This window comes from Binatus sp. (SeqCode) (assembly GCF_049584895.1).
Taxonomy (GTDB): domain Bacteria; phylum Desulfobacterota; class Binatia; order Binatales; family Binataceae; genus Binatus.
In genome coordinates, this window is record NZ_JBAUYR010000064.1 from 1 (window position 1) to 46,723 (window position 46,723).

The window sequence follows — 46,723 nt, forward strand, 5'->3', positions numbered from 1 at the left end:
TCATGATCTTCGTCTCCATCATCGAGATGAAGTACTTTGCTTCCTGATCGACGATGGTGAGCAGATCTTTTTCGAAGTCGGCGAGGAACGGGTTGTGATCGCGGATGAAGAGCAGGATGTCTTCGTCGGGCTCGAGCGGGACCTTGTGGAAGTCGGGAACCTCGACGATTTTGCGCGCGTGGATTTTCTGAAACGGATCGGGCGATCCCTGCGCAGTGTCTTCGGCGCGAGCCATCTGCTCGAACGGCGAGAGCTTCTTGATCGCAAAATTGCGCCGGCACTGCCATGACAGCGCGTGCGCCGCGTCGAGAATGCGCTCGACCTTCTCGACTCCGATCGACGGATCCTCGACGTAGCGCCGCACGCGCATCGCCGCGGCCTTGAAACTCTCAATCGTCAGCTCGGCGCGCGTCGCCGACTTGAACGTGAAATTGTTTTTGAAGAAATCGTTGTGCCCGTAGACGTGCGCGATGGTCAGGATGTGCAGCAGCAGCGAATTGTCGCGCATCAGGTACGCGATCGCGGGATTCGAGTTGATCACCATCTCGTACGGCAGGCCGCTGACGCCGTGATCGTAAAGCGTCTTGAGCTTTTCGTACGACTTGCCATACGACCAATGCGGATAGTGCGACGGCATGCCGGAGTACGCCATGTAGCCGAGCATCCCGTTGTGATCGCAAAGCTCGAACTCCTGCGGATAACAGTCGAGCCCGAACTCGTCGGCCTTGGCGCGAATCTTCAGGTCCCATTCGACGAGGTCGCGCAGATCCCAAGGCTTGACGCCTGGCGACGTGCCCGCGAGCGGAGTGGCGCTCATGCTTCCTTCACCCTGTCCTTGGCCAGGAACGCTTTGAACGACGGCCAAATGTCTTCCTTGCGTTCGATCAGCACGGTGTGAAAATTCGGCGCCTGGATTCGGCGGAACACGTTGAGCATCGAGGATTCGTAGTAGCGCGAGCCGAGCGGCTTGATCTCGCCGTAACCGAACAGGTTGCAAATCTCGGCAAGCTCTTCGGCGTCCTTGAGCGCGGCGGGATTGTCGGAATCGAAGTTGTCGCCGTCGGAGCAATGAAACGCGTACAGGTTCCACAACGACGGATGGTAGCGCTCGGCGATTATCTCGAGCGCCTTGGCGTAGCCGGACGAAATGAACGTGCCGCCCGATTCGCCCTTGTGAAAAAATTCTTCCTCGGTGACCTCGCTGGCCTCCGTATGGTGCGCGATGAAAACGATTTCGACGTTGCGGTAGCGGGTCGAGATGAACTGGTAGAGCAGGAAGAAAAAACTGCGCGCGAGGTACTTTTTCATCGTGTCCATCGAGCCCGACGTGTCCATGATGCAGATGACCGCGGCGTTCGACTCTTCCTTGGTGTCAACCTCGACGTGCTTGTAGCGCAGATCGTTCTGATGGAACGGGTACCGGTGGCGAACGCGCTGAAAGGCGGCCGTCGCGGGCGAAGGCGCGAGGTCCTCCTGGTCGAGCGGCGCTCCGTCCAGCGCGCCTTCCTCGAGCGCGATCTCATCGAGCGCACCTTCGACGTCGGCATCGGCGCCAATCTCGCGGTCTGCTTGCGATTCTTCCAATGCGCGCGCGACGGCATCGCTGCGCTTCTCGGACGCGAGCATGCGCATCACGCGCTGCTTGGCTGTGCGCCGTTTGTCGAGCCTGATGCGGATGCCGACCTTGCGGTACCCTTTGCGCCGCGAGGAGTACTCGGATTGGATTTCGCGTAGCGCACGCCGCTCGAGGTTGGGCAGTTCGAGATCCTCGAACATGATCTCGATTAATTCCTCGAGGGTGACGTCGGTCTCGTAGTAGTCGACGCCGGGGCGGTCGCCGGCGTGCTCGTCGCCCTTGCCGGGGCCGTCTTTGCCGGTCTTGCCGACGACTTGCCCGGGGCGCGAGTCGCCGTCGCCCTGCGACGCGCCGGGTGAGTTGTCGCCGAACACGAACCGGTATTCCTTGATTCCGCGCAGCGGAACCTTAATTACGCGGTCCTTATTTTTGCCGATGATCGATTCTTCGGCGATGATGTCGGCGATATTCTCGCGAATCGATTCGCGAACCTTCTGCCGATGCCGCAGGCGGTCGCCCGCCGAGCGATCAGAACGCTCGGCGTCAGAGACCCGGTACTCGCGAAAGATAGTATCGCCGCTCATTGGGACACCCGAGAGGTTTTGTTCAGTTCGGCTATCTTCAACTGGAGCACCAATGGAGCACCAAGGCACGTTTATACCATAAGTGGTGGTTTTGAGATGAGGGCACTACCATCGGTAGCTTCGGTCCGTCAAAAATTGTTTTCGCCGCGCGCAGATTCCCTAGCCGGGATTCTTCGCTCCGCAGACTCCGCTCTGAATGACACAAGGAGCGGGATTCTTCGCTCCGCGGACTCCGCTCTGAATGACACGAGGAGCGGGATTCTTCGCTTCGCTCTGAATGACACAAACACCGGGATTCTTTGCTTCGAAGACTACGCTCTGAATGACACAAGGAGCGGGATTCTTCGCTTCGCGGACTCCGCTCTGAATGACACAAGGCGGTGAGCTGTCTTGGGGTGATTTGCATTTCCGAGTCTTTGTCCTTGTGTCATTCAGAGCCGCTGCGGCGAAGAATCCCGGTCTTTTCGCTTGACTCAGCGACCGCTTCCGACTCAGCACTCAAGTCCTGCCACCTCGGATTCTCTTCCTCGATCAGCGCGATCTTTTTTGATCGCGACATACCCTTGATCCGATTTTCGGCTGCTATCGCCTCGTTGACGTCGTTCGTTTCCTGGAAATAGACCAGACGATTGACTCCGTAACGCTTGGTGAAGCTGTCGAACATTCCGCTTTTGTGCTCATTAACGCGTCGCTCGAGGTCGTTGGTTACGCCGGTGTACAAAGTACGAGACGGACTGCTCATTATATAAACGAAGTAGCGCTTGTTGCTCGACGTTTTTCGCATACTGCTTCAGGAGCCGGGATTCTTCGCTTCGCTCTGAATGACACAAAGACCGAGATTTTTCGCTTCCCGGACTCCGCTCTGAATGACACAAGGATGACACAAGAAATCAGTCCTTCCACAGATTGTTCGCTGCATACTTCAGCACGACATCCACGCATGATTCGCAGTAGCCGTTTTCGAGGAGATTTTTTACCATCGAGCTGTACTTTTCTCCCTGCTCCTCGTCGCGGGTGCGGGCCTTGGTGATGATGCGTGAAATGTCGCGCACACTCGTCATCAGCTTTTTCTCGATCGCTTCTTTCAGCGGCTCGTAACTCTTGTAGCTGATCTTTTCGCCGCGCCGCGAGGTTGCCCACAGGTACGCGATCACTTCCTGGCGGAAACCGTCGGCCGCAGAGCCGATGATCGCGATTTGCTCCTCGATCGATTTCAGGAAGCCCTCGTCCGGCGACAGTTCCTCGTTGGTGTTGCGATCGCGCACGCGAGTCTTGTTGACGTACGCTTCCGCGTGATCGAGGTAGTTCTGGAACAGCGACTCCGCCTGCTCCTGGTACGAGTAGACGAACGCGCGCGTGATCTCTTTTTCGAGCAGGTCGAGATATTCCTTGTGCAGCGTGTCCTGCAGGAACTCGAGGTACTGCTTGCGCGTGTCGTCGGGCAGGTCGCCCTCCTTGGTCATCGAGATGAGCGCCTCGCGCACGTTGATCGGATTGATGCAATTGCCGGTGACGTTGTCCGACAGCGCGTTGTCGAGCGCTTTCATGATGAAGCGGGTCGAAATCCCCGACATGCCCTCGCGCTTGGTGTCTTCCTTCAGCTCCTGCACGTCGATCTTCTTGGTGCGTCCTTTCTCGACGACTTCTTCGCCGTTGTAGAGCCGCAGCTTGGTCATCAGATCGCACTTCGACGTCGGCTCGAGGCGCGACAGGATCGCGTACATCGAGGCGAGCTCGAGCGTGTGCGGCGCGACATGCGCTCGGAAATCCGAGTTCTTGATGATCTTCTGGTAAATCTTGACCTCTTCCGACAGGCGCAGGTTGTACGGCACTTTCACCACGACGATACGATCGAGGATCGCTTCGTTGGTGTGATCGGCCTTGAACTTCTGCCACTCGGCTTCGTTCGAATGCGCGACGATGCAGGTATCGACGTAGACCATGCCGTGACGGCCGGGCGCCGGGATCACTTTTTCCTGCGTCGCTGTGATCATCGCGTGCAGGTACTCGGTCTCGTTCTTGAAAACTTCGATGAACTCAACGATTCCGCGGTTGCCGACGTTGAGCGCGCCGTTCAGTTCGAGCACGCGCGGGTCGCCCTCGGAGTATTGGTCGAGCTTCGAGATATCTTCCGATCCAATCAGCACCGAAGTGTCCTGGTTGTTCGGATCAACCGGGGGCACCACGCCGACGCCGACGCGATTGCGCTTGGAGAAGCTGCGCGCGGCCACCGGAAATTCCTCGTAGCGATTATTGAACTCGGACTTGAGCCGGTAGCGGCACACGGGGCAGAGGTCGCCCTCGATATGGACCCCGAGCATCTTCTCGAACTCGCGGCGCAGATGGCGCGGGACGAGATGCAGCGGCTCCTCGTTCATCGGGCATCCTTCGATCGCGTAGATGAGCCCGACCTGCTCGAGGCCGCGCTGGATGCGCTCGACCAGCGAACTCTTGCCCGAACCCACCGGGCCCATCAGGTAGAGGACCTGGCGGCTCTCTTCGCCCTTGAGCGAGGCGGAATGGAAATAGCGGACGATCTGCGCGATGGTGCGCTCGATGCCGAAGAATTCTTCCGCGAAGAAATCGAAAACCTTCAGCGGCTCATCCTTATATAGCCGCTTGGTGCGCGGATCGTCGGTGTCCGACAGCGGATGCAGACCCGACGAAATAATCAGGTCGTAAATCCGCGCGTGCGCGAGCTTGGTCATGATCGGGTCGGCTTTCACGACCTCGAGATATTCGAGCAGAGTGCCACGCCACTGCTTCGACTCGCGTGCAGCGCGGTCTTCTTTGATCACTCGCTCGAAGTTATTGAGATCCGCCATCGGCTATCTCCTTCGGGTTCGGGTTATAGAATGTTGGACAGGAATACTGCCTGGGGGGAGCGTTTACTGGTCGGGCCGTACTAGTTCTGGAGCCCATCTGACAGCGAGTATATCGGAGCCGGTGATTTGCAACAAGCAAGGTAGGTGCATACGAACGCACAGCGACGCATTGAATGTTAATAGACTTGCTGCCGACTGAAATCAGCATCACTCAAATAACCGTTCGGACACCGGCACCGTGTCGCCGAGCACGATACGTCCGCGATCGTTTCGCACCGTCGCGGCGAAGACGGTGTCGTCGTGCGCGAACGACAGCCACCATCGCTTCTCGACGGCGAGGCCGAGGTAGTGCGCCTTCTGTTCCATCGTGCGGAGCGCGTCGAGATCGTACGCCTGGTTCCACGGGCCGCGGATATGCGATCGCGTCGGCACGATATCGGCCAGATGCATGAAGCATTCGCCGCCGTCGCTGACGATGGCAGCCTGATGATCACGCGTGTGGCCGCCGGTGACGACGGCGCGCACCCCAGCGACGACGTCGGTGTCGCCGTCGATTGCTTCGAGCATCGAGCGCACCGGTGCGAGGATCTCATCAGTGTGACGATAAGCCGCGCGAAGCCGTTCGTTGCGCGGATTGTCGGCGATTTCGAGCTCGCCGCGTTGCAGGAAGATTCGCGCACGCGGAAACGCGGCCTCGAACGCGCCGGAATCGCGCCGCCGCACGATCCCGCCGCAATGATCGAAATGCAGGTGCGAGACGATCAGATGCGTGATGTCGCCCGCTTCCATCCCGAGCGCGCGCAGATGTTGCGGGAGCCATCCGTCGCCGTGATCAAAGATTTGACGCTCGACGTCGGTCAGCCGATTGCCGATTCCGGTGTCGACCAGGACTGCGTCGCTGCCCTTCATTATAAGCGGGCACGTCAGGTTGAGGCGGATACGGTTGCGCTCGTCAGGCGGATGGTTGCCCTTCCATAGTTCGCGCGGCACGACGCCGAACATGCATCCGCCGTCATTGCGCCATAGCCCGTCGGCAAGGAACGCGACGGTGAAGGCGCCGATCTTGATTTTTGGAGGTGTCTCAGCCATCGCGCGTGCTGTGAGTCCGATCAGTCACGTTTTGAGGATCAACGCGATGCGCTTGAAAGTGCAAGTCCCGCGATTGCGGTGGAGCGCTGCGCGATTTCTGAAACCGGAACCGGCTTCGCTGACGCGAAGCTGTCTTCCTCCCGTCGCTACGCTCCCGTCGTCAGGGTGACAGAATAGACGCGTCGCGCTCTTAGGTTGTCGGGTGACAGGGTGGGGCGTCGCGCTTTTGGGTTCGGGGTGACAGAGGGGGGCGCGATGGCTCGCCTGGGTGATGTGGGGGCCATGGAATGCTAGCGCTGCGCCATGTTGGCTACGCGCTTGAATTCGTCGAGGTGTGATGCGTCACACCATCGCTGGCCGGCGATGCGGCCGAATTCGCGGTCTTCGCAATGCATCGTGTCGCCCTCGACGCGGCAGGAAAATTCGTGAGTCTCGTCGATCGCCGTAGGATGCGAGAACAGGAGACCAAAAAAGCTGGCGCCTTGTTCCTTATGATGGAGCAGGAACCGCATTCGCATCGAAGCAACGCCGTCGGTCGAAACCAATTCGAGGCGCGACCATTGTTCGGTTTGGGTTCCATAGAGGCCCGGCGTCAGGCGCAGCGACGAAAAGCTCGGGACATATTTTCCGTCCGCGCCGCGTTGGTAGCAGAAGCGTCCCGAGTCGTGCGTGTAGAGGCATCCCTCGGGCGCGCCGGGCTGCAGCCGGACGGGACCGTTCTGCTGATCGTTCACCAGCTCCCAGCATCCGTTGAACACACTCGGCAGCTTGAGCACGGAGTTCTGGTTGCCGGGCGGAATCTCGCGGGTCGCGAGGTTGGGTTCGACCTGAATCTGATTGTCGAGCGCGAGGTTCTGCGTGCCGAGAAACTTGAGCGCCTTGCGCTCGGCGTCCTCGCGGCCGAACTCGGACGCGACCTGTCCCGATAGTGTGAGAGATGCCGGCGCTCCTGACGCGTCCTGGAAAACCTTGGCGGTGACGAAGGGCAGGCGATGTGAATGCAGGTAGTCGGTCGCACCGCGCGAGCGGGCCGCATCGAGCATCGATTGCGCAGGGAGAGTCAGCGCGCTCGACGCGGGCGGCGGCTGTTGCGGGATTTGCAACTCATTTTTCTCGGCAGGCGTGGGCATTACGGGAGCGGGCTGCATCGGAATTTGCATCGGTGCCTGGTTCGGCGGCGGTGAATCGCCCGACATGACGTTGGACACCAGCGCATTCGCTAGGAGCAATATCGCCGCGAGCAGCGGTCCGATTCGCTTGCCTGTGCCGAAATCGCGCATCACCTCATGATCCCATCAACCAGGTTCCGAGGATCAGCGCGATACCGCCCATCGCCACAATTGCGATGTGCGCGCGCACCATCCGAGTCATCGCGCCCGGTACGGCGTCGGTACGTTCGCGCGCCACGACCGCTCTGATTACGGCGCCGATTCTCATCGACCACGTCATCACCATGATCATAATGATGAACAATGCGATCTTGATCGCGAGCACGGTCATGAAGGCAGTCGAGAACACGAAGTGTCGGGCGACTCCTGCGGTCATCAGGTTGATGAATCCTGTGATCAGAAGGACGATCGCGGCGACAAGGCCGAGCAGGTCGATTTTGGGCGCAGCGTTGGTCGCGAAATTGCGCTGATCGACGCTGCCCGCTGAAAGCGCGAGTCCCGCGATCACGAAGCATGCGCACGCGCCCACCCAGATTGCGCCGGCGGCAGCGTGGGTCCAGAGAATCAGGGTTCCGAACAATCGCAGGGTCTCCGTTGGATAAGTCTTATCATTGTGTAAGGCGGAGCGAAGACGGTGGTGGACCGCTGCGCGATTTCAGAAACCGGAACCGGCTTCGCTGGCGCGAAGCTGTCCGGAGGCCAGAAGCCAAGTACTGCCGCGTTGCTCGCTCTGTCAGGATGACACAAAAAAATGAAGGCGCGAGTCCCTAACGATCCGTTCAAGTTCAACCGCTGTTGGCGGGCGGGTTCGTTTTGCGCTACTAGGGTTTTTGAATCGACGCATCGTCTGACGGAGGTGAATGTGATGCTCAATCCCTACATCGAGGCTCATGAAGTGCGCGACTTGATCCTTAAGAAGGAAATCAAGCCGCGCGAGGTTGCTGAGTTTTTTATTGCGCGCGTGCAGAAGCTTAATCCGAAGCTCGGGGCGTTCATGACTATTACGCCGGAGCGTGCGCTCGCTGACGCTGAGCGGATTGAGAAAATGAGCGATGCGGAGCGGCATCGCGCGCCGATGTTCGGGGTGCCGTATTCGATCAAGGACCTCAACTGGACCAAAGACATCCCCACTTCGATGGGGTCGAAGAATTACGAGAACTTCATGCCGCCTGCGGACGAGGAGATCGTCTTCAGGATGTGCAATGCGGGCGGGATCCTGCTCGGCAAGACCACCACGCCCGAGTTTGGCGGGCGTCCGACGACTGAGGGCGGCCTTTGTCCGCCGGCGCGGAATCCATGGAACCTCGAGCACACGGCGGGCGGGTCGAGCGGCGGCGCAGGCAGTGCGCTCGCGGCGGGACTCGGTCCGCTCGCGCAGGGCAGCGACGGCGGAGGATCGATTCGCATCCCGTCGGCATGCTGCGGCGTGGTCGGAATCAAACCGTCGCGCGGGCGTATCTCGCTGTCGCCGGTGGCGGGCGAGGCGTGGGCGGGATTCGCGACGTTCGGCCCGATGGCGCGATCGGTGCGCGACGTTGCGACGATGCTCGACGTGATGCACGGGCCGGTGGTCGGCGATCCGTATTGGGCGCCGGAACCGGTCACGTCGTTCAAGGCCGCAGTCGAAATTGCGCCGCGTCATCTGCGAATTGGAATGATCTCGAAAACCTCGCTGGCGAAGGTCGATTCGGAGACGCTCGACGCGCTCGATTCCGCGGCGAAGTTGTTCGAGGAGATGGGCCATCGCGTCGAGCCAATCAGCACCGACCCCGGCGGGCGCATGCGCGATATCGTGATGTCGCTGATTTGCGCGGGGGTGGCGTCGACGCCGGTCAAGGATATCAGCCTGGTCGATCCGGTGGTGCGGGCGCTGTGGGAGGCCGGGCAGAAAATCACGGCCGTCGAGTACATTACGAACGTCACGCAGATGCATAACGTCTCGCGCGAGATCGTGCAGGAGCTCGCGCCGTACGACGCCGTTATCTCGCCGGTTACGAGTCGTCCCGCGGTGAAGCTCGGGACGTTGCCGTCGCATCCGAGCAAATACCTGGACGAGCTGCCCGAATGGATTCCGTTCACGTTCCCGTTCAACGCGACGGGGCAGCCGGCGTTCTCGGTGCCGAATGGATTCAGCAAATCAGGGCTGCCGCTCGCGATGCAGATTGTCGGTCGCCAGGCGGACGAGGTGACGATCATCGGGCTCGCGGCGCAATTCGAAAAGGCGCGTCCATGGAAGGACAAACATCCGCCGATTGATTAGTGAGGATACATGACGATGCTCGATCCATTTATCGAAGCTTGGGATCTGCGTGAGCTGGTACTGAAGAAGGAAGTGAAGCCGCGCGAGGTGGCGGAGTTTTTTCTGAAGCGCGTCGAGGAGCTGAATCCGAAGTTGGGCGCGTTCATTACGGTTACTGCCGAGCGCGCGCTGGCGGATGCGGCGCGGCTCGAGAAGATGAACACTGCGGACGCGGTCAAGCTGCCGCTGTTTGGGGTCGCGTATTCGCTCAAGGATTTGCTGTGGACGAAGGACATTCGCACCACCTTTGGATCCAAGAATTATGAAAACTGGCACGCGCCCGCAGATGCGGAACTTGCGGTACGGCTCGCGAATGCGGGCGGAATCCTGCTGGGGAAAACTTCGACGCCGGAATTTGGATTGCGGCCGACGACCGAGGGCGGACTTTGTCCGCCGGCACGAAATCCGTGGAACCTCGAACATACTGCGGGCGGATCGAGCGGTGGGTCGGCGTCTGCCGTCGCCGCCGGATTGCATCCTGTCGCGCAAGGCAGCGATGGGGGAGGGTCGGTGCGGATACCGGCGGCGTGCTGCGGGCTGGTGGGAATCAAGCCGTCGCGCGGACGGATCACGCGGGCGCCGTCGGAGGGCGAATCATGGGGCGGGCTTTCGACCACGGGTCCGATCGCGCGCACGGTGCGCGACGCTGCGCTGATGCTGGATACGATGGCGGGGATGATGCCGGGCGATCCGTACGCGGCGCGCCCGCATACGCGTCCGTTCGTCGAGGAGGTGTCGGCGCATCCGAAAAAACTACGGCTCGCGCTTCTCAACAAGAGCGAGCTCGGCACCGTGGACGCCGAAACGCTCGCGGCGCTCGAGTCCGCATGCGGAGTGCTGCGCGAGATGGGGCATAGCGTCGAGCCGATCACGATCGATCCGGCCGCGATGCTGGGAAAATTTGCGCGGGTGATCGTAGGCGCGTCGGTGTCGGCGCTGAATATTCCGAATCCGGAGTTGCTCGATCCGGTAGTGCGCGGGAGTTACGAATGGGGCGCGAAAATTTCCGCCGCGGATTATATCCGCGCGGTCACCGGGATGCACAACACGTCGCGCGATATCATCCATAGGCTGATGCCCTACGACGCGCTGATCGCGCCGACGCTCACGCGACCGGCGGTGCGGATCGGCACGTTGGCGTCGAATCCGGCGACGGGCGCTGACGAAATTTACGCCTGGATCGCGTTCACGTTTCCGTTCAACTCGACCGGTCAGCCGGCGATCTCGATTCCCAACGGATTCAGCAAGGCAGGATTGCCGCTCGCGCTGCAAATTGTCGGACGTCCCGGCGATGAAGCGGGCGTAATCGCGCTGGCCGCTGAGTTCGAGCGCGCGCGACCGTGGAAGGACAAGCATCCAGCGATTTAGTCGGTCACATAACCTGGCTAGCACTCTTTCGCAGAAGAGCAGAATCTTGAATTGCGTGCGAGAGAATCGCGCGCTTTATAAGGATCCTCACCTTAGATCCTCTCCCATTCTGGGAGAGGGGAAGAGATTCATTTTGTACCGGGATGGCCATTGCTCCCTGCGACACGCTTGAGCATCATAGCGGGTCATCGGGGCGCTGGGGCGTTGCTCGACGCCTGTTAACGAGCAGTTAGCATACTAATGGTGAGCTTTTGCCAGCTGGACTCAGGTCTCTGGTGCAAATCTTGCTGTTACGGCGTGAACATGTCCGCCTCTCGACTTCAGAGCGGGGAAAGATGGGGAATAATGGGGAGAATCTATGAATTATAAGACGAAGGGGACAGCGCTGGTTGCTTGCATGCTTGCGATCGGTGTTGCGTCGATGCCACAAAATGCGCTCGCACAGCAGCCTTCCCAGTGCAGTTACTCGCCTCAGCAAACGGCGCAGACGCGCCCGATTGAGCTGGGCGTTTCGGGCGGGAATATCAACTCGCTTCTCAGGGCCAACAGCGGAAAGCTTAGCGGTTGTTACAGTGGGACGCTGGGGTCGTTGGTCGAGGACGCAACCGATACTCAGTACATCCTGAGCAATAATCATGTGCTCGCGGATCAAAATACGGCTAAACCCGGCGATCTCATCGTTCAGCCAGGCCTGGTGGACGTGGAATGTTTGAAGGCGCCGAGCAATGCCGTCGCAACTTTCAGCGGCATGGTAAGACTCAAGTTCAACGGGAGCAGGAACTACGTCGACGCCGCCATTGCAGCGGTGAATCCGGGAGACGTAAGCCCCGAGATCGCATTCATCGGGGGAATCTCAAGCTCGCCGGCGACGGCCACAATCGGGATGGCTGTACAGAAAATGGGTCGTACGACTTGTCTGACGTTCGGGGCGGTCGCGCAGCTGGATGCCCATTTGAGGGTAAACTACTCCGATACGAAGCGTCCGAAACCGGCTAAGTTTGTCGACCAGATTGTTGTGAGTGGAAGCCTTGAAACACCTCAATTTAGCGCAGCCGGCGACTCCGGCTCATTGATCGTAACCGATGACGATTGCCCGCAGCCGGTGGCCCTGCTGTTTGCGGGATCAGCTAGCGGATTGACCATCGCCAATCCAATTTCCACGGTGCTGAGCGCGCTGAACGTTTCGATGGTGGGCACTTGTACCGCGTCGCTCTCATCCGACTCAGCGAATGCAGAACTAGTGGCTGGGGGTGCGCCGGTGTCGAAGGAGGCCGTCGCCGTAGCCGCTGCGGTTCGCGACCGCCACGAGGACTCGCTTATGAGTATTCCGGGAGCAGTCGGCACGGGGATCGGCGCCGGCGATCATCCCGGTCAAACGACGATTGTGCTCTACGTCGATAAGCTGACGCCTCAGGCGCAGGCTGCCGCGCCCAAAGAAGTCGAAGGCACGCCGGTCAAGCTGATCGAGAGCGGCGAATTCGTCGCCTACTAGATCGCGCGCTAACGGGTGGCGAGACTCGCGGTGTGACGCGCGTTCCGAGCGCGGATCACCGCATCTTCGTAATTGAAAAAATTGCAGTCTGGTGCAGCCGCATCGGAACGTGGTGTAATTTCCCCGAAGTTTATTTTCAAGATGGGAGATTGCTACGAAGTATTCAGCAATGGCGGCTACCCTCGCGCTTGGTGTGTTGGCGATCGGCGCGGCGTCGATGCCGGCGGGCGCAGTTACGTGCGATCAACAAACGACGTTGCCCCGACCGATCCCGCTTGGCGTCTCAGGCGGAAATATCAATGCGTTCGAAAAGATGCATCACCAGGAATTCTGCTTCGGCGGAACGCTGGGATCGATGGTGCAGGATTCGAGCGACAATCAGTACATCCTGAGCAACAATCATGTACTCGCGGACATTAACAAGGCGACGCCCGGTGATCTGATCGTTCAGCCGGGCCTGCCGGAAAACGCAATCAATTGCCAGCAGATGCCTGGTGACGCGGTTGCGACCTTCACCCGCACCGTCAACATTAAATTCTCGGGGAAGAACACAATCGATGCGGCTATTGCGGCGGTTGATCCGGGTGACGTGAGCTCCGAAATCTTGAACATCGGGGGAATCGCAAGCTCGGTGACTGCGCCAAGCGTCGGCCTTGCGGTGCAGAAGATGGGGCGAACGACATGCCTCACGACCGGAACGATTTCATCGATTAGTGGCCGCTTCAAGATAAGTTACGGCGGCGGAAAGGTAGCGAAGTTTGTCGATCAGATTCTGATTAACAGCCCGGCTCCCCCGAATAACTTTGGCGGACCAGGCGACTCCGGATCGCTCATCGTAACTCAGGACGCTTGCCCGCAGGCGGTCGCACTACTGTTCGCCGGCTCGGGGAATGAAGAGCAGACGATAGCCAATCCGATATCTGATGTGCTGAGCGGGCTGGGCGTTTCGATGGTGGGAAGTTGCACGCCGACAGCGACCTCGGAGACGGCTCAATCAGATGTGCTGGCCGGGAACATGGGCATGTCGAAGGAGGTAGCCGATTCGGCTGCCGCGGTGCGCGACCGGCATGAGGACGATCTCATGAAAATTCCGGGCGCCGTCGGGACCGCCATCGGGATGAGCGATCAACCGGGAAAGCCCGCGATCGAAGTTTACGTGACGAAGATGACGCCGCAGGCGCAAGCCGCCGCGCCGAAAGAAGTCGAGGGCGTGCCGGTGAAGCTGATCGAGAACGGCGGCTTCGTAGCGTACTGAGATTCCCGCGCTACGTCACGGGCGCGCTTCGAGGATCAGGTTGAAAGGGGTTGCCGTTGCGCGGCGGACTCGGGTGAAGCCGCCGGCTTTCAGCACCTCGGTCAGTCGCTTTTCTCCCGCCTGTGTACCGAGACCCAGGCCCACTTCCTGCGAGAGTGAGCCCGGGACGCAGATCATTGTCGATGCGGCGTAGAATACGCGGCCGACCGGATTGAGGTTATCCTCGAGGCGGTCGTTGCCGAACGGCTCGACCACCATCCAGGTTCCATCTGCGGCCAGCGAGGATTTAACGTGCGCGGCCACGCCGACCGGATCGCCCATGTCATGCAGACAGTCGAAGAAGGCGGCGAGGTCGAAGGTGCCCGGAAATTCCTTGGCCGTGGCGCGCTCGAAGGTTACGCGATCGGCGACTCCCGCATCGCGCGCAATTTCGCGGGCGCGGTCGATCGACGGCTGATGATAGTCGAAGCCGAAGAATTTCGATTTCGGGAACGCTTTCGCCATCAGGACTACCGACGCGCCGTGGCCGCATCCGACATCTGCGACGCGAGCGCCGCGCTCGAGTTTCTGCTTGACGCCATCGAGCGCGGGAATCCATTCGGAAACCAGATGCATCGCGTAGCTGGGGCGGAAGAAGCGCTCGGTGCCGCTGAAGAGGCAGGCGTCATGCTCATGCCATCCGACGCCGCCGCCGTTGCGGAACGCATTGGCAACTTTGGGTTCGTCGCGGAGCGTCGCGGCGACAATTTCGTACATCGCGGGGAAAAATGCCGGCCCGTTTTCATCGGCCAGCACGAGCGCCTGCTCGGGCGAAATCGAAAAGCGGCCTGAGTCGGCGTCGTAGTTGATGTAACCGGCGGCGGCTTGAGCGGCGGCCCATTCGCGGACGTAGCGCTCGACGGTGCCGGTTTTCGACGCGAGCTCCGCGGACGTCATCGGTCCGTCGGCGGCGAGCGTTTTATAAAATCCAAACTTGTCGCCGAGCATCACCAGCGCCGAGCCCATTGCGGCGCCGACGTCGCCGAACATTTTATTGATCAGTTCCTGTAGTTTGTTTCCGTCGATCGCCATAGGAATCCTCCGCCCCCAGCGTTGTCTCTTCTTTAGAAAGGTCGCGCGCGTACGTCAAGAATACCGGCGTTTGCGCGGACGGCCGTAGCGCAGAACTGCCGCATTGCGTTCGAAGGCTTCAACGATTGCGTTTGAGACCAGCCGAATCCTGGCGGCGCGTCGCAAATCCTGATGGATGACCATCCACACCTGACGCATCGTCGGCCGCTCATGCGGCCATACGCGCTCCAGTTCAGGATTCTCGTCGGCGAGGCAGCACGGCAACTCGCCGATCCCGATTCCATGTTCGACCGCCCTGATCTGCACGAAGGCGGTCCCCGTCGTATGCATCGCGATGCGGGCGTCCTCGAGCGATTCGCCCTGAAAAGGCACCCCAAGAGACGGCGGGGTGACCGGGTACTTGATAAGAGAATGACCTCGCAAACCCGCGCCGCGTTTGGGTCTGCCGTGGGCCGCCAGGTAGCGATGGGATGCGTAAGCTGCGACTCCAAATTCTCCGAGCTTGCGGCAGATCAAGTTGGAGTCGGTAGGGCGCGCGGTACGCACAGCGATATCGGCTTGGCGTCGTGCGATGTCGAGCGTGGTCAGGCCAATCAGCAAGTCGACCTGGAGTTGCGAATGTTTCTGAAGGAGGGTCGCCAGCGCCGGCACGATGACCTGGTGCGCGAGCATCTCGAGCGTCGTCAATCGCACCAGTCCGCTCGATCGCGTGTCATGACCGGTCGCCAGCCGCTCGACCGCGAGCGCGGCGGTTTCCATCCCTTCCGCCTGGTTCAGGATGGCCTGGCCGGCGGAGGTGATCGCGAATCCTTCGGGCGTCCGGTTGAAGAGTTTTGCGCTAAGGCGCCGCTCGAACGCAGTCAGGCGGCGCCCAACTGTCGCGTGATCAACGCCTAATACCCTCGCGGCGCCTGAGAGGCTTCTTTCTCGGACGATAGCGAGGAAGAAGCGGATGTCGTCCCATTGATCCATCCCGAAGATCCTCCGTGCCCGACGAGCGGCTGTGAGATTTTGCACGACAGATGTGCACAGATACCTAATTTCACGAAATATGGATCGAGCGCAAGAATTGCTCCATCGAGCGATTGGAGAATCTGCGAATCGTGAAACTTCAGGAGCGCACCATTCATGGACAAGCAGGATGAACGAGGCTGGGTAGTAGTCGGCGCACTGTTCGCGACCTTGTTCCTGATCTGGGGACCGATCAACGCGGGCAGCGTGTTCTTTATTCCGGTGATCAAGCATTTCGGATGGAGCCGCGGATTTTTCTCGCTGTTGGCCGGTATCGCTCCGCTGGCGGCAGGCCTCAGTAGTCCCGCGGTTGGATGGCTGATGGATCGGATCGGTGCGCGCCAGATGATGATCGCGGGCGCATCGACGGTGGCACTCGGTTACATGGCGCTCAGCCGCGCGAATTCGGCGGCTGAATTCCTGATAATCCTGTTCATCCTCGGGGTCGGAGTCACCGCTTCGACGATTATTCCGACGGCGCTGGTGATCACCAACTGGTTCCAGGAGAACCGCGGGCTCGCGCTGGGGGTAGCTTTCGCGGGAATTCCGCTGGGCGGCACCGGGGTCACAATTTTCGCGAACTACGTGGTGCTGCACTACGGATTTCGGGCGGGATACTTCGCGATGGGCGTGCCGATCGCGTTGATAGTGATTCCGCTGCTGGCCGCATTCGTGAAAACGCGACCGGACGCGCATGCAGACGATTCGGAAATGGCCACGGTCAGCGCGATGACGGTGCCGGGCCTCGAATTGAGCGAAGCGCTGCGGTCTCGATCGTTCTGGCTCATCGCGATCGCCGAAGTCTTGTTCGCCACCGCCAGCCTCGGCGTCCAGGTCCATCTGGTTCCCTATCTCACCGGCATCGGATATGCGCCGACGGTCGCAGCGGGGCTGTTTGCTGCGATGTTCATCTTCAGCGCAATCGGAAGTTTTGTAATTGGTTCCATGGCGGATAGCCGCGGCGGGCGCGTGATGCTTACGGCGGTGTTCGTCGCGGCTGCGGCCGGTATCGCCGCATTGCTCGGCGCCCCGCACTTCGCGGCAGTCGCAGCGTGCATAGTAGTGTTCGGATTTGTGCGCGAAACGCATCTGCTGCCGCTGGTGATCAATGAATCTCTCGGCGTCCGGCGACTTGGATCGATCCTGGGACTGTTGGCGCTGTTCACAACGTTCGGATTTGCAGCGGGGCCGGCGATAGCGGGGCGGATTTTCGATGTGACCGGCAGTTACACCGGCGCCTGGATTATGTTCATCGCGATGGGGCTCGTATCGGCACTAGCGATGCGCGCAACTCTGCCGCTCGCCGACGAGGAAGCCCGCATCGCGGTCGGCAAGGTCCTGCCGCTGAATCCCGGCCAGGAGCAGGGCTCAGCTGCTGCGCCTTAACGCGGGGTTAGGTTGAAGGTTTTGGCGAGGAGCTCGTGCGAGCGCAGGCGGGCTTGATGATCGTGCACGACGGTCACGAGCATCACTTCCTCCAGGTGCAAGACGCTTGCGATGTCGACCAGCGTGTCGCGGACGTGGTCGGGCGTGCCGATGATCGCGCGCGGCCATTCTCCCGTTTCGCGCATCATCACGTCGGCGGGTAACGGCCCCGGGCCCAGCTCGGCGAGCGCCTGCTCGGGCGTTGGGATCGGACCGCGCATTCCCTGGCGTGCATGACGCACGAAGAGGCGCACGCTCGACGCCATCCGTTGAGCTTCGGCGTCAGTCGGCGCGGATATCGCGCTGATTCCCAGAATCGCAACGGGTGCGGAGAGCTCGTTCGAGGGCTTGAAGTGAGTGCGGTAGTACTCGATCGCGGCGCGGGTGTGAGTAGGATCGATGAAGTGCGCGAACGCGTACGGCAATCCAAGCTGCGCCGCGGCGGCCGCGCTCCACATGCTCGAGCCGAGCAGCCAGACGTCGGGCGCCCCGGGCATCGCGGGCGAAAGCTCGATGCGGCTGAAGGCGTGATCGGGTCGGAAGCCGCCGTGGAGGAACGCGATCAGCTCGAGCAGTTGTTTGGGGAAGTCGTCCTCGGTCTGCTGCGAGTTGCGATCGCGGCGCAGTGCGAATGAATCGAGCGGGCTGCCGCCGGGCGCGCGCCCGATGCCGAGATCGATGCGCCCGGGATACAGCGCGTGCAGCACCCGGAAGCTCTCAGCGACTTTCATCGGACTGTAATGCGGAAGCATCACGCCACCCGAGCCCACGCGGATGTGCGAGGTCTCGGCGCCGACGCGCGCGATGAGAACTTCGGGCGCGGGGCTGGCGAAGGCGCCGGTCGCATGATGCTCGGCGATCCAGTAGCGCTCGTAGCCGAGGCGGTCAGCGAGTCGCGCAAGCTCGATGGTATTGCGGAAAGCGTCGGCAGTGGTGAAGCCGGCAGGAACGGGGCATTGGTCGATGATCGAGAGTTTCATGGAACTTATAAAGGTATCTTGCTGAGGCGCGTCGAACGATTCCAGAGGACGATCAAATGCAGGCAGGGCGGAGTCATAATCTGAAAGACAGTGGCACAGGCTTTAGCCTGTGGTCTTCAGCCTGGATTTGCATGATCCAGAAAATCACAGGCTAAAGCCTGTGCCACCATGGGAACAGCGCTCTGGTAAAAACTTCCCGCATTGGCGAGAATCCGGTTGTGAGTTCCAGCCGCGCGAATCGGCGGGACAACACTCTACACGGAGGACGAAATATCATGAGTTGGGATTTTGAAACTGAGCCGGAGTTCCAGAAGGAGCTCGACTGGATCGAAAAATTCGTGCGCGAGGAGGTCGAGCCGCTCGAGTTCGTGCTCGATTGCCATCCTTATGACGTGCGCGATCCGAAACGCAACGCGTTGGTGCGGCCGCTTCAGGCCGAAGTGAAAAAGCGCAAGCTGTGGGCGTGCCATCTGGGGCCGGAGCTCGGTGGGCAGGGCTACGGACAGGTCAAGCTCGGACTCATGAACGAGATTTTGGGACGCGCGACCTATGCGCCAATCGTGTTCGGATGCCAGGCGCCCGATTCGGGCAACGCGGAAATTCTCGCGCATTACGGGACGCCCGAGCAGAAGAAAAAATATCTGCAGCCGCTGCTCGACAACGAAATCGTGTCGGCGTTCTCGATGACCGAGCCGCAGGGCGGCGCCGATCCGAAGGTTTTCAAGACGCATGCGGAGCTGAAGGGCGACAGCTGGGTGATCAACGGCGAGAAATGGTTTTCGTCGAATGCGCATCTCGCGTCGTTTCTTATCGTGATGGTGGTGACTGATCCCGACGCGAAGGAATACAACCGCATGTCGATGTTTATCGTGCCGAAGGATACTCCGGGCGTGAACATCTTGAAGAACCTCGGGGTCGGGACGCATGAGCGCGGCGGCAGTCACGCCTACATCAGATATGAAGACGTGCACGTGCCGAAGGACCATATGCTCGGGCCTCGCGGCAGCGCGTTCGTGGTGGCGCAAACGCGGCTCGGCGGGGGCAGGATTCATCATGCGATGCGCACGATCGGGCAGGTGCGCAAGGCGTTCGACATGATGTGCGAGCGGGTGTTGTCGCGCACAACGCAGGGATCGCGGCTCGCGGACAAGCAGATGGTGCAGGAAAAGATCGCGGACTCCTGGATGGAGATCGAGCAATTCAGGCTGCTGGTATTGCGCACCGCGTGGAAGATCGATCGCTACAAGGACTATCTGAAGGTGCGCAAGGATATCGCGGCGGTGAAGGCGCTCATGCCGAAAGTATTCCACGACGTGGCGGCGCGCGCGCTACACTTGCACGGATCGCTTGGCGCCACCGGCGAGATGCCGTTCGTCGAGCAGGTGATCCAGAGCTTTCATATGGGACTCGCCGACGGGCCGACTGAGGTCCACAAGATAACGCTCGCGCGCCAGGTGTTGCGCGATTACAAAGCAACCGACGGTTTGTTCCCGACTCAGCATATTCCGCGGCTGCGCGAGGCAGCGATCAAGAAGTACGCGGACAGGATCGAGCTCGAGGTGGCTAATCAGTAAGCAGGTCAGACTTACCTTCGCAGTTTTCGCCGCGCTGTAAATTATACAGGTCCCGCGAACGGGTCGTTGCTAACTCTGTTGGGATTTTTTGGGCACAGAAAATGCTCAATTTAATCCTGCAGAGGAAGCCGATCATGGGCAAGATATTTTTATCGCTGGGATTTTGGATGACCATTGTGCTTTTCGTCGCGCTTGGATACGCATTTGACCGTGCATGGGGTTCAGAGTGCGCAGGATCAATTAATTGCGGCTATACGGATGCAACGCGCGCGTCGTGGATTTCACCCGCGTCGTGGCTCTCACCGGACGAGAATCAGCATTTTCTGTTTGAGAATGATCTCGGGGAAAGCAACGATGTTAGTCGTCGCCGATGCACGCCCAACGCGTCGCCGCGTATCGACTATCCCGACTTCCAGCAGATGGCGAATTTGCAAGCCGGCGATGCTCCGATATATGCGCCGGGCTTTTCGCTCAACATAACTCGTCGCCCTCCCGAGGTCGCGCTCTGTCCCGGACCAATCGAAATTCCGCGTCACTAGTTCCTAGTCACCAACCGGCTTTTTAGTCCAAAAAATAAATGCGGAATGGCGGGCACGGCGGGCCGCCCCACTGACTATGGCGGCATTCGGCGCGTCTCTGCTTTCAGTTGCATTTCGAAACCCGAGTCGGCTAGAACCGTGGAAGCTTCAGGATTCGCATCGCAATCGAAAAACAGGGAGAGGAACGACGATGGAGACGATCAAGTTTGACGATATATCGGCGCTCAATAAGAAGATCAGCAAGGAGTTCGGGCCGTGGAGCGAACCGATTCACGTGACGCAGGAAAAAATTAATCAGTTTGCCGACGTGACCGGCGACCATCAGTGGATTCATATCGATATCGAGCGTTGCAAAAAAGAAAGTCCGTTCGGCGGGCCGGTGGCGCACGGATTTTTGACGCTGAGCTTGCTGCCTGCGTTCAAAAGTACCGATGAATACGCGATCACCGGATTTCGCAACGTCGTGAACTACGGCGCGAACAAACTGCGCTTCGTGTCTCCAGTGCCGGCCGGCGCGAGCGTGCATGCGCGCTCGCGGCTGATCGCGGTCGATCCGCGGCCGATGGGCACGATGCTCACGCGCGAGACGGAGATCCAGGTCGTGGGACAGCAGAAGCCGGCGGTGGTTTACGAAGCGCTGATGCTTTTCGTGAAGTAGGCGGGAGGCCAGTCGATGGCGTACGAACAGATTATTTACGAGGTCGCCGATAATATCGCGACGATCACGCTGAACCGGCCGGAGAAGCTCAACGCGTTCACCGGCATCATGATGAACGAGATGATCGACGCGTTCGATAAGGCCGACGCGGACGACAACGTGCGCGCCGTCATCGTGACGGGCGCGGGGCGCGCGTTCTGCGCGGGTGCGGACTTGTCGGCGGGTCCCAGGACGTTCGATTCGACGCGCGAGGATCGGCCGGAGCGCCGTTCGGCGATCAAATCTGACGGCAGCGTTGATTGGAGCAACGAAGGAGTTCGCGATGGCGGCGGACGCCTGACGCTGCGAATCTTCGAAAGTCTGAAACCTGTGATCGCGGCGGTCAACGGACCGGCGGTCGGCGTCGGCGTGACGATGCAACTCGCGATGGACATTCGGCTGGCGTCGGAGAACGCGCGCTTCGGATTCGTTTTTGCGCGTCGCGGAATCGTGCCTGAGGCGTGCTCGAGTTGGTTCCTGCCGAAGATCGTCGGCATCTCGCAGGCGCTGGAGTGGACGTTCACGGGGCGCGTCTTCCCCGCCGAGGAAGCACTCGAAGGCGGGTTGATCAAGAAGATCTACAAACCAGATCAACTTATTCCGGCGGCGCGAGCGCTTGCGCGCGAGATCGCCGACAACACGTCGCAAGTATCGGTTGCGCTGATTCGCCAGATGCTCTGGAAGATGGCGGGCGCGGACCATCCGATGGAAGCGCACAAGATCGACAGCCGCGGAATCTTCGCGCGCGGATCGTCGGCGGACGTCAAAGAAGGCGTGGCGTCGTTTCTGGAAAAGCGTCCCGCGAAATTTCCAGACAAGGTTTCGAAGGACATGCCGTCATACTTTCCGTGGTGGCAAGAACGGAAGTACAGTTAACGGTCAGTAAGAATGCAGGATGATCGGCGATCGTAGCCTGAAATCAACGTTGCGCTCGCTCACGAAGTCTCGATTGATTTCGAGAACCTTTTGATCGAGCAACTGCCCATTTCTATGGAGTTGGACCGTGATGGTTTTGGGCTTGCGGGTGCACCTATCCGGTACCACCAACCCGGGTCCATCGTAGGGATCGAAGTATCGGGTCACGTCGAATTTGCCGTCGGTATCGACGACCGCTGCAGGTTCTGAGTTCCAATTTGGATCCGGGAGTACTTGCACAGAGACAGTAGACCCGGCAGCAGGACCTGAAATCAGACCGTAAATCACGATGGTGCCGCGAGCACACTTTGCCCAAGCATTCCCCGGCAACAAACAAAGCACCACCAGAGTTAGAACATGCTTGAGCATTTATGCCCCTTTCGAGAGCTTTCAACTCTCGTCAGACTGGCGGTGGGCCTTCGGGATGTTGCGGCAGGGCGTCGGTAATCTCGTGCCACGGAGCCTTCGAGCCGACGTAGATGTGACCGCTCGTGCGAATCTTTGGATCGTCGTCGAGCGCGCCCGCCGGAATCAACACGACTTCGCGAGTCGGAACCCTTCGCGGCATCGGGCTGCCGCAGATACGGCAGAACGAATTTCCAAATCGTTGGGTGTTCGGCATCCGATAGGTAGTCACGAGATCTTCTCCGCGAGTCCATCGGAAAGATCCGACCGGCACGAACATGTTGGCGGCGAATGCCGCACCGCGCGCTTTGCGGCACCGCGAGCAATGACAATTGCGTAGCTCGATCGGATCGCTGGCCTCGAAGGCCACGCCACCACACAGGCAGCTTCCCCTGATCATCGCGAAAAGACCTCCGGTTCAGGGCTTGCGACAGATTACGATGCGGACTTCGCCGGGCTGCTCGACTTTGATGGTGGCGCGCTGGTTGTCGAGGTCCAGTTCGGCGACGCCGCCGATCACTTCGATCTCGCATCCGCGTGGATACTGAAGGTGCGGAACGAATATTTCGGTCGCGCCGGCCGCGGCTGGATCGGCCTCGAAAGTGTAGTCGAACAATCCCGTGACGCGATCGAATTTCATCTTGCGCGGAGTTCCATCCGTCGCCATCGCGTAGGGCCTGACGAAGCCGGCGAGCGCGCGGCCACCACTATTGATGTCGGCGGGATTAGTCTGTTGGTCGCGCGAGAAGATACTCAGATCCTCCTGGTTCCATCCGTCGCCAATAGCCAGATCGTTGCGATTGGATGCAGTATAGTTCCATTGTGTACTATTGATTAACAGAGTATCCAGTGCGTTATACATCAGATCGAGCGCGATGATGTGCGGAGTCCATGGTGTATCGCTGCGATCGCCGGCCCTGAAGGCGCGATATGCTTCGGCGCCGTTTAAATCGAACGGGATTCCGCATTCGCCGATTAAGGTGGGCGCGCCGCCGTTCACCGTCTCCGACATTCTCGCGATTTTGCCGAGCTGACGTTCGTAGCGCGCCTGCAATTCGTCGGCAACTTCAGCAATTTCGCCGGTCATCGCGCCCAGACTGAAATTCGGATTGAAAGTCTTGGTCGAGAGCGTGACCACGTCGTACCAATGACCGGCGTTGACGGTGTTGGGCGGAGTGTCGGCGGGAAATCCCGGTCCGAAGAAGCCCGAGTGCGGATCGAGTTCAGCAAACAGGATCCAATCTGGATTAATCTCGCGCATGCTCCTGGCGACCTGCGCGAAAAACGGTCCCATGTAGTCTTCGATGAAGTTTACCTTGCGGTCACCGACGTGCTGGAAAAAATCGTCGCGCAAAACGTCGAAGGTGCCGTCTTTATTGAGCTTCCACGCACCTGCCTGCTCGAATGGATCGCTTCGATCATCGAGCCAGATCGAGATGCGCTCGGGATTGATCGTGCGATCCCGTTTGTGCACGACCGCCTTGGTATCGAAGCTGAGGACCGGTACCGAGCGTGTGACTCCGTGAGAGACCAGCAGGCCGTCGATCGGTGACCACGCAAGGCCGGGCATCGCACGATTTGGATTGGTTTCGCTCGGGCCGAGATGACGATAGGTGAGCGACTGCCCGATCCACCCGGGAGTGGGTTCGTTGAGCGAGTCGAAGCCCATGACGTTGGGCAGGTCGCGGATGCGGCGAGCGATTTCGCCCATCGATCCGAGGTAGTGCTCGAGCATGTAGTCTTGAGCGTTGTCGCCGTCGATAGTGAGGCCGGGAGCGAAGTCGCGACCGGCGAAGAACAGGGTCCACATGATGCCATTAGTGGGACGTCGCGAATTCGCCGACCAGCTCATGGTCGGGTAGCGATCTTCCTGACGTCCGCCGCGCGAATAGTCATATAGATGTTGCATCACATGAGCGGAGCCTGACTCGGCGATCCGCCTATAGTCAATTCCAACTTTTTCGAATAGCCAGCAGGGTGCGCCGTCGCCGCCGGACATGCGACTCCAGACGTCCTGGTGAAAATCGACGAATACATAGAAGCCATAGTCACCGGCAAGTCGGCACAACTCGGCGAAGTAGTCGAGGTATTCGACGTCGTAGTTATTCGGGCCGCGATGCTCGACCGCCTCCCAGGTAGTCAGCAGGCGGATGCAGTTGAAGCCCCACGCGCGCAGGCGCGAGAAGTGCTCGTCGGCCTCCGCGATCGGAAACGGACGGCCGATGAACGAGACCTCGCGATGGTTGGAAAAGTCGGAAGGGAAATTGGTTCCGCCGTCAGGGTAGGGCACCTTGCAATCGCCGCCCAGGTTGACGCCGCGCAAAATGATGTGGCGCCCGTGCTCGTCGACGAACCATCGTCCTCCAATATGCAGTCGTGGGAGGTTCATGGCGCGAGGTTGACGTAATGTCCGTTCGCCCGTCAAGCTGCACAGTCTGATGGCGAGCTGGCAGGAGAGCGAAATAATTCCGGGGTTGTTCGTCGGCGATTTGCAGGATGCGCAAAAGTTTGGCGGGACTATAATCAGCGTGCTGCCGGACGTGCCGGAAGACGAGCCAACGCAGGCCATCCACATGCCGTTCCTTGCCGAGGGCGTCGTGACGCTCGACAAGACGGCGGAGCTTATCGACGACGAGCTCGAACTCGGGCATCAGGTGCTGGTGCATTGCGAGGAAGGATGCGAGCGCGCGCCGCTGGTCGTCGCGTGGTTCCTGAAAACGAAGCGCGGCAAGACGCTTGACGAAGCCTACGCGCTGTTGCAGAGCCGGCGGCCGATAGTCGTGGATCGGAGGCGCTGGCTGGGTATCCACAACCGATAACCACATCTAAGCTGTCTCCGACGAATTGACTATTGGCGGGCGACGGCTCAGGCTGGCGGCGTCAGGTTCATGGCGGGCTTTTTCAAAAGAGCGAGCGAATCCACAAAAACCGCGCTCGGACATTTGACGGCGGCGTTTCATCCGAGCAAGCCGTGGGTTGCGCGCACGCGGGAGTTGGGGCGTTCGCGGCGGGTGCGCAAGACCGGCATCGTCGTGCTGTCGGTGGTTCTGTTCCTCGGCCTTGCGACTTACATTGCGGTTCCGCCGATTTTACGGCACGTGCTGACCGGTTCCGTCGCCGGCAGCATCCATCGTCAGGTGAGCGTCGGCAAAATCCGCTTCAATCTTTATCGGCTCAAACTCGATCTCGACCAGCTGCACGTCGGCGAGCGCGACGATCCGCAGAAACCGTTCGTCGACCTGGGGCATCTGGCGGTGAAGGTCTCGTGGACCTCGCTATTCAGACTTGCGCCGGTGGTCGGCGAGATCGTGATCGATAAGCCCGCGATCCACGTCGTGCGCTTGTCGCAGCAGAAGTTTAACTTTTCCGATTTGCTCGAGAGCTCTCCTGCGCCGCCGAAGCCGAAACCCGCGGCGCCCAGTTCTCCGCAGCGATTCGCGGTTTCCAACATTCAACTGCGCGACGGCGAAGTGACGATCGACGATCAACTGCTCGGCAAGCAGCACAAGGTCGAGAAGATTCAGATCAACGTGCCGTTCATCGCGAACCTGCCCGCGGACGTGGACGTGTTCGTGCAGCCGCTCGTGCAGATGGTGATCGACGGCAGCCCGCTGCGGATCGCCGGCGTGGCCAAGCCGTTCCAGGCCACGCGCGACTCGGTGGTCGATTTGAAACTGCACCGGCTCGACCTCCCGCTCTACGTCAGTTATGCGCCGATGAAGCTGCCGGTGAAAATTCCGAGTGGCACGCTCTCCACGGATCTTTATTTGCATTTCGTGCAGGCGGAGTCGCAGCCGCTGATTCGCTTGAACGGGACGGTTGCTCTGGATCAGCTCGACGTTCGCGACACCGCCGACGCGCCACTGGTCGCGCTGAAACATGCGGAGGTGAAGCTGACCGATGTCGAGCCGCTCGGCGCGGTGTTTTACCTGAGATCGATCTGGATCGACGGGCTGCTCGCGAATGTGCGGCTGAATCCGGACGGCACCAACAATCTCTCGTCGCTGGCGAGCGGCGGTTCGGCTCCGGCGGCGAATCCTCCGGCGCAACCGGCGGCTGCGAGCACTCCGGCGCCGGTGGCGGGAACGGTCGCGCAGTCGGCGGTACCGGTGGCGGGTCCGTCGACGGCGAAAGCGCCGATGGATTTTCAGTTGGAGTCGTTCGTCCTCACGAAAAGCGGAGTGAACATCCAGGACAACAGCGGTGCAACCCCGGCGACCGATGCGCTGGATGCGCTCGAGGTGGGAGTAAAAAATCTTCAGACGCTCGGGAAGTCGCCGGCGACGTTCTATGTGAACACCAATATTCACAGCGGCGGCGCCCTGGCGGTGACCGGCGCGCTGGATCTCGCGCAATCGCAGGTTACCAGCGACGTGTCGATCGACAAGATCGATCTGCCTGCCCTGCAGCCGTTCGCGCAGAAATTTCTGGCGGCTACCGTGGCGTCGGGCAAGTTCAGCGCGAAGGCCAACGTGCTAACGCATTTCGCGAGCGCTAAGTTCAACGTGCATTCCGAGCCGGCGAGCGTCGCGATCGAAAATTTCGAGGTCGATGCGCCGCACGAAAAAGAAAAGCCGGTGCAGTGGAAAAATTTCAGCGTCGCGATCGGGCAGTTCGACCTGGCGTCGCGTCAGGCGACGGTCACCGAAGTGAAAGCCGACGGGATGCATCTGTATGTCCGCCGGGAGCGCGACGGGAAGTTGAGTCTCGAATCGCTGATGCGCGGCAACGAACCTCCGCCGCACGCCGAGCACGTGGCGACGCGCCAGCCGCGGCGAACCTCGCGCGAGCGCCGGCGAGCGGAGCGGAAACCAGTACAGCCCGCCGCACCGACCGCGCCCGCGTCGCCGAGTTTTCAATTCCAGGTCGCTTCCGTTTCGCTGGATCAGACCGACGCCACCTTCGTCGACGAGAGCGCGCCGCAACCGGTGACGGTCGCGATCGCGCCGCTGAATCTGCATCTCAAGGACGTGACCAGCAACTTCACCAAGCCTTTTGGGGTGGATATCGACGGCACGCTGAATCGCAAGGGCACTTTCAAAGTCACCGGCACGGCTGCGATCGCGCCGCTCAAGGCCGACTTGCGCGTCGCGACCAAGCGGCTGGACCTGACCTTCGCGGATCCTTACGTGAGCAGCAGGATGAACGCGAAGATCACGACCGCGAACCTGACGATGGACGGCGCGGTCGGGCTCGAGCAGCAGCGCAAGGATTTTCTGGTCAGCTACAAGGGCGACGCGTCGCTCGGCAGCGTGCGGATGCTCGACAAGCTGACCAACGATTTGTTTTTCCGCATGACCGCGCTCAACGTGAACGGAATCGATTTCGCGCTCGGCAAAGGGCCGCCGAAGGTGCACGTAGGACTGATCGCGCTGAACGATTTTTATTCGCGGATCATTCTCAACAGCACCGGCAAGTTGAATCTGAAGGACATCACGGCGAGTCCGCAGGAAGCGCCCACCTCGCTGACCCGCGCGACCGGCGAGCCCGGATCGAAGGGCGCGGTTCCAGTGGCGGCGACCTCGACCCCGACTCCGGCCGCAGCGCCGAGTGTAGCAGCCGCGACCGCTCCTGGAGCCTCTCCGGCGGCAGAGGCCAGTCCGGCGCAACCTTATCAGGGACAGCCGATGAACGCCGACGTCGAGCTGAGGAAGATCACGCTCAAGGGCGGCAAGGTCGATTACACCGACAACTTCATCAAGCCCAACTACACCGCGAACCTGAGCGAGATGGAGGGCAGCGTCGGTGCCTTCGGATCGAAGTCCACAACTCCGGCGCCGGTTTCACTCGACGGAAAGATCAACGGCAGCTCGCCGATCAATATTGACGGGTCGATAAATCCGCTCGCGCCGACTGCTTTTGTCGATATCAAAGCGAAGGCGGACGCGATTGAGTTGACCGGGGTCTCACCGTATACGGTCAAGTACACTGGCTTTCCGATCACTAAAGGCACTCTCACAGTTGACGTTCACTACCTGCTCGACACGGGCAAACTGACGGCCGACAACCATATATTCATCGATCAGCTGACCTTCGGCGATCATGTGGACAGCCCCGACGCGACCAATCTGCCGATTCGGCTTGCGGTTTCGCTGCTCAAAAATTCGAAGGGACAAATCGACGTGCGAATCCCGATCTCAGGGTCGCTGTCGGATCCGCAATTCAGCATCGGCGCAATCGTCCTCGGCGCGTTCATGAATCTGATCGTCAAGGCGGCGACGGCGCCATTCTCGCTGATCGCGGCTGCCTTCGGCGGCAGCGGCGGCGGCGCGCAGCAGGACCTCGGCTACATCGAGTTCAAGCCGGGCTATTCGACACTGACGCCGGACAGTCAGCAGAAACTGGACACGGTCGCGAAGGCGTTGGCGGATCGAACTGCGCTGAAGCTCAACATCGAGGGACGCGTCGATCCGAAGTTCGACACCGACGGATACAAAGAAGCGTCACTGGATCACAGTATCCAGGTGCTCAGTCATAGGGCCCAAGGCGACAGCGCGGATGGGACCGCGAAAAGCGCGGCGCTGTCGACCGAGGACTACGACAAGTATTTGAAGAAGGTCTACAGCGCGGGGGATTTCAAGAAGCCGCGCGACGTGGTCGGAATGGCGAAGACCCAGCCGCCCGACGAAATGAAGAAATTAATCCTCGCCAACACTCCCGTGACTGATCAGGATCTGAAGAATCTTGCGGATGCGCGCGCGAACGCGGTGCGCGCGTATCTGAGCAGCAAGCAAGTCGACTCGGGGCGGATGTTCATAGTCGCGCCGAAGATGGACGCCAACGGAATCACGGATCAGGGAAAGACCACGCGCGTCGATTTGGGGTTGCAGTAATGCGCGCGTTCGATGGAGGCCGGAGTCGATGAGCACTACATGGGGACTCTGCAAAGACTGTAAGTGGTGGCAAATAGAGCCCAAGGCGCCGGTCAAGAATTCCACGATGGGACTTTGCATCGACGACAAAATGCAAAAATTCAAGCTGCGGGTTTCCGGCAACAGCGGATGCAATCGATTCATGGAAGGCAAACCGGCGCACGCGAAGGGATCGAGCGGCCAGCCGCCCAAGGCGAAGCCGACGCGGTGATCGAAGCGCGTCGGAACCTAACCCCTAACCCCTTCCCTCGAGGGAAGGGGGACAATCGCAGAAAAGGATCGCCTGCCTACAGAGAGCCGAAGATTTTGTCGGGGACTGCGTCCCAGGCGCGGCGTTCTTCGTCGCGGGGGGCATCTTCGAGTTTCGTGGTTGCGCCGAAGATCATTGTTGAGCGGTGCCCCTCGTCGTAAGGCTTCCAGCTGCCGGTGCTCTCATTACTTGGATCGCCTGAACGCGCGAATGCCAGCCATGCGTCTTGCATCTGGGTTGCGAGCTTTTCTGCGGCCGGGCCGGTGCCGGCGAATGCGGCCATGCCGGGCATCTGATTGGTGCCGAAGACGAAGCCGAGCTCGAGTGCGTGGCATGAGCCGAGCGCGCCGCCCATCGCGGGCGACGGCCACGTGAAGAGATAACTGTAAACGCGCGCATCGTGGCGCGGCTGGATTTGTGCGAGGCGAACACCCGGGATTCGGAAAACGCGGTCGGTCTCGATTGCGGTGAACAGTTCGGCGGGCGTGACCGTCTCGCCCCGCTGCGCGCGCGCCTTCGCGTACGAATCGATGAGAGAGTCGGCCGCTTCTGCGGTGAGTCGCCGGCTCATGCGCGCACCGAGGCCGGCGCGGTTGAGCTTGTGCAACGACGGATCCATCATTGAGAACAATTTCCATTCTTCGAGCGTCGAGCCGACCATCACCGCCACACCCGACGCGGAGCCGTCCGCGACCATCTCGATCGCGGCGCGGGGCACGAACGTACCGTCGATGACGGGCTGATACGCCATCCCGAGTTCAGGGTCGGGCGTTACACCGTCTTCGAGCAGGGTGCCGGTGAGCAATTGCGCGGGTGTCAGCGCGCGGATCGCTGCCGCGTCGCCCGGTTGCACGCGCAGCTTCGACAAGACTCGCTCTGCGGTGCGATTTGCACGTGCGACCGGAGCGCCGGTGTGACAGGCGCCGCTCTGCGGTATCGCTTTGTGGAAGAGGCCGCGCGCCGCCGGCATCGCGAGCAGAGTTCCGACGCTCATGCCGCCGGCAGATTCGCCGAAAATGGTGACGTTGCCCGGGTCGCCACCGAACTCAGCGATATTGTTGCGGACCCATTCCAGCGCCGCGACTTGATCGAGCATCCCCTCGGAGCCGCTCGATGGAATCTTGCCGCCGGTCACGTCAGCAAGGCGCAAGTATCCCAGCGGTCCGAGACGATAGTTGACCGTGACGAGGACAACGTCGCCGCGTCGCGCGAGAGCCGAACCATCATAGATGGACTGCGAGCCGGCGCCGATCGTAAAAGCTCCGCCGTGAATCCACACCATCACCGGGCGGCGCTTGCCGTCGAGCGCGGGAGTCCAGACGTTTAGCGTGAGGCAATCCTCGGACTGCTCGCCGTCAACCACCATCGCAGAGAGCGCGGTGAGCATCATCTTGTTCTGATGCGCGACTGCGCCAAACCGGCGTGCATCGCGGACACCTGTCCACGGCGCGGGCTTCTCGGGCGGGAGCCATCGGCGTGCCCCGACGGGAGGAGCGGCGAACGGGATTCCTTTGAATACGAAAAGTCCGTTCTGCTCGTCGCCTTCGAGTTTGCCCTGATGGATTGAAACAGCCGCGCTCATGTGGATGAACCTCGATAGTGAGAATTGCGCGGATTCTCGCAGAATTGGTGTGCACTTAACAAACCCCGAGGACACCCGTCCCATCCAAATCTCAAATTGAGACACTTGGCGTCAAATCGCCCCGCGCGTTGAGAAATTGACGAGCGTTCGGTCTGTTTTTTTCAGATCTGCGACAGATTTTCGGGCATTGGACTTGCTGTAATTCAGTGGATCCCTGCGCCGCGCGGGGCCGGGAAGGATATCGGATGGGCGGACCGCCCGAGCAGCATCACATTACCTCGCCCGAGAGGAACCCCGAGCACGACCAGTTGACAGCAGCAGCTTCGACCTTGGACGAGCTGGCGCGCGCGGCGTCGCGCAGTGCTTTGTCCGATTCACAGGTCGCGGATAAGAACGTCATCGGTTTGTGGAGGACGGGCGCGGCGCTGGTGGTTTTCTTCCAGCTAGTCTATGCAGCGGAGCATCGCTATGCGTCCCCATCGACGTTCGCTGCGACGCTGAATCTGCATTTGGCCAACATCGCGATCGGGGTGGTCCTCTTTCTGTCGAGCTTTACTCCTGCGATGCGATATTGGCGTCAGCTCACCCTCCTTGCCTGCATCGCCTTGCTGATAGCGACGACCGGGATCTGCACCACGTCGACGCGCGTCGAGGCGCTATTCGTGTCGATGCTGGTCATCGTGGTCGGCGCTGGGACTCTGGCGCCCTGGGATTGGGGCTGGCAGGCGGCGATTAGCATAACCGGGATGGTCTGCTTTTACGTTCTCGGGCGCACGCGTGGAATAGTTGATTCCGATCCTTCGATGTATTGGCTGGGACTAGTGACCGCGGTCGGGCTGGGGCAGTCAAACGTCTATCTGCAAACCAGGACTCGACGCGCAATCGCGCAAAATCTCGCAGACCGGCTAAGCAGCGATCAGAAACTCAAGGACAGCGAAGAAAAGTTCCGGCAGATTTTCCAGCAAAGCGGCGACATGGCCGTGGTCACCAACCTGGACACCGGTGCGATTCTCGAGGTCAACAACCAATTCGTCTTGCGCAGCCGAGTGCCGCGGGATCTGGTGGTGGGCCGAATCGATACCGACTTCAATTTCTTTGCGGAACCTGCCGCTCGCGAGCAGTTCATGAAGGAACTCCACGAGAGTGGCGTGGTGAAGAACTTCGAGCTCCAGCTCAACGGCATCGGCTATGACCGTCCGATGCCCGCACTGATTTCCGCGGTCGCAGTCCGGCTGGACAATCAGAAGTGCGCGATTATCGTGGTCCGTGAAATCTCGGACGTGAGAGAAGCGGAGCGGAAGATGCGCAACAGCGAGACTACGTTGCGCAAAATTTTCGATGCCAATCTCGATTCGGTGACGACCACCGACGCGACCACCCGGCGCTTCACCGACGCCAATCACGAATTCTCGCGCTCGACCGGTTTTAGCCGGGAAGAGGTGATCGGCAAGACTTATTGGGAAATCGGCGTCTGGCCGAGCCGCGAAGAGTCGGACAATTTTTCGGCGGCGATGATTCGCAACGGCGAAGTCCGCAATATGCGGGCGAACTTCTATGCCAAAGACGGAACCCTCATCCCATGCCTTATGTCCGGTACGCTGCTTGAGCTGGACGGCAAGCTGAGCGTCCTGACGATCACACGCAACATCGGCGATCTGATGGCCGCGGAAGAGAAACTCAAACAGAGCGAGGCCAGTCTGCGCAAAATCTTCGACTCGATCCTCGATCCGCTGTCGATCACCGACCTTGACGGGCGCTTTGTCGATGTCAACGATGAGTTCCTGCGGCTCAGCGAATCTTCACGCGCCGAGATTATCGGCACGATCTCGCCACGAGTGGCCGACAACCGCTATGAAAGCGAGTATCGAGAGCCGCTCCGGACGACCGGCCAGGCGCGGAATTTCGAAGTGACAATTCCGACCAAGAGCGGCACCGACATTCCGGCACTGCTCTCGTCGGTGGTGGTGGAGCTGGGGGGCGAGCCGCGTATCGTGACGATTGCCCGCGACATTACCAAGCTCAAAGAGCAGGAGCGGAAACTGCAAAGCAGCGAGGCGATGCTGCGGGAGATATTCGACTCGAGCGTCGATAATATCGCGCTGACCGACCTGGACGACGGCATCATTGTCGATGTGAACAAGGAGATGGTGCGGTCGCTGGGGTTGGCAAAAAATGAAATCGTCGGCAAACGCTTCGAGGAGGTCAAAGTCTGGGAAAGCGCCGAGCAGCTCGATCTGTTCACCGCGACCCTGCTCAAGCAGCGCGAAGTGCGCAATTTCGAGACCACGTTCCGCACCGCCAGCGGTGGTACTTTCCCAGCGCTGATCTCGGCGGTCATACTCGAACTCGGCGGGCGCAAGTGCGCGCTCTCGATCGCGCGCGATATCACCGACCTCGAGGCGGCGCGCCAGAAGGCGCTGGCGGCGTCGAAGGCGAAGACCGAATTCCTGTCCAGCATGTCGCATGAAATTCGCACCCCGATGAACGCAATCCTCGGGATGGCCGACCTGATCGGCGAGAGCGATCTCAATTCGGAGCAGCGGCGCTACCTCGACACCATCCTCAGCAACGGCAACGCGCTGCTCGAGCTGATCAACAGCATCCTGGATCTTGCGCGGGTCGAGAGCGGCCGCATGAGCCTCGAGGCGGTGGCGTTCGACGTGGTCGAGCTGACGGAAAGGGTTGCCGACACGCTTGCGGTGCGTGCGCACGAAAAGGGAATCGAACTCGCCATGCGATTCAGCGGCAATTTGCCGCGTGCGCTGGTGGGCGATTCGCTGCGGCTGCGCCAGGTGCTCACCAACCTTATCGGCAATGCGATCAAATTTACCGAGCGCGGTGAAGTCGTGATCGACGTCGCGCACAATCCCGACCAGGCCAATCCCGGCAGCCTGCTTTTCTCGGTGCGCGACAGCGGTATCGGAATGCCGCGGGAGATGCTGCCGAACATTTTCTCGGCTTTCACCCAGGCGGACTCCTCGACCACGCGAAAATATGGCGGCAGCGGACTCGGTTTGACAATCGTCCAGCGGCTGGTCGCGCTGATGGGAGGCAAAGTCTGGGTCGAAAGTGACCTCGGATCGGGAAGCATCTTCCATTTCACCGTGGAACTCGGCCTGCCGCCCGCGGTCGCCAATGAAAACGAAAAGCAGGAGCATCGCGAGCCTGTGCTCGCTTCAGTCCGCGCGCTAGTGGTCGACGACAACGCGATCAACCGATCGATCGTCAGCCAGATGCTGAGCGCGAGCGGCGCGATCGTCACGGAAGCGAGCTCAGCGGCGGAAGGTCTGGCCGCGGTCGCCGTAAAAGATCAAGCGCCGTTCGGCCTGATGCTGGTTGATCTGCAGATGCCCACGATGGACGGTTTCGAAATGATTCGCCAGATGCGGCGCGGGCCGAATGGAAACGTGCCGATCGTCATGCTCGCGACCTCGAACGGCCTGACCACCCGCCTGAATGCGATGAGAGAGCTGAGCGTGAATCATTAGGTAGTGAAGCCGATCAAGCGCCGCGAATTGTTCGCCGCGATTTCCGACGCGATGGCTGAAGTCGACGCGCCTGCGGGCGCGCCCGCCGAGTCTCACCGTGAAGTAGAGCCCAACGGTTCGGCGACGCATCTGCTCGAAAGCCCGCTCAGTATCCTGCTGGCGGACGACTCGCCGGACAATCGCCTGTTGATCACGGCCTACCTGAAGAAGAGCGGCTACGTGCTCGACCAGGTGGAGGACGGCCAGGCGGCGCTCGATCATTTCATGACGCGCGCCTACGACGCGGTCCTGATGGACATCCAGATGCCGATTCTCGACGGATACAGCGCGGTGCGCGCGATTCGTCAATGGGAGACGGCGAATCAACGGAGCAGGACACCGATCATCGCACTGACCGCGTCGGCGCTTGAAGGCGATGTGCGCCGCGCGATTCAGGTTGGCTGCGATATGCACGTCAGCAAGCCGGTCAAGAAATCGACGCTGCTGAAGGCAATCGCGAACGTGGTCGAAAATTGCCAGCATGAGGATGCGGTTGCAAAGCCGAGTGCGAGCGGCGGGCGCGATACCACCAGCCTCCAGGAATAGTCAGATGCCGAAGCACCGATCCGGGTTCCTCGCTGCGGACAAGACGTCACCAAAACCTGCTCTCTCCATCGAGGAGCAAATTTAGTCATCTAGACGGGTTATGGCGCGACTTGCCTACAAACAGCTAATCTAGTCGAGGCGATTCGCTCTGACTGACGCACATCGCTCGGGGAGGGGTCTCGAGAAATGAATTTCCTACTCTACTGTAGTGTCGCCACACAGGTCATATTCGTCATTGTGGCGTTCGGCGGTGGCAGTATCGCCGGTCTCTGTCTCGTGAGATGGTTGGTCCCGCTCGACCGCCTGCAAAAGAACCACGAGGTAGCGGGAGTGACGTTCGGAGTGCTGGGCGCATTTTACGGCCTGGTCCTTGCCTTCGTTATTGTGGCCGCCTGGGAGCGCTTCAATGACGCCAACGCCTATGCGCTTACGGAAGCGTCGGCGCTCGAGAGCCTCTACAAACTCGGTGCGGCGTTCTCCGAGCCGATGCGCTCGCAGCTCGATTCCGCCGTTCTTGAATATTCGCACCGTGTGGTCGACAAAGAATGGCCGCAGATGGCCGACAACACCTTTGAAGGCGGCAAGGTTGGTGCCCACGAACTCTGGGCGACCGTACTTGCGTATCACCCCACGGATAGCCGCGAGCAAATGTTGATGGACAAGTCGATCGATCAGCTCAACCTCGTCAGCCAGGCGCGCGGCCAGCGGTTTAACTTCTACTCAGAGGATCTTCCATCGGTCGTGTGGACGGTGATCTATCTTGGATGCTTGATGACGATCGGCTTCAGCTATTTCTTCGGCAGCAATGTTTTTCGCGCGCAGGTGCTGATGTGCGGGTTCTTTTCGATTCTGCTCGGAATGACGATTCTCGCGATTCTGGAACTGGCGCATCCGTACCAGGGTGTTGTTACAATCTCGAACGAGCCCTACCGCTATGCGCTCTCGCGAATGGAAGCGGCCGACACCTATAAGATGGCGAAGGCCTTGCCACAACCGGTCAATCCGGCGTCAGATCCGTGAGGATAAGAAAAGCAATTAACTGGTTTCCGAAGGCGGAATAGCTATGCCAGAAAAAAAGCCGATTCGGTTTGGAATACTCGGCGCGGCGCGAATCGCGCCGGACGCATTGATCAAGGCCGCGCACGATGTGCCGGAGGCTGAAGTCGTCGCGGTCGCGGCGCGCGATCCAAAGCGCGCGCAGGAATTTGCCGCCACTCATAAAATCCCGCGAGTGCTCGCTACCTACGACGACCTCGTCAACGACCCGGAACTCGACGCGATTTATAATCCACTGCCGAACTCGCTTCACTGCGAATGGACGATAGCCGCGCTGCGCGCGGGCAAGCACGTGCTCTGCGAGAAACCGATCGCTTCCAATGCGGCCGAGGCAGAACGGATGTCGAAGGCGGCCGGCGAGACCGGGAAGATTCTCGGCGAAGCGTTTCACTATCGCTATCACCCGCTTTCGGATCGCGTGCGCGCTCTCATCAGCGACGGGACGCTCGGCCGGCTAGTCCACGTCGAGGGGCAATTTTCGGTACCGATTCCCGAAACGAACATCCGCTTCGACTACACCCTTGCCGGCGGCGCGACGATGGACCTCGGATGCTACCCACTCCACATGATCCACTATTTTTCCGGCCTGACGCCGCGCGTGCTCAGCGCCAAGGCCGAGACCGGACCGAAAAACATCGACATCGCGATGGACGTCGACCTTGAACTCGCAGGCGGCGTGACTGCCCGGATGACCTGCGCGATGAAAAAGGACTCAGTCATAAGTGCGACGTTCATGGCGCGCGGCGAGCGGGGAGAACTGCGGGTGATAAATCCGATCGCGCCGCATCGGGGGCATCAGCTCGCGGTGAAGACCGACGCCGGCGAAAAGAGCGAGACGGTGCCGGGCGACTCAACGTTTACGCATCAGTTGCGCGCGTTCGTCAAGGCGGTTCGCGGCGAAGCTGAATTTCCTACCGACGGGGCCGAGGGCATCATCAATATGCGCGTGATCGACGACGTCTACCGAGCCGCCGGACTCCCACCCCGCGCGACTTGAGAAGTCACCACCGCCTAATACAGCTAGCCTAAGCGATCGGCCCATCGTGCGTTCTGTGCGATGGGTCTCTCTGTTTTTGAGGCTATTCGGGCCTCAAATTGCGATTATTTACGCCTCATAATCCGTTAAAACTGAGCAAGACTTGCTTGGTTGGAACATTTTGGCTAAAAATTCTACTTGGTTACTGATGCTCTGTATAACTAAGAGAGGGAAATCAGAAATGAAACTAGCCAAAACGCTTCTAGTCTTGGCCTGTACGAGTTTGCTCTCTGCGGGTCACGTGCGACATGCGTACGCCCAGGACGGAGATGGAACTGATCAGAGCGCAGGCGCCTGGGGTGCGCCCGACGCTAGCGTCGCGACTCCCGATGCCAAAACCAAAGTGCTTCCGCTCGATATCAAGGGATGCTGGTCCGGCGAGGTGGTTGATACCGGCGATGGCTCGGGAACTGCGACGTTCGAGTTCGATCAAAATTCGAATCGAAAGAAAGTTGTGACCGGGAGCAATTTTGATTTTCGATGGGCTGACTCCGCCTTTGCGCAGGGCCCGATCAAGGGCACGGTGAGCGCGACGGGATTCAAATTCAAAGGCAACGCCGGCGCCGGCTGTACGATCAGCGGAAGCGGCACCGGCGACGCGACGGCGTTGACGGGAACCTTTGAGTTCGCAGGCGGCTGCGCGACGACGTTCTAGGACGTGACCTTTTCAATCACACCGGGGTGCCCGTAGCCGCGCGGCGCAAAGCTTCAATTCAGGGCGCGCAGACCATTTCCCGCCATTTCGTGATATAGCCGTCGCTGTACCCGCCTATCGATACGGAGGGAATATGGCGAGCGAACAATTGAACAAGGTAATCGAGCGAATCAAATCGCAGCCGCAGAATCCGAATGCGTCGATGGAACAGCGGCGCGCCGGGATGGAGCGGATTAGCGAGCGCGTCCCGGCCGACGTGATTTGCGAAAAGGTCGACGCGGGTGGCGTCAAGGCGGAATGGATCGCGGCGCCTGGCGCGGCGGCCGACCGAGTCATTTTGTATCTGCACGGCGGCGGCTACGTGATCGGGTCGATCAATACGCATCGCGCGATGGTCTCGAGAATCGCGCGCGCCTCGAATGCCCGTGCGCTGTCGATTGACTACCGGCTCGCGCCGGAACATCCGTTTCCCGCCGCGGTCGAGGATGCTACTGCCGCATACAAGTGGCTGCTCGCGCAGGGTTACAAGCCCGGCAGGATTGTTATTGCCGGCGATTCTGCCGGCGGAGGACTCACGCTGGCGGCGTTGCTCGCGATTCGCGACGCCGGGTTGCCGATGCCGGCGGGCGCCGTTCCGATTTCGCCGTGGACTGATCTCGAAGGCACCGGGGAATCGGTGCGTACCAGAGCCGCGAGAGACGTGATGGTGACCCAGGACAATCTGCAGTCGTCGGCGAAACAGTATTACGGCACGCACGATCCCAAGGATCCGCTGGTGTCTCCGGTGCATGCGAACTTTCGCGGTCTGCCGCCGATGCTGATCCAGGTCGGCGACGCGGAAATTCTGCTCGATGACGCCACGCGCGTAGCGAAGAGTGCAAAGGCTGCCGGCGTCGAAGTCGATCTCGAAGTGTGGGACGAGATGCCCCACGTCTGGCACGTGTTTGCGAAGTTGTTGCCGGAAGGGCAGCAGGCGATCGACAAGATCGGCAAATTCGTGATCGCGCGAACGTCGTAGTCGTCAGCGCGAGGCCGCCGGCTCAGAACGCGTAGTGCACGTTGGTGAGCCGCTCGGATACTTCCCACAGTCGCCCGGCTGCCGCGGCGTCCTGCGCCGCCGCACTGCGGCCGACATGGGCCGGATGTCCCCACATCTCGGCGACGCCGTCGGGGCCAATATAGTCGCCGCCCTGAACGTCGGGCGCGACCGCAGCATACTCGGTCGGCAGCGCGCCCATCGCGGCGCTCTGCGCGAACACGCTGTTGCCTAAAGAGAAAAGAGATTCGAGCATGGTCGATCCCTGCATCCGCGGTCCCGCGGCTTGCAGGTTGGTCGCCGCATATCCGGGATGACATGCGATGGCCAGCAATTTCTTGCCGGCCGCATCGACTTTGCGCTGCAACTCGGACGTGAACAGCAGGTTGGCGAGCTTGCTCTGCCCGTAGGCCATCCACTTGCGGTAGCCATTCTTCCATTGCAGATCGTCGAATCGAATCTTGCCCATGCGATGCGCACCACTGGCGACGTTGACGACCCGCGCGCCCTCCGTCGCAAGCAATCGATCGAGTAGCAGGCCGGTCAACGCGAAGTGGCCGAGGTGATTGGTGCCGAACTGCATTTCGAATCCGTCTGCAGTTTGCCGATACGGAATCGCCATCACGCCGGCGTTGTTGCACAGCACGTGCAGCGCCTGATGTTTCAGGTGAAACGCGTCGGAGAAACCGCGCACTGAAGCGAGATTCGAGAGGTCAAGCTCCATGATATCGACCTTCGCCCCGGTCGCTGACCCGGTGATCTGCGCGGCCGCGGTGCGAGCCTTGCCAAGATCGCGGCATGCCAGGATGACCTCGGCTCGCTTGCGCGCAAACTCCAGCGCCGCTTCGTAGCCGATACCGCTGTTGCCGCCCGTTACGACGATCGTCTTGCCGGAAAGGTCCGGTATGTCATCGGCGGTCCAGGCTTTTTTGTCGGGCATGCGGCGCGTTCCTCCTCGTGGCTTCCACGAAGGCTATCACACGACCGCCGAGTGAGTGTAAATCGCGCGAGTGCTATGCCTGAGCCGTACGAAAGTTTAAGGGGCCGGATGCGAGCCGGCCCCTCTGTTTTGAGTTGCGAAAAGTTGCTGATTATTTACGTTGCTTTTCCTGCGTCTCTAACGCTTGCGCAATGGTGTCCATGAATTTGCTGTAGTCGCAGAGAGGGTGTACCTCAAATTCATAGAAGAGCCCCAGCGGCGAGCTGAATAATCGCTGGTTGAGATCTTCCGCGGAGTCGGCGTTTGTGATGCTACAGCCGCCACCATTAACGAACGCGTAGGCGCAGTCAGCCTCGCCACGTTTGACGGCGCCGAGCAACATTTCCTTGTGAGCACGAATCGTCTGGCTGGTGGGCTGCACAATCGCCCCGACGCGCGGTTTCCGAATCACTAGGAATTTCATTGGACCTCCTCCTTTCAATCAAAGTTTAGGACGCCGGTTTCGTGGCTTGCTTGGTTACCTCCATAAGCTTGTCCTCCTTCCGTTGACGGTTGAATTCGCTGACGCAGGAACATTTTTCCTGTACCTCTGCGTCAGGCATAGGGCAACTCGCAGTCGCCGAGAGGATCGAAATTAGAGAGCAATGTCGGCGAGTTTCGCGATTCGTGATAAGTCCACGCACTGTTCGAGCGCGTCGGCGATTCGATCGAAGGCAGCGCGGCGATTCGCGTCGGTGTCAATTCGCTCACAAGATTCGAGCGGCACGAGACCTTTCGCGACTCTTATTTCGTCGAGAAAGTTTCGTCGAAAATCGGCGGAATCGAACACGCCGTGAATTGAAGTACCGATCACTCGTGCATCATCTGATCGGATGCCCTCGAATTCATCCACGACGCCGGCATCTCGATGCATTAATCTGAACAGCGCGCGTGATTCGGGGACGCCGATGATACGTCCGGAGTGAATCTCGTAGCCGGAAATCGGTGCGTTCGTCGGCAGATGAATCGCGCGGATTCGATCGGTGATTTTTTCGGACTGAAAGGTGGTTTCAATTTCCAGCAGGCCGAGCCCGACAGTTTCAGGAGTATCACTCTCGACGCCGTCGGTATCGACGATGCGCCGCCCGAGCATCTGGTAGCCTCCACAAACTCCAATGATCCATCCGCCTGCGCGACGATGACGCACAAGGAAATCCTCCCAGCCGGCGCGGCGGAGCCATTTCAGATCGGCGACGGTGCTTTTTGTCCCCGGAATGATCAGAACGTCGAGGCGATGCGCAGTGCCGGGATCGCTCAAGTAGTGCACTGCCACGTCCGGCTCGCTATCGAGCGCTTCGAAATCCGTATAGTTAGAAATGCACGGCAGATGTATCACTCCAATAGTCAGTGGCTTGTTCACCGCAGAGCTTTCAGTTCCGTCCAACCTGGCAGCGTCTTCTTGCGGCAAGCCGAGGTGCTCCTGCCATGGCAGCACTCCTAGTATCGGGACACCGGTGCGTTGCTCGAGAAAGCGAAGGCCGGATTCGAGCAGCCTCACGTCGCCGCGGAACTTGTTGATCAGCACGCCTTTGACGCGTCGGCGCTCGTCGGGCGCGAGCAGCTCGATCGTGCCGACGATCGAAGCAAAGACGCCGCCCTTGTCGATATCGGCGACCAGCAGCACCGGCGCGTCGGCTATCTCGGCGATTTTCCAGTTGACGATATCGCGATGCCGCAGATTGATTTCTGCCGCGCCGCCCGCGCCTTCGATTACTATCAGCTCGAAGTCGCGCGCCAGGTTGCTATAGCTACTGACTATCTCAGGCCATGCCTCAGTTCGATATCGCTCATAGTCATTCGCGCCCATCTGAAATCGCGCGCGGCCGCGAATGACGACCTGGCAGGTCATGTCGGATTCGGTCTTCAACAGCACAGGATTCATGTCGACGCTCGGTTCGAGTCCGCCCGCCTCGGCCTGCACTGCTTGCGCGCGTCCTATCTCGCCGCCGCCGCGACAAACCGCCGAGTTGTTCGACATGTTTTGCGATTTGAATGGCGCCACCCGCACTCCGGCGCGCGCGAACGCTCGGCACAGCGCGGTGACCACGACGCTCTTGCCGACGTCGGACGCCGTGCCCATCACCATCAAGCTCTTGGCGCTCAATTTTCGGTTCCTTTTCGCGCGAAATTCGTTTGAGCCATAACATCTGCGATGCGGTAGAGTGTTTCAATACGGGTCCCGTTCAACAAGGAGCGACTAACATGCAAATGGGAATGATCGGCCTGGGCAGAATGGGTGCGAATATGGTCCGGCGGCTGCTGCGCGGCGGTCACGAATGCGTCGTGTTCGACGTGAGCGCCGATGCGGTCAAAGAACTGGCGAAGGAGGGCGCGATCGGTGCGTCGTCTCTCGACGACTTCGCCGCCAAGCTTAAGCTGCCGCGCGTAGCATGGATGATGGTGCCGGCCGCGGTGGTCGAGAAGACGGTGGCCGACTTGTCGAGCCGATTTCAGCGCGACGACATCATCGTGGACGGCGGTAATTCGTACTACATCGACGACATCCGGCGCGCCGAAGCGCTGGCGGCGAAGGGAATTCACTACGTCGATTCGGGCACCAGCGGCGGCGTATGGGGCCTCGATCGCGGATTCTGTCAGATGATTGGCGGCGAGCCGCAAGTCGTGAAGCATCTCGATTCGATTTTCGCGACGCTCGCGCCGCCGATCGATTCCGCGCCGCGCACCGCCGGACGCGAGAAAATTAAGGGCAGCACTGCCGAACACGGCTATCTGCATTGCGGGCCGAACGGCGCCGGGCATTTCGTGAAGATGGTTCACAACGGAATCGAATACGGGATCATGGCGGCCTATGCCGAGGGCATGAACATTCTCAAAAACGCCAACGTCGGCAAGCAGACGCATGCCGTCGATGCGGAGACCACGCCGCTGCGCAATCCCAAGCTGTATCAGTACGACTTCAATCTCACCGACATCGCCGAAGTATGGCGGCGCGGTAGTGTGATCGCGTCGTGGCTGCTGGACCTGACCGCGGACGCGCTGCTCGGCGATCCGGAGCTGAAGAAGTTTGCCGGCCGCGTATCGGATTCAGGTGAAGGTCGATGGACGATCGACGCGGCGATTGACGAAGGCGTCCCCGCGCACGTGCTTACCGCCGCGCTCTACGAACGTTTCGATTCGCGCGGCGCCGCCGACTTTGCCGACAAACTCCTGTCCGCGATGCGCTACGAGTTCGGCGGACACATCGAGAAGAAATCCTAGAAGGCATTCGCCATGCCGAATCCAGAACCAAAGCACGCATCCAACCAGGCTGTTCACGGGCGCCCCGGAGATCCGTGCGTGTTCGTGATCTTCGGCGCGACCGGCGATCTGACCAAGCGGCTGCTGATTCCGTCGCTGTACAATCTGCTCGTCAACAAACTGTTGCCCGACAAGTTCGCGATCATCGGCGTGAGCAACGTGAAGATGAGTTCCGAAGATTTTCGCAAGCAGCTCGGCGACGAGATCGGCCAATTCACGACAACCAAGGTCAAGCCCGAACTCTGGAAATGGTTCGATCAGCGGATCACTTACATGTCCGGGGATTTCAAGGATCCTGCGACGTACACGAGTCTGAAGACCACGCTCGAGTCAGTCGACAAGGCGCATGGGACGCCGGGAAATTATTTGTTCTACACCGCGGTGTCTCCAAGTTTTTTCGGCGAGATCGTGAAGCAACTGGCCGCGGCGGAACTCACCAAAGAAACCGACGGGCATTGGCGAAGAGTGATCATCGAAAAGCCGTTCGGTCACGATTTGGAATCGGCGAACGCGCTCAATCGCGAGATTGGCGCATGTCTGCACGAGAATCAGATCTACCGAATCGATCACTATCTCGGCAAAGAAACCGTGCAGAACATCCTGGCGTTTCGCTTCGCCAACGGAATCTTCGAACCGCTGTGGAACAACAACTATATCGATCACGTGCAAATCACCGTGGCGGAAACCGTCGGCGTCGAGCATCGCGGCGCATTCTATGAAGCGACCGGTGCGCTGCGCGATATGGTGCCGAATCATATTCTCGCGCTGGTCTCGCTCACCGCGATGGAACCGCCGAATTCGTTCGACTCCGAGCCGGTGCGCGACGAGAAGACCAAGGTGTTGCGCGCGATCCGCTTGCTCAAGCCCGAAGACGTCCCGAAATGGGCGGTGCGCGGCCAGTACGGACCCGGCACCATCGAAGGGAAGCCGGTGCCGGGTTATCGCGAAGAGCCGCAAGTCGATCCCAAATCCGGCACCGAGACTTACGTCGCGCTGAAGCTGGCGATCGACAATTGGCGATGGTCGGGCGTGCCGTTCTACCTGCGCACCGGAAAGCGGATGGCGAAGCGCGTCACCGAAATCGCAATCAGGTTCAAGGCGCCACCGATGCTGCAGTTTCGGCGGACCGGTGTCAGCCACCTTCAGCAGAACGAACTCGTGATGCACCTTCAGCCGAACGAGGGCATTTCGCTCAGCTTCAACGCAAAGGTGCCGGGTCCCGTGGTCAGGCTCGGCGGCGTCGATATGAATTTCAAATACGCCGACTACTTCGGCGCCGCGCCGAGCATCGGCTACGAGACGCTGCTGCTCGATTGCATGATCGGCGATCCGACGCTGTTCCAGCGCGCCGACACGGTGGACGCGGGATGGCGCGTGGTCGATCCGATTCTGGACGCCTGGAAAGCGACTCCGGCGTCCGACTTCCCCAACTACGCGGCTGGTTCGTGGGGACCGAGCGCTGCTGACGATTTGCTCAAACGCGACGGCCGCAAGTGGAGATTGAACTCATGATGTCGCTGCGTGACGTACTGAAACGGGCCGAGGCCAACAAGGTCGCCGTCGGCCATTTCAATTTTTCGGATTTGGTCGCTTTCAACGCAATCGTCGCCGCCGCACGTGACAAGGAACTGCCCGTGATGGTCGGTGTGTCGGAGGGCGAGCGCGAGTTTACCGGCGTGTGCCAGGCGGCCGCGCTGGTGAAGGCAATTCGCGACGAGTACAACTACCCGATTTTCCTGAACGCAGATCACACTCACTCGATCGCTCACGCCGAGGAAGCCGCGAAAGCCGGCTTCGACGAAGTCATCTTCGACGGCTCGGCGCTGCCCTTCGACGAAAATATCAAGCAGACCAGGAGAGCGATCGAGGCGATCAAATCGATCAACCCCGCGATTCTAGTCGAGGGCGAGATAGGCTGGATCGGAGCGTCATCAGCCGTGATTGAGAAAGTTCCGGAGGGCGTCGGGGTCTTGACCACACCGGAGGAAGCGCGCCAGTTCGTCGATGCGACCAAGGTCGACGTGCTCGCGCCGGCGGTTGGCAACATGCACGGGATGCTGGCGAGCATGGTTCACGGCGATGTGCAGAAGCGGCTCAACATCGATCGCATTGCCGAGATCAAAGCAGCGGCGAAAATTTTCATGACGCTGCACGGCGGGTCGGGCACCAACGACGACGATTTCAAGCGCGCGATCAAGGCCGGCATGACGATCGTCCACGTCAATACCGAAATCCGAATCGCGTGGCGGCGCGGAGTCGAAGCCGGTCTCGCAGCGGAGCCGAATGAAGTGGCGCCCTACAAGATTCTGAAGCCGGCGTTCGAGGCGGTGAAGAAGGTCGTCAGTTCGCGGATCGAGCTGTTCAGTTCGAAATAACGGCTATTTGGCCCAGCCCTTTTCGTACGGCGCCGACATCCGCCCGATCGCGCGCAGGTGCGCGAACTTCCACTCGCCGTTGAGCTTGACGTAGCCGTCCTCATAGCGCGCGCCGAGCCACATCGGGCGATTTCCATTGCGCATCGTGAACGGCCCGATGAAATACCAGATGCCGGTAGCGCGATCGCCGCTGACGTCGATGATCGGATTCATGACGTTATGCTGCGAGAAACTAATCCGCTCCTGGAAGCTCTGGAACAGTTTGCGGATCGCGTCGTGACCCTGATGCCGCCCAACGCCGGCGCCTTCCCAAATTCCGTCAGGCGCAAACAGCGTAGTGATTTTCGCTGGATTGTGATCCTCGTCGCAGATCGCGCAGTAACGTGCCTTGAGTTTCTTGATCGCCTCGATGTCTTCGAGAACCGTGATCCGCTTTTCGAGGTCGCTAACGTTCATCCGGGCTGCTTGTCCGTCGTCGGCAGATTCACAAACACCGCGGCGGTGACGACCGTCGTCCACAGACCGTCGCGATCGCCGATTGCGGATTGCGTAATGTTCCGCGTCGTCACGATTTTATCCGACAGCTTCCACACGTCCTTGCGTTCGTCGTAGCTGACGTTGGGATCGAAGTCCACGCCGAGCGCCGTCGCGAGCATCGTCGCCGCGAGGTCCTCGGCGTAGTCGCCCGCCTTCTCGTCGGTCTGCCCAAAACTCTTATGCTCGGACAGGTAGCCGTACTGATCTTTGTCGGCGGGAATCGCGAGGCCGACCGAGGTCGCCATCAGGCGATGCGGCTCGTCGGTCGAGTTGTCGTACATAACGGTGTAAACGATCTGCCCGGGCGTCAGGGTCTTCAGCCCGTCCTGAATTGAGATGACTTTGCATCCGGGTGGAAAAATCGAGCTGACGCGAACGAGATTGAACTCCGCGATCCGCGCGTCGCGCAGTGCAAGCTCGAACGAAGTGAGTTTCTCGCGATGCCTGCCGACGCCCTTGGTCAGAAAAATAGCCTTACCGGTTGGACCCATCTGAATTTGTTCCTCGAATCCGATTTCGTCATTTACATAGAGCAAGTGCAAGAGTTTCGCGAGATTACGCGCCGATGATCGGTCCGTGAACGATACGTTCAATCGAGGCCGTTGCGCGCGACGAAGATTGCCCAACCGCAATAGCGGCGATCGAGCAAATCAAGACGCATCCCCGCGGGATCGGTCAGCCTGGCCACATCGGGATGTCCGGGATTCTCCAATGCCCAATCCATGCCTGCCTGCCAATGC

General features: G+C 60.1%; 40 protein-coding genes. 21 read left to right on the plus strand and 19 right to left on the minus strand.

What is annotated here, in order from left to right; genetic code table 11:
* The 7 genes from WB650_RS11990 to WB650_RS12020 all read right to left on the minus strand — a co-directional run.
* Nucleotides 1-817 (minus strand): SpoVR family protein (locus WB650_RS11990; RefSeq protein WP_423960618.1); only part of this gene is annotated, 817 nt, incomplete at its 3' end.
* On the minus strand, nt 814-2,160 hold the full coding sequence (locus tag WB650_RS11995) for a YeaH/YhbH family protein (RefSeq protein ID WP_422303113.1): 1,347 nt from the start codon (nt 2,158-2,160) through the stop codon (nt 814-816). The genes WB650_RS11995 and WB650_RS11990, both read right to left, overlap by 4 nt.
* Nucleotides 2,161-2,587: 427 nt before the next feature.
* On the minus strand, nt 2,588-2,944 hold the full coding sequence (locus WB650_RS12000; RefSeq protein WP_422303112.1) for a GIY-YIG nuclease family protein: 357 nt from the start codon (nt 2,942-2,944) through the stop codon (nt 2,588-2,590).
* 106 nt (nt 2,945-3,050) lie between these two features.
* Nucleotides 3,051-4,985 carry a serine protein kinase gene (locus WB650_RS12005; protein ID WP_422303111.1) on the minus strand — a complete coding sequence of 645 codons (1,935 nt, stop codon included), beginning with the start codon at nt 4,983-4,985 and terminating at the stop codon, nt 3,051-3,053.
* A 207-nt stretch (nt 4,986-5,192) separates the two neighbouring features.
* A complete protein-coding gene (locus tag WB650_RS12010; protein WP_422303110.1) occupies nt 5,193-6,074 on the minus strand; it encodes an MBL fold metallo-hydrolase in 882 nt (293 codons plus the stop codon).
* Between the two features lie 290 nt (nt 6,075-6,364).
* Nucleotides 6,365-7,354: a hypothetical protein gene (locus tag WB650_RS12015; RefSeq protein ID WP_423960620.1), complete on the minus strand. Its 990-nt coding sequence runs from the start codon at nt 7,352-7,354 to the stop codon at nt 6,365-6,367.
* Nucleotides 7,355-7,358: 4 nt separating this feature from the next.
* Complete coding sequence (locus tag WB650_RS12020; RefSeq protein ID WP_422303108.1) at nt 7,359-7,823, minus strand: hypothetical protein; 465 nt, start codon at nt 7,821-7,823, stop codon at nt 7,359-7,361.
* 285 nt (nt 7,824-8,108) lie between these two features.
* Between WB650_RS12020 and WB650_RS12025 the strand changes: the two genes are divergently transcribed.
* The 4 genes from WB650_RS12025 (at nt 8,109) to WB650_RS12040 (ending at nt 13,657) form a co-directional block, all read left to right on the plus strand.
* Nucleotides 8,109-9,503 (plus strand): amidase, encoded by a 1,395-nt coding sequence (locus WB650_RS12025; protein WP_422303107.1) that lies wholly within the window; start codon nt 8,109-8,111, stop codon nt 9,501-9,503.
* A gap of 15 nt (nt 9,504-9,518) precedes the next feature.
* A complete protein-coding gene (locus WB650_RS12030) occupies nt 9,519-10,910 on the plus strand; it encodes an amidase (protein WP_422303106.1) in 1,392 nt (463 codons plus the stop codon).
* A gap of 358 nt (nt 10,911-11,268) precedes the next feature.
* Nucleotides 11,269-12,402: a hypothetical protein gene (locus WB650_RS12035; protein ID WP_422303105.1), complete on the plus strand. Its 1,134-nt coding sequence runs from the start codon at nt 11,269-11,271 to the stop codon at nt 12,400-12,402.
* Between the two features lie 169 nt (nt 12,403-12,571).
* Entirely contained in the window at nt 12,572-13,657 is a 1,086-nt protein-coding gene (locus tag WB650_RS12040; RefSeq protein ID WP_422303104.1) for a hypothetical protein, read from the plus strand.
* 15 nt (nt 13,658-13,672) lie between these two features.
* Here the strand turns inward: WB650_RS12040 and WB650_RS12045 are convergent, their stop codons facing one another.
* Complete coding sequence (locus WB650_RS12045; RefSeq protein ID WP_422303103.1) at nt 13,673-14,728, minus strand: class I SAM-dependent methyltransferase; 1,056 nt, start codon at nt 14,726-14,728, stop codon at nt 13,673-13,675.
* Between the two features lie 54 nt (nt 14,729-14,782).
* Entirely contained in the window at nt 14,783-15,700 is a 918-nt protein-coding gene (locus tag WB650_RS12050; RefSeq protein WP_422303102.1) for a LysR family transcriptional regulator, read from the minus strand.
* A gap of 156 nt (nt 15,701-15,856) precedes the next feature.
* Between WB650_RS12050 and WB650_RS12055 the strand changes: the two genes are divergently transcribed.
* Nucleotides 15,857-17,125 (plus strand): MFS transporter, encoded by a 1,269-nt coding sequence (locus tag WB650_RS12055; RefSeq protein WP_422303101.1) that lies wholly within the window; start codon nt 15,857-15,859, stop codon nt 17,123-17,125.
* Here WB650_RS12055 and WB650_RS12060 read toward each other — a convergent pair.
* The gene (locus tag WB650_RS12060) at nt 17,122-18,144 is read right to left on the minus strand and encodes an LLM class flavin-dependent oxidoreductase (RefSeq protein WP_422303100.1); all 1,023 of its coding nucleotides are present in this window, start codon (nt 18,142-18,144) and stop codon (nt 17,122-17,124) included. The genes WB650_RS12055 and WB650_RS12060 overlap by 4 nt on opposite strands.
* Nucleotides 18,145-18,419: 275 nt before the next feature.
* On the opposite strand from WB650_RS12060, the gene WB650_RS12065 reads away from it, so the two are divergent.
* The 4 genes from WB650_RS12065 (at nt 18,420) to WB650_RS12080 (ending at nt 21,830) form a co-directional block, all read left to right on the plus strand.
* Nucleotides 18,420-19,718, plus strand: coding sequence for an acyl-CoA dehydrogenase family protein (locus tag WB650_RS12065; protein WP_422303099.1), 1,299 nt, complete (start codon nt 18,420-18,422; stop codon nt 19,716-19,718).
* Nucleotides 19,719-19,852: 134 nt separating this feature from the next.
* Complete coding sequence (locus WB650_RS12070) at nt 19,853-20,257, plus strand: hypothetical protein (protein ID WP_422303098.1); 405 nt, start codon at nt 19,853-19,855, stop codon at nt 20,255-20,257.
* 190 nt (nt 20,258-20,447) lie between these two features.
* Complete coding sequence (locus WB650_RS12075; RefSeq protein WP_423960625.1) at nt 20,448-20,915, plus strand: MaoC family dehydratase; 468 nt, start codon at nt 20,448-20,450, stop codon at nt 20,913-20,915.
* 15 nt (nt 20,916-20,930) lie between these two features.
* Nucleotides 20,931-21,830, plus strand: a complete 900-nt coding sequence (locus WB650_RS12080; protein ID WP_422304079.1) for a crotonase/enoyl-CoA hydratase family protein — start codon at nt 20,931-20,933, stop codon at nt 21,828-21,830.
* 3 nt (nt 21,831-21,833) lie between these two features.
* Here WB650_RS12080 and WB650_RS12085 read toward each other — a convergent pair whose 3' ends face one another.
* From WB650_RS12085 to WB650_RS12095, 3 genes are read right to left on the minus strand one after another with little or no spacing between them, the layout of a single operon-like run.
* Complete coding sequence (locus tag WB650_RS12085) at nt 21,834-22,238, minus strand: hypothetical protein (protein ID WP_422304078.1); 405 nt, start codon at nt 22,236-22,238, stop codon at nt 21,834-21,836.
* Between the two features lie 31 nt (nt 22,239-22,269).
* Complete coding sequence (locus WB650_RS12090) at nt 22,270-22,674, minus strand: GFA family protein (RefSeq protein WP_422304077.1); 405 nt, start codon at nt 22,672-22,674, stop codon at nt 22,270-22,272.
* Between the two features lie 18 nt (nt 22,675-22,692).
* The gene (locus WB650_RS12095) at nt 22,693-24,663 is read right to left on the minus strand and encodes a cellulase family glycosylhydrolase (RefSeq protein ID WP_422304076.1); all 1,971 of its coding nucleotides are present in this window, start codon (nt 24,661-24,663) and stop codon (nt 22,693-22,695) included.
* Nucleotides 24,664-24,712: 49 nt separating this feature from the next.
* Between WB650_RS12095 and WB650_RS12100 the strand changes: the two genes are divergently transcribed.
* From WB650_RS12100 to WB650_RS12110, 3 genes are all read left to right on the plus strand, one after another.
* Nucleotides 24,713-25,093: a dual specificity protein phosphatase family protein gene (locus WB650_RS12100; RefSeq protein ID WP_422304075.1), complete on the plus strand. Its 381-nt coding sequence runs from the start codon at nt 24,713-24,715 to the stop codon at nt 25,091-25,093.
* 69 nt (nt 25,094-25,162) lie between these two features.
* The gene (locus tag WB650_RS12105; RefSeq protein ID WP_423960627.1) at nt 25,163-29,107 is read left to right on the plus strand and encodes a DUF748 domain-containing protein; all 3,945 of its coding nucleotides are present in this window, start codon (nt 25,163-25,165) and stop codon (nt 29,105-29,107) included.
* Between the two features lie 28 nt (nt 29,108-29,135).
* Complete coding sequence (locus tag WB650_RS12110) at nt 29,136-29,357, plus strand: hypothetical protein (protein WP_422306225.1); 222 nt, start codon at nt 29,136-29,138, stop codon at nt 29,355-29,357.
* Between the two features lie 76 nt (nt 29,358-29,433).
* Here WB650_RS12110 and WB650_RS12115 read toward each other — a convergent pair whose 3' ends face one another.
* The gene (locus WB650_RS12115) at nt 29,434-30,978 is read right to left on the minus strand and encodes a carboxylesterase/lipase family protein (protein ID WP_423960629.1); all 1,545 of its coding nucleotides are present in this window, start codon (nt 30,976-30,978) and stop codon (nt 29,434-29,436) included.
* 245 nt (nt 30,979-31,223) lie between these two features.
* Between WB650_RS12115 and WB650_RS12120 the strand changes: the two genes are divergently transcribed.
* The 6 genes from WB650_RS12120 to WB650_RS12145 all read left to right on the plus strand — a co-directional run bounded on the left by WB650_RS12120 (nt 31,224) and on the right by WB650_RS12145 (nt 38,816).
* Nucleotides 31,224-34,466 carry a PAS domain S-box protein gene (locus tag WB650_RS12120; RefSeq protein ID WP_423960631.1) on the plus strand — a complete coding sequence of 1,081 codons (3,243 nt, stop codon included), beginning with the start codon at nt 31,224-31,226 and terminating at the stop codon, nt 34,464-34,466.
* A 3-nt stretch (nt 34,467-34,469) separates the two neighbouring features.
* On the plus strand, nt 34,470-35,051 hold the full coding sequence (locus WB650_RS12125; RefSeq protein WP_423960633.1) for a response regulator: 582 nt from the start codon (nt 34,470-34,472) through the stop codon (nt 35,049-35,051).
* Between the two features lie 186 nt (nt 35,052-35,237).
* On the plus strand, nt 35,238-36,071 hold the full coding sequence (locus WB650_RS12130; protein WP_422306231.1) for a hypothetical protein: 834 nt from the start codon (nt 35,238-35,240) through the stop codon (nt 36,069-36,071).
* Between the two features lie 43 nt (nt 36,072-36,114).
* Nucleotides 36,115-37,104 carry a Gfo/Idh/MocA family protein gene (locus tag WB650_RS12135; RefSeq protein WP_422306233.1) on the plus strand — a complete coding sequence of 330 codons (990 nt, stop codon included), beginning with the start codon at nt 36,115-36,117 and terminating at the stop codon, nt 37,102-37,104.
* Nucleotides 37,105-37,324: 220 nt separating this feature from the next.
* Nucleotides 37,325-37,798: a hypothetical protein gene (locus tag WB650_RS12140; protein WP_422306235.1), complete on the plus strand. Its 474-nt coding sequence runs from the start codon at nt 37,325-37,327 to the stop codon at nt 37,796-37,798.
* A gap of 133 nt (nt 37,799-37,931) precedes the next feature.
* Nucleotides 37,932-38,816: an alpha/beta hydrolase gene (locus tag WB650_RS12145; protein ID WP_422306237.1), complete on the plus strand. Its 885-nt coding sequence runs from the start codon at nt 37,932-37,934 to the stop codon at nt 38,814-38,816.
* Between the two features lie 22 nt (nt 38,817-38,838).
* On the opposite strand, the gene WB650_RS12150 is transcribed toward WB650_RS12145, so the two are convergent.
* The 3 genes from WB650_RS12150 to WB650_RS12160 form a co-directional block, all read right to left on the minus strand.
* Nucleotides 38,839-39,774, minus strand: a complete 936-nt coding sequence (locus WB650_RS12150) for an oxidoreductase (protein WP_422306239.1) — start codon at nt 39,772-39,774, stop codon at nt 38,839-38,841.
* A gap of 151 nt (nt 39,775-39,925) precedes the next feature.
* Entirely contained in the window at nt 39,926-40,237 is a 312-nt protein-coding gene (locus tag WB650_RS12155) for a hypothetical protein (RefSeq protein WP_422306241.1), read from the minus strand.
* A 171-nt stretch (nt 40,238-40,408) separates the two neighbouring features.
* Entirely contained in the window at nt 40,409-41,917 is a 1,509-nt protein-coding gene (locus tag WB650_RS12160; protein WP_422306243.1) for a cobyric acid synthase, read from the minus strand.
* 98 nt (nt 41,918-42,015) lie between these two features.
* Between WB650_RS12160 and gnd the strand changes: the two genes are divergently transcribed.
* From gnd to WB650_RS12175, 3 genes are read left to right on the plus strand one after another with little or no spacing between them, the layout of a single operon-like run.
* Nucleotides 42,016-43,032, plus strand: a complete 1,017-nt coding sequence (gene gnd, locus WB650_RS12165; protein ID WP_422306245.1) for a phosphogluconate dehydrogenase (NAD(+)-dependent, decarboxylating) — start codon at nt 42,016-42,018, stop codon at nt 43,030-43,032.
* A gap of 12 nt (nt 43,033-43,044) precedes the next feature.
* Complete coding sequence (zwf, locus tag WB650_RS12170) at nt 43,045-44,583, plus strand: glucose-6-phosphate dehydrogenase (RefSeq protein ID WP_422306247.1); 1,539 nt, start codon at nt 43,045-43,047, stop codon at nt 44,581-44,583.
* Complete coding sequence (locus WB650_RS12175; protein ID WP_423960636.1) at nt 44,565-45,446, plus strand: class II fructose-bisphosphate aldolase; 882 nt, start codon at nt 44,565-44,567, stop codon at nt 45,444-45,446. Before zwf ends, WB650_RS12175 begins: the two co-directional genes overlap by 19 nt.
* 3 nt (nt 45,447-45,449) lie before the next feature.
* Here WB650_RS12175 and WB650_RS12180 read toward each other — a convergent pair whose 3' ends face one another.
* Nucleotides 45,450-45,902: a nuclear transport factor 2 family protein gene (locus tag WB650_RS12180; RefSeq protein WP_422306251.1), complete on the minus strand. Its 453-nt coding sequence runs from the start codon at nt 45,900-45,902 to the stop codon at nt 45,450-45,452.
* Entirely contained in the window at nt 45,899-46,474 is a 576-nt protein-coding gene (locus tag WB650_RS12185) for a pyruvoyl-dependent arginine decarboxylase (protein ID WP_422306253.1), read from the minus strand. Before WB650_RS12185 ends, WB650_RS12180 begins: the two co-directional genes overlap by 4 nt.
* Nucleotides 46,475-46,723: the final 249 nt, after the last annotated feature.

Excerpts from the sequence above, each read along its gene's own strand:
- WB650_RS11995 (WP_422303113.1), bottom strand. The coding sequence starts at position 2,160 with ATGAGCGGCGATACTATCTTTCGCGAGTACCGGGTCTCTGACGCCGAG.
- WB650_RS12000 (WP_422303112.1), bottom strand. The coding sequence starts at position 2,944 with ATGCGAAAAACGTCGAGCAACAAGCGCTACTTCGTTTATATAATGAGC.
- WB650_RS12005 (WP_422303111.1), bottom strand. The coding sequence starts at position 4,985 with ATGGCGGATCTCAATAACTTCGAGCGAGTGATCAAAGAAGACCGCGCT.
- WB650_RS12010 (WP_422303110.1), bottom strand. The coding sequence starts at position 6,074 with ATGGCTGAGACACCTCCAAAAATCAAGATCGGCGCCTTCACCGTCGCG.
- WB650_RS12015 (WP_423960620.1), bottom strand. The coding sequence starts at position 7,354 with ATGCGCGATTTCGGCACAGGCAAGCGAATCGGACCGCTGCTCGCGGCG.
- WB650_RS12025 (WP_422303107.1), top strand. The coding sequence starts at position 8,109 with ATGCTCAATCCCTACATCGAGGCTCATGAAGTGCGCGACTTGATCCTT.
- WB650_RS12030 (WP_422303106.1), top strand. The coding sequence starts at position 9,519 with ATGCTCGATCCATTTATCGAAGCTTGGGATCTGCGTGAGCTGGTACTG.
- WB650_RS12035 (WP_422303105.1), top strand. The coding sequence starts at position 11,269 with ATGAATTATAAGACGAAGGGGACAGCGCTGGTTGCTTGCATGCTTGCG.
- WB650_RS12040 (WP_422303104.1), top strand. The coding sequence starts at position 12,572 with ATGGCGGCTACCCTCGCGCTTGGTGTGTTGGCGATCGGCGCGGCGTCG.
- WB650_RS12045 (WP_422303103.1), bottom strand. The coding sequence starts at position 14,728 with ATGGCGATCGACGGAAACAAACTACAGGAACTGATCAATAAAATGTTC.
- WB650_RS12050 (WP_422303102.1), bottom strand. The coding sequence starts at position 15,700 with ATGGATCAATGGGACGACATCCGCTTCTTCCTCGCTATCGTCCGAGAA.
- WB650_RS12055 (WP_422303101.1), top strand. The coding sequence starts at position 15,857 with ATGGACAAGCAGGATGAACGAGGCTGGGTAGTAGTCGGCGCACTGTTC.
- WB650_RS12060 (WP_422303100.1), bottom strand. The coding sequence starts at position 18,144 with ATGAAACTCTCGATCATCGACCAATGCCCCGTTCCTGCCGGCTTCACC.
- WB650_RS12065 (WP_422303099.1), top strand. The coding sequence starts at position 18,420 with ATGAGTTGGGATTTTGAAACTGAGCCGGAGTTCCAGAAGGAGCTCGAC.
- WB650_RS12070 (WP_422303098.1), top strand. The coding sequence starts at position 19,853 with ATGGGCAAGATATTTTTATCGCTGGGATTTTGGATGACCATTGTGCTT.
- WB650_RS12075 (WP_423960625.1), top strand. The coding sequence starts at position 20,448 with ATGGAGACGATCAAGTTTGACGATATATCGGCGCTCAATAAGAAGATC.
- WB650_RS12080 (WP_422304079.1), top strand. The coding sequence starts at position 20,931 with ATGGCGTACGAACAGATTATTTACGAGGTCGCCGATAATATCGCGACG.
- WB650_RS12085 (WP_422304078.1), bottom strand. The coding sequence starts at position 22,238 with ATGCTCAAGCATGTTCTAACTCTGGTGGTGCTTTGTTTGTTGCCGGGG.
- WB650_RS12090 (WP_422304077.1), bottom strand. The coding sequence starts at position 22,674 with ATGATCAGGGGAAGCTGCCTGTGTGGTGGCGTGGCCTTCGAGGCCAGC.
- WB650_RS12095 (WP_422304076.1), bottom strand. The coding sequence starts at position 24,663 with ATGAACCTCCCACGACTGCATATTGGAGGACGATGGTTCGTCGACGAG.
- WB650_RS12100 (WP_422304075.1), top strand. The coding sequence starts at position 24,713 with ATGGCGAGCTGGCAGGAGAGCGAAATAATTCCGGGGTTGTTCGTCGGC.
- WB650_RS12105 (WP_423960627.1), top strand. The coding sequence starts at position 25,163 with ATGGCGGGCTTTTTCAAAAGAGCGAGCGAATCCACAAAAACCGCGCTC.
- WB650_RS12110 (WP_422306225.1), top strand. The coding sequence starts at position 29,136 with ATGAGCACTACATGGGGACTCTGCAAAGACTGTAAGTGGTGGCAAATA.
- WB650_RS12115 (WP_423960629.1), bottom strand. The coding sequence starts at position 30,978 with ATGAGCGCGGCTGTTTCAATCCATCAGGGCAAACTCGAAGGCGACGAG.
- WB650_RS12120 (WP_423960631.1), top strand. The coding sequence starts at position 31,224 with ATGGGCGGACCGCCCGAGCAGCATCACATTACCTCGCCCGAGAGGAAC.
- WB650_RS12130 (WP_422306231.1), top strand. The coding sequence starts at position 35,238 with ATGAATTTCCTACTCTACTGTAGTGTCGCCACACAGGTCATATTCGTC.
- WB650_RS12135 (WP_422306233.1), top strand. The coding sequence starts at position 36,115 with ATGCCAGAAAAAAAGCCGATTCGGTTTGGAATACTCGGCGCGGCGCGA.
- WB650_RS12140 (WP_422306235.1), top strand. The coding sequence starts at position 37,325 with ATGAAACTAGCCAAAACGCTTCTAGTCTTGGCCTGTACGAGTTTGCTC.
- WB650_RS12145 (WP_422306237.1), top strand. The coding sequence starts at position 37,932 with ATGGCGAGCGAACAATTGAACAAGGTAATCGAGCGAATCAAATCGCAG.
- WB650_RS12150 (WP_422306239.1), bottom strand. The coding sequence starts at position 39,774 with ATGCCCGACAAAAAAGCCTGGACCGCCGATGACATACCGGACCTTTCC.
- WB650_RS12155 (WP_422306241.1), bottom strand. The coding sequence starts at position 40,237 with ATGAAATTCCTAGTGATTCGGAAACCGCGCGTCGGGGCGATTGTGCAG.
- gnd (WP_422306245.1), top strand. The coding sequence starts at position 42,016 with ATGCAAATGGGAATGATCGGCCTGGGCAGAATGGGTGCGAATATGGTC.
- zwf (WP_422306247.1), top strand. The coding sequence starts at position 43,045 with ATGCCGAATCCAGAACCAAAGCACGCATCCAACCAGGCTGTTCACGGG.
- WB650_RS12180 (WP_422306251.1), bottom strand. The coding sequence starts at position 45,902 with ATGAACGTTAGCGACCTCGAAAAGCGGATCACGGTTCTCGAAGACATC.
- WB650_RS12185 (WP_422306253.1), bottom strand. The coding sequence starts at position 46,474 with ATGGGTCCAACCGGTAAGGCTATTTTTCTGACCAAGGGCGTCGGCAGG.